General features: G+C 54.5%; 61 protein-coding genes (2 of these 61 only partly in view). 37 read left to right on the top strand and 24 right to left on the bottom strand.

The window, feature by feature from the left end; all coding sequences use genetic code 11:
* The 3 genes from DOP62_RS11360 to DOP62_RS11350 form a co-directional block, all read right to left on the bottom strand.
* Positions 1-598, bottom strand: partial view of an NAD(P)H-dependent oxidoreductase gene (locus DOP62_RS11360; protein ID WP_208674897.1) — the 5' portion only. The gene continues 50 nt to the left of window position 1, outside the view; the window shows 598 of its 648 coding nt (coding positions 1-598); its start codon is at positions 596-598; its stop codon lies beyond the left edge, outside the window.
* 109 nt (positions 599-707) lie between these two features.
* Positions 708-1,472: a carbohydrate ABC transporter permease gene (locus DOP62_RS11355; RefSeq protein ID WP_370538907.1), complete on the bottom strand. Its 765-nt coding sequence runs from the start codon at positions 1,470-1,472 to the stop codon at positions 708-710.
* 206 nt (positions 1,473-1,678) lie between these two features.
* Positions 1,679-2,212, bottom strand: coding sequence for a hypothetical protein (locus DOP62_RS11350; RefSeq protein ID WP_208674893.1), 534 nt, complete (start codon positions 2,210-2,212; stop codon positions 1,679-1,681).
* Between the two features lie 548 nt (positions 2,213-2,760).
* Between DOP62_RS11350 and gpmI the strand changes: the two genes are divergently transcribed.
* The 3 genes from gpmI to DOP62_RS11335 are packed head-to-tail and all read left to right on the top strand — an operon-like array spanning position 2,761 to position 5,420.
* Positions 2,761-4,359, top strand: a complete 1,599-nt coding sequence (gene gpmI / locus DOP62_RS11345; RefSeq protein WP_208674891.1) for a 2,3-bisphosphoglycerate-independent phosphoglycerate mutase — start codon at positions 2,761-2,763, stop codon at positions 4,357-4,359.
* Positions 4,360-4,378: 19 nt separating this feature from the next.
* Positions 4,379-4,618, top strand: coding sequence for a preprotein translocase subunit SecG (gene secG / locus DOP62_RS11340; RefSeq protein ID WP_208674889.1), 240 nt, complete (start codon positions 4,379-4,381; stop codon positions 4,616-4,618).
* Positions 4,619-4,622: 4 nt separating this feature from the next.
* Positions 4,623-5,420, top strand: coding sequence for a matrixin family metalloprotease (locus tag DOP62_RS11335; protein ID WP_261789924.1), 798 nt, complete (start codon positions 4,623-4,625; stop codon positions 5,418-5,420).
* Here the strand turns inward: DOP62_RS11335 and DOP62_RS11330 are convergent.
* Positions 5,337-7,586, bottom strand: coding sequence for a glycosyltransferase family 2 protein (locus DOP62_RS11330; RefSeq protein WP_208674884.1), 2,250 nt, complete (start codon positions 7,584-7,586; stop codon positions 5,337-5,339). The genes DOP62_RS11335 and DOP62_RS11330 overlap by 84 nt on opposite strands.
* Before the next feature lie 89 nt (positions 7,587-7,675).
* Between DOP62_RS11330 and DOP62_RS11325 the strand changes: the two genes are divergently transcribed.
* The 6 genes from DOP62_RS11325 to fghA all read left to right on the top strand — a co-directional run bounded on the left by DOP62_RS11325 (position 7,676) and on the right by fghA (position 12,231).
* Positions 7,676-8,401, top strand: a complete 726-nt coding sequence (locus DOP62_RS11325; protein ID WP_208674881.1) for a DUF4079 domain-containing protein — start codon at positions 7,676-7,678, stop codon at positions 8,399-8,401.
* 116 nt (positions 8,402-8,517) lie between these two features.
* Complete coding sequence (locus DOP62_RS11320) at positions 8,518-8,859, top strand: YbaB/EbfC family nucleoid-associated protein (RefSeq protein WP_208674879.1); 342 nt, start codon at positions 8,518-8,520, stop codon at positions 8,857-8,859.
* 90 nt (positions 8,860-8,949) lie between these two features.
* Positions 8,950-9,441: a low molecular weight protein-tyrosine-phosphatase gene (locus tag DOP62_RS11315; RefSeq protein WP_208674877.1), complete on the top strand. Its 492-nt coding sequence runs from the start codon at positions 8,950-8,952 to the stop codon at positions 9,439-9,441.
* Entirely contained in the window at positions 9,441-10,028 is a 588-nt protein-coding gene (locus DOP62_RS11310; RefSeq protein WP_208674875.1) for a DUF924 family protein, read from the top strand. Before DOP62_RS11315 ends, DOP62_RS11310 begins: the two co-directional genes overlap by 1 nt.
* A 257-nt stretch (positions 10,029-10,285) precedes the next feature.
* Positions 10,286-11,395, top strand: coding sequence for an S-(hydroxymethyl)glutathione dehydrogenase/class III alcohol dehydrogenase (locus tag DOP62_RS11305; protein WP_208674873.1), 1,110 nt, complete (start codon positions 10,286-10,288; stop codon positions 11,393-11,395).
* A 5-nt stretch (positions 11,396-11,400) separates the two neighbouring features.
* Positions 11,401-12,231 carry an S-formylglutathione hydrolase gene (gene fghA / locus DOP62_RS11300; protein ID WP_208674871.1) on the top strand — a complete coding sequence of 277 codons (831 nt, stop codon included), beginning with the start codon at positions 11,401-11,403 and terminating at the stop codon, positions 12,229-12,231.
* A 27-nt stretch (positions 12,232-12,258) separates the two neighbouring features.
* Here the strand turns inward: fghA and DOP62_RS11295 are convergent, their stop codons facing one another.
* Genes DOP62_RS11295 through DOP62_RS11285 form a run of 3 tightly spaced genes read right to left on the bottom strand, consistent with a single transcriptional unit; the run spans position 12,259 to position 14,575 of the window.
* Complete coding sequence (locus DOP62_RS11295; RefSeq protein WP_261789923.1) at positions 12,259-12,873, bottom strand: succinate dehydrogenase cytochrome b subunit; 615 nt, start codon at positions 12,871-12,873, stop codon at positions 12,259-12,261.
* Between the two features lie 58 nt (positions 12,874-12,931).
* On the bottom strand, positions 12,932-14,227 hold the full coding sequence (gene purB, locus DOP62_RS11290; protein ID WP_208674867.1) for an adenylosuccinate lyase: 1,296 nt from the start codon (positions 14,225-14,227) through the stop codon (positions 12,932-12,934).
* Positions 14,228-14,284: 57 nt separating this feature from the next.
* Positions 14,285-14,575 carry a hypothetical protein gene (locus DOP62_RS11285; protein ID WP_261789922.1) on the bottom strand — a complete coding sequence of 97 codons (291 nt, stop codon included), beginning with the start codon at positions 14,573-14,575 and terminating at the stop codon, positions 14,285-14,287.
* Positions 14,576-14,761: 186 nt separating this feature from the next.
* Between DOP62_RS11285 and DOP62_RS11280 the strand changes: the two genes are divergently transcribed.
* From DOP62_RS11280 to galE, 4 genes are all read left to right on the top strand, one after another.
* Positions 14,762-15,217 (top strand): hypothetical protein, encoded by a 456-nt coding sequence (locus tag DOP62_RS11280; protein ID WP_208674865.1) that lies wholly within the window; start codon positions 14,762-14,764, stop codon positions 15,215-15,217.
* A 162-nt stretch (positions 15,218-15,379) separates the two neighbouring features.
* Complete coding sequence (locus tag DOP62_RS11275; RefSeq protein WP_338441442.1) at positions 15,380-15,835, top strand: hypothetical protein; 456 nt, start codon at positions 15,380-15,382, stop codon at positions 15,833-15,835.
* Positions 15,836-15,898: 63 nt separating this feature from the next.
* On the top strand, positions 15,899-16,717 hold the full coding sequence (locus DOP62_RS11270; RefSeq protein ID WP_208674863.1) for a TlyA family RNA methyltransferase: 819 nt from the start codon (positions 15,899-15,901) through the stop codon (positions 16,715-16,717).
* 30 nt (positions 16,718-16,747) lie between these two features.
* Positions 16,748-17,749, top strand: a complete 1,002-nt coding sequence (galE, locus tag DOP62_RS11265) for a UDP-glucose 4-epimerase GalE (protein ID WP_208674861.1) — start codon at positions 16,748-16,750, stop codon at positions 17,747-17,749.
* Positions 17,750-17,890: 141 nt separating this feature from the next.
* On the opposite strand, the gene DOP62_RS11260 is transcribed toward galE, so the two are convergent.
* From DOP62_RS11260 to DOP62_RS11225, 8 genes are all read right to left on the bottom strand, one after another.
* On the bottom strand, positions 17,891-18,229 hold the full coding sequence (locus DOP62_RS11260; protein ID WP_208674859.1) for a P-II family nitrogen regulator: 339 nt from the start codon (positions 18,227-18,229) through the stop codon (positions 17,891-17,893).
* A gap of 194 nt (positions 18,230-18,423) precedes the next feature.
* Positions 18,424-19,794 (bottom strand): cytochrome c biogenesis protein, encoded by a 1,371-nt coding sequence (locus DOP62_RS11255; RefSeq protein WP_208674857.1) that lies wholly within the window; start codon positions 19,792-19,794, stop codon positions 18,424-18,426.
* Positions 19,791-20,549: a cytochrome c biogenesis protein CcdA gene (locus DOP62_RS11250; protein ID WP_208674856.1), complete on the bottom strand. Its 759-nt coding sequence runs from the start codon at positions 20,547-20,549 to the stop codon at positions 19,791-19,793. The genes DOP62_RS11255 and DOP62_RS11250 overlap by 4 nt, the downstream gene beginning before the upstream one ends.
* A 19-nt stretch (positions 20,550-20,568) precedes the next feature.
* Positions 20,569-21,753 carry an FtsW/RodA/SpoVE family cell cycle protein gene (locus tag DOP62_RS11245; protein ID WP_208676804.1) on the bottom strand — a complete coding sequence of 395 codons (1,185 nt, stop codon included), beginning with the start codon at positions 21,751-21,753 and terminating at the stop codon, positions 20,569-20,571.
* An 85-nt stretch (positions 21,754-21,838) separates the two neighbouring features.
* Complete coding sequence (locus DOP62_RS11240) at positions 21,839-22,042, bottom strand: phycobilisome linker polypeptide (protein WP_011243500.1); 204 nt, start codon at positions 22,040-22,042, stop codon at positions 21,839-21,841.
* A gap of 91 nt (positions 22,043-22,133) precedes the next feature.
* Positions 22,134-22,619, bottom strand: coding sequence for an allophycocyanin subunit beta (gene apcB / locus DOP62_RS11235; protein WP_011243499.1), 486 nt, complete (start codon positions 22,617-22,619; stop codon positions 22,134-22,136).
* A 56-nt stretch (positions 22,620-22,675) separates the two neighbouring features.
* A complete protein-coding gene (gene apcA / locus DOP62_RS11230) occupies positions 22,676-23,161 on the bottom strand; it encodes an allophycocyanin (protein ID WP_208674855.1) in 486 nt (161 codons plus the stop codon).
* 365 nt (positions 23,162-23,526) lie between these two features.
* Positions 23,527-25,644, bottom strand: a complete 2,118-nt coding sequence (locus DOP62_RS11225; RefSeq protein WP_208674854.1) for a phycobilisome rod-core linker polypeptide — start codon at positions 25,642-25,644, stop codon at positions 23,527-23,529.
* A gap of 263 nt (positions 25,645-25,907) precedes the next feature.
* On the opposite strand from DOP62_RS11225, the gene DOP62_RS11220 reads away from it, so the two are divergent.
* The 16 genes from DOP62_RS11220 (at position 25,908) to psb27 (ending at position 36,725) form a co-directional block, all read left to right on the top strand.
* Positions 25,908-27,104, top strand: a complete 1,197-nt coding sequence (locus DOP62_RS11220) for a class I SAM-dependent methyltransferase (protein ID WP_370538796.1) — start codon at positions 25,908-25,910, stop codon at positions 27,102-27,104.
* 85 nt (positions 27,105-27,189) lie between these two features.
* The gene (locus DOP62_RS11215; RefSeq protein WP_261789920.1) at positions 27,190-27,651 is read left to right on the top strand and encodes an ATP synthase subunit I; all 462 of its coding nucleotides are present in this window, start codon (positions 27,190-27,192) and stop codon (positions 27,649-27,651) included.
* Between the two features lie 61 nt (positions 27,652-27,712).
* Positions 27,713-28,462, top strand: coding sequence for a F0F1 ATP synthase subunit A (gene atpB, locus DOP62_RS11210; protein WP_196794062.1), 750 nt, complete (start codon positions 27,713-27,715; stop codon positions 28,460-28,462).
* 142 nt (positions 28,463-28,604) lie between these two features.
* Positions 28,605-28,850 carry an ATP synthase F0 subunit C gene (gene atpE / locus DOP62_RS11205; RefSeq protein ID WP_011243493.1) on the top strand — a complete coding sequence of 82 codons (246 nt, stop codon included), beginning with the start codon at positions 28,605-28,607 and terminating at the stop codon, positions 28,848-28,850.
* 143 nt (positions 28,851-28,993) lie between these two features.
* Positions 28,994-29,470 (top strand): F0F1 ATP synthase subunit B', encoded by a 477-nt coding sequence (locus DOP62_RS11200; protein WP_208674853.1) that lies wholly within the window; start codon positions 28,994-28,996, stop codon positions 29,468-29,470.
* Positions 29,471-29,513: 43 nt separating this feature from the next.
* Positions 29,514-30,029, top strand: a complete 516-nt coding sequence (locus DOP62_RS11195; protein WP_208674852.1) for a F0F1 ATP synthase subunit B — start codon at positions 29,514-29,516, stop codon at positions 30,027-30,029.
* A 9-nt stretch (positions 30,030-30,038) separates the two neighbouring features.
* Complete coding sequence (gene atpH / locus DOP62_RS11190; RefSeq protein WP_208674851.1) at positions 30,039-30,581, top strand: ATP synthase F1 subunit delta; 543 nt, start codon at positions 30,039-30,041, stop codon at positions 30,579-30,581.
* Positions 30,582-30,627: 46 nt separating this feature from the next.
* Entirely contained in the window at positions 30,628-32,145 is a 1,518-nt protein-coding gene (atpA, locus tag DOP62_RS11185; RefSeq protein WP_208674849.1) for a F0F1 ATP synthase subunit alpha, read from the top strand.
* A gap of 62 nt (positions 32,146-32,207) precedes the next feature.
* Positions 32,208-33,158 (top strand): F0F1 ATP synthase subunit gamma, encoded by a 951-nt coding sequence (locus DOP62_RS11180; protein WP_208674847.1) that lies wholly within the window; start codon positions 32,208-32,210, stop codon positions 33,156-33,158.
* A 108-nt stretch (positions 33,159-33,266) separates the two neighbouring features.
* Positions 33,267-33,584 carry a 2Fe-2S iron-sulfur cluster-binding protein gene (locus tag DOP62_RS11175; RefSeq protein WP_208674845.1) on the top strand — a complete coding sequence of 106 codons (318 nt, stop codon included), beginning with the start codon at positions 33,267-33,269 and terminating at the stop codon, positions 33,582-33,584.
* Complete coding sequence (locus DOP62_RS11170; protein WP_208674843.1) at positions 33,584-33,763, top strand: hypothetical protein; 180 nt, start codon at positions 33,584-33,586, stop codon at positions 33,761-33,763. The genes DOP62_RS11175 and DOP62_RS11170 overlap by 1 nt, the downstream gene beginning before the upstream one ends.
* The gene (locus DOP62_RS11165; protein ID WP_208674841.1) at positions 33,745-34,824 is read left to right on the top strand and encodes a DUF3326 domain-containing protein; all 1,080 of its coding nucleotides are present in this window, start codon (positions 33,745-33,747) and stop codon (positions 34,822-34,824) included. The genes DOP62_RS11170 and DOP62_RS11165 overlap by 19 nt, the downstream gene beginning before the upstream one ends.
* Complete coding sequence (locus DOP62_RS11160) at positions 34,821-35,402, top strand: CPBP family intramembrane glutamic endopeptidase (RefSeq protein WP_208674839.1); 582 nt, start codon at positions 34,821-34,823, stop codon at positions 35,400-35,402. The genes DOP62_RS11165 and DOP62_RS11160 overlap by 4 nt, the downstream gene beginning before the upstream one ends.
* On the top strand, positions 35,383-35,919 hold the full coding sequence (locus tag DOP62_RS11155) for a hypothetical protein (protein ID WP_208674837.1): 537 nt from the start codon (positions 35,383-35,385) through the stop codon (positions 35,917-35,919). The genes DOP62_RS11160 and DOP62_RS11155 overlap by 20 nt, the downstream gene beginning before the upstream one ends.
* 113 nt (positions 35,920-36,032) lie before the next feature.
* The gene (locus DOP62_RS11150; protein WP_208674836.1) at positions 36,033-36,260 is read left to right on the top strand and encodes a DUF7219 family protein; all 228 of its coding nucleotides are present in this window, start codon (positions 36,033-36,035) and stop codon (positions 36,258-36,260) included.
* A gap of 63 nt (positions 36,261-36,323) precedes the next feature.
* The gene (psb27, locus tag DOP62_RS11145; RefSeq protein ID WP_208674834.1) at positions 36,324-36,725 is read left to right on the top strand and encodes a photosystem II protein Psb27; all 402 of its coding nucleotides are present in this window, start codon (positions 36,324-36,326) and stop codon (positions 36,723-36,725) included.
* Positions 36,726-36,814: 89 nt separating this feature from the next.
* Here psb27 and DOP62_RS11140 read toward each other — a convergent pair whose 3' ends face one another.
* Positions 36,815-37,858: a M23 family metallopeptidase gene (locus tag DOP62_RS11140; protein WP_208674832.1), complete on the bottom strand. Its 1,044-nt coding sequence runs from the start codon at positions 37,856-37,858 to the stop codon at positions 36,815-36,817.
* An 85-nt stretch (positions 37,859-37,943) separates the two neighbouring features.
* Positions 37,944-38,711 carry a biotin--[acetyl-CoA-carboxylase] ligase gene (locus tag DOP62_RS11135; RefSeq protein ID WP_208674829.1) on the bottom strand — a complete coding sequence of 256 codons (768 nt, stop codon included), beginning with the start codon at positions 38,709-38,711 and terminating at the stop codon, positions 37,944-37,946.
* A 45-nt stretch (positions 38,712-38,756) separates the two neighbouring features.
* Between DOP62_RS11135 and pgeF the strand changes: the two genes are divergently transcribed.
* Both pgeF and DOP62_RS11125 read left to right on the top strand, forming a co-directional pair.
* Positions 38,757-39,524, top strand: coding sequence for a peptidoglycan editing factor PgeF (gene pgeF, locus DOP62_RS11130; protein WP_208674827.1), 768 nt, complete (start codon positions 38,757-38,759; stop codon positions 39,522-39,524).
* A 148-nt stretch (positions 39,525-39,672) separates the two neighbouring features.
* Complete coding sequence (locus tag DOP62_RS11125) at positions 39,673-39,837, top strand: hypothetical protein (RefSeq protein WP_208674825.1); 165 nt, start codon at positions 39,673-39,675, stop codon at positions 39,835-39,837.
* A 179-nt stretch (positions 39,838-40,016) separates the two neighbouring features.
* Here the strand turns inward: DOP62_RS11125 and recA are convergent, their stop codons facing one another.
* Positions 40,017-41,084, bottom strand: a complete 1,068-nt coding sequence (recA, locus tag DOP62_RS11120; RefSeq protein WP_208674823.1) for a recombinase RecA — start codon at positions 41,082-41,084, stop codon at positions 40,017-40,019.
* A 124-nt stretch (positions 41,085-41,208) separates the two neighbouring features.
* Positions 41,209-41,769 (bottom strand): DUF3611 family protein, encoded by a 561-nt coding sequence (locus DOP62_RS11115; protein WP_208674821.1) that lies wholly within the window; start codon positions 41,767-41,769, stop codon positions 41,209-41,211.
* A 255-nt stretch (positions 41,770-42,024) separates the two neighbouring features.
* Here DOP62_RS11115 and DOP62_RS11110 point away from each other — a divergent pair, with 255 nt between their 5' ends.
* Both DOP62_RS11110 and DOP62_RS11105 read left to right on the top strand, forming a co-directional pair.
* The gene (locus DOP62_RS11110) at positions 42,025-42,819 is read left to right on the top strand and encodes an ABC transporter ATP-binding protein (protein WP_208674819.1); all 795 of its coding nucleotides are present in this window, start codon (positions 42,025-42,027) and stop codon (positions 42,817-42,819) included.
* 27 nt (positions 42,820-42,846) lie between these two features.
* Entirely contained in the window at positions 42,847-43,980 is a 1,134-nt protein-coding gene (locus DOP62_RS11105) for an MlaD family protein (protein ID WP_208674817.1), read from the top strand.
* Here the strand turns inward: DOP62_RS11105 and msrB are convergent.
* Complete coding sequence (gene msrB / locus DOP62_RS11100; protein ID WP_208674815.1) at positions 43,971-44,492, bottom strand: peptide-methionine (R)-S-oxide reductase MsrB; 522 nt, start codon at positions 44,490-44,492, stop codon at positions 43,971-43,973. The genes DOP62_RS11105 and msrB overlap by 10 nt on opposite strands.
* 127 nt (positions 44,493-44,619) lie before the next feature.
* On the opposite strand from msrB, the gene DOP62_RS11095 reads away from it, so the two are divergent.
* Positions 44,620-45,582 carry a bile acid:sodium symporter family protein gene (locus DOP62_RS11095; protein WP_208674813.1) on the top strand — a complete coding sequence of 321 codons (963 nt, stop codon included), beginning with the start codon at positions 44,620-44,622 and terminating at the stop codon, positions 45,580-45,582.
* A gap of 601 nt (positions 45,583-46,183) precedes the next feature.
* Positions 46,184-48,244: a hypothetical protein gene (locus tag DOP62_RS11090; protein ID WP_208674812.1), complete on the top strand. Its 2,061-nt coding sequence runs from the start codon at positions 46,184-46,186 to the stop codon at positions 48,242-48,244.
* A 118-nt stretch (positions 48,245-48,362) separates the two neighbouring features.
* On the opposite strand, the gene DOP62_RS11085 is transcribed toward DOP62_RS11090, so the two are convergent.
* From DOP62_RS11085 to DOP62_RS11070, 4 genes are all read right to left on the bottom strand, one after another.
* The gene (locus tag DOP62_RS11085; protein ID WP_208674811.1) at positions 48,363-49,991 is read right to left on the bottom strand and encodes a glycoside hydrolase family 3 N-terminal domain-containing protein; all 1,629 of its coding nucleotides are present in this window, start codon (positions 49,989-49,991) and stop codon (positions 48,363-48,365) included.
* The gene (gene rbfA / locus DOP62_RS11080) at positions 49,988-50,401 is read right to left on the bottom strand and encodes a 30S ribosome-binding factor RbfA (RefSeq protein ID WP_208674810.1); all 414 of its coding nucleotides are present in this window, start codon (positions 50,399-50,401) and stop codon (positions 49,988-49,990) included. Before rbfA ends, DOP62_RS11085 begins: the two co-directional genes overlap by 4 nt.
* Positions 50,402-50,452: 51 nt before the next feature.
* The gene (locus DOP62_RS11075) at positions 50,453-50,677 is read right to left on the bottom strand and encodes a DUF751 family protein (RefSeq protein WP_208674809.1); all 225 of its coding nucleotides are present in this window, start codon (positions 50,675-50,677) and stop codon (positions 50,453-50,455) included.
* Between the two features lie 255 nt (positions 50,678-50,932).
* Positions 50,933-51,880, bottom strand: coding sequence for a bifunctional riboflavin kinase/FAD synthetase (locus DOP62_RS11070; RefSeq protein WP_208674808.1), 948 nt, complete (start codon positions 51,878-51,880; stop codon positions 50,933-50,935).
* 140 nt (positions 51,881-52,020) lie between these two features.
* On the opposite strand from DOP62_RS11070, the gene pap reads away from it, so the two are divergent.
* Together pap and DOP62_RS11060 are read left to right on the top strand one after the other, a co-directional pair.
* Positions 52,021-53,505, top strand: a complete 1,485-nt coding sequence (gene pap, locus DOP62_RS11065) for a polyphosphate:AMP phosphotransferase (protein ID WP_370538795.1) — start codon at positions 52,021-52,023, stop codon at positions 53,503-53,505.
* Positions 53,506-53,827: 322 nt separating this feature from the next.
* A protein-coding gene (locus DOP62_RS11060) for a hypothetical protein (RefSeq protein WP_370538794.1) crosses the window boundary here: on the top strand, positions 53,828-54,181 show its 5' portion. 45 nt of this gene lie beyond the right edge of the window; the window shows 354 of its 399 coding nt (coding positions 1-354); it begins with the start codon at positions 53,828-53,830; its stop codon lies off the right edge, out of view.

Genomic DNA, 54,181 nt, shown 5'->3' with positions numbered 1-54,181 from the left:
CTGCATAGGGATCCGCTGCCGAGCGGTAGCCAGCCACAGCGGCCACGACCGTCTGATACCCTGTGCCCTTGAGGTTGAGCAGCTCATCGTAAGCAGACGGAATGATGCCTTCCAAAGCGCAGGTATCGATACCCAGCAAAGCTGCCGCTGTCAGGAAATTGCCCAGCGCAATGTAGGCCTGATTAGCTGCCCAGTAATTGATGATGGCGCTGCGGGGGCCTTGGACAAGATCGCCAACCATCATGTTGCGATAGCCCGCCAGCTTGTCAGCTGGGACATTGCGCGTACTAGAAGTCAGCTCAATCAAGCGATCGACATCGCTTTCGCTCAGTGCTGTGCGGGCTGCAAAAACAATCAGGTGGGACGCATCCACCACTTGTTTTTGGTTGTAGGAGTTCGGCAGCAGTTGCGATCGCAGTTCGGGGGACTCCACTTGAATCACTTTCCAAGGCTGCAGGCCGTAGGAAGAGGGAGTCAGCACGAGGGATTGTTGAAGTGCCTCCCAAGTGTCTGCCGGGATTTTGCGATCGGGGTCGAAGGCTTTGGTGGCATACCGCCAATTCAAGGCTTCGAGCAAGGTGTCAGCAACGATGGACATGAACGCGCACAGCTAACAGAACAGCCCTTACCCTAGCGAACGACTTCACTACAATCTGGCAACCTGCGATACGGCTCAGTTGCTACTATCCTCTGGTGTAAATCGGAATCTACCCCTTCACACCACTAGCGGCAGCCGAAGGCACGATGTAGCGTTGCAGCGCCAAGAAGACTCCAAAGACCGGCAGAATCGACAACACTGAACCCGCTGCTACTAAGCGCCAGTCCAGCGAGAAGCCACTGGCGAGGGTCGCGATTCCTAAGGGCAAGGTGTAGCGATCAGGCTCATCCAAAATAATCAGCGGCCAGAGGAAGTCACTCCAAGAGCCGATGAAGACAAAGATCGCCAAGGTGATCAGCGCGGGCCGCGCCGAAGGAATCATCACATTCCACCAAACGCCCAAATCGTTGCAACCATCAATGCGGGCAGCTTCCTCCAAGTCTTTGGGAATTGATTGGAAGGCTTGGCGCAAGAGAAAGATGCCAAAGGCTGACGCTAGGTAGGGGAACACCAGTCCGAGGTAAGTATTGCGCAGTCCCAGATTGATGATCAGGACGTAGAGCGGAATCATCACCACCTGAAACGGAATCAGGATGGTGGCCACAATCAGCAGAAAGATCGTCTGCCGCCCTTTGAACTCCAAGCGCGCTAGAGGGTAAGCAGCCAAGGAACAGAACAGTAAATTGAGCCCCACCGTCAACAAGGCCACCAATGTGCTGTTAAAGAAGTACTGGGCCAGTGGGTTCTCAGCCCAGACCCGGCGGAAGTTATCCAGCGTCGGTTGCGACGGGAGAAACTGCGGCGGAAACTGAAAAATGTCCTCACCTGCTGACTTAAAGGCCGTACTGACCAGCCAGAGCAGCGGGATCAACATCACGATCGCGATCGCCCCCAGCAGGAGGTAGAGCAAGAGCGATCGCAAGTGACTGGAGAGCGGCACGGCACCATTTCCTGACGCGAATCGCTCTCAGCCTAGGCGAAGATGCTGGCAGCGGGAAGTCTTCTAGCGTTATCTTGAGGAGCAGCCAGCGTTGTTTGGTGACAACGACTCTCTTAGACACGCTGCTCGAAAGCCTCAATCTACAGACCCGAAAAGTCCTTCAAAACTCGCTGCCGACTCCGCGTTAACCAAGACTGCAGAGATTCAGCCGTCTCCGGTTGCTCCAAGCTGGGAGGTGTCCACCCCAAGGGCACCGTCTGTTTCACCAAGCGATAGCAGCCACCATACTGCTCAATTGACGGCACTTCACAAGTCGCTGTTTCCCACAGATGAGCGGGGCGTTGTCGCTGTAGCCGCACATGGTGGCGCTGGCCATCGATCGCCGTCGGGGGTAGTAACATCGCGCCCTGCTGTTGCCGCCAACGCCGATAGACCGGATTAAGTTGAGTCGCTTGGCTAGCAAAAGCTTGCAGAGAGTGGGTGAGCGCCGCTGCTTGCGCTGCAATCTCTTTCGCAAGTCCATCAAGCTGGGCTAACTCCTGCTGCATCTGCGCAGTCAAGTCGGCGGGTAGGGCTTGAACTTCTGCTTCTAACTGAGCGATCGCGGCATCCAACTCGGCCAATGCCTTGGGGGTTGCGGGGTGGGGTGCCGGTTCGCGCGATTCAGTCTGCATGGGCCAGCTCTCACATTGCCGACAGCGTAGCGCGCGCTTTTCAACTCTGGGGATTGATTTCAACCCGTCTGATAGATCAACTAACCCAGCCCCACTCTGCTCAGAAAGCTCATGATTCTTTACAGTTTTTTCAGGAACCGTGCCAAGCTTCACTCAGGTTTGGTAAGCGCCAATACAATTTGCTGGGATCAGGCGATCGCTCCTCCGAGCAGGGTTTAGGGCGATCGCTGTTTCAAGCTCCCACGATCTTGTCCAGCTGTTTAGGTTAGTGAATCTTGAGAATTGCGGTGAATTGGCAGCGCTAAATCCCTTTAATTTCTCAGATTATTATCCTTCAGACTGTTCTTAAATCCGTCGAATCCTATCAGTTAGAAGAGCAGCATCGACGGGCTGGGGCAGGACTTGCAGTCTGATCATCCGTCTTACTGGGCTTCTTTAGGTTTTATTTAGAAGTGCAAAGTCCTGCTGCTATGATTGGCTTACGCTGGTGGCCTTGAGATCCTTCCAAGATCCACTCAGTTACTGCTAACGGAGTTTAACGGTTAGCTATGTTGGATGCTTCCATTTCGCCTGTTGTCCTCGTCATCCTTGACGGCTGGGGATATCGCAACGCTACGGAAGGCAACGCGATTCGTACGGCAGAGACGCCGATTATGGATGCGCTCTGGGAGGCTTACCCCAGTACTCTGATTCGCACTTCTGGCAAGGACGTCGGACTGCCCGATGGTCAGATGGGGAATTCCGAGGTGGGACATCTCAACCTTGGTGCTGGGCGCATTGTGCCGCAGGAATTGGTTCGCATCACCGATGCCGTTGAAGATGGCAGTATTCTTGAAAACCCTGCCCTAGTTCATGCTTGCAAGGCTGTCCGGCAGCATGGGAGCAAGCTACACTTGCTGGGCCTTTGTTCAGATGGTGGGGTGCATGCCCACCTCGATCACTTGGGGGGCCTGCTGAAGTTAGCAGCGGCTCAGGGCATTCAAGAGGTCTGTATCCATGCCATCACCGATGGTCGTGATACCAACCCCACGGAAGGGGTGAACTGTATCGCCAAAATTGAGCGACTGATTGAAGCCACAGGCGTGGGTCAGTTGACTACTCTTTGCGGTCGCTACTTTGCCATGGATCGCGATCGCCGCTGGGATCGGGTGCGCAAGGCCTACGAATTGCTCACGATTGATGGTGAAGGTTGCGGCCAAACAGCCACTGAAGTGTTGAAAGAAACCTACGCCAAAGGGGTTTCCGATGAATTTGTCGAACCGACGCGGCTTGCTCCGGGGGCGATCGCACCCGGAGATGGAGTGATCTTTTTCAACTTCCGTCCCGATCGCGCCCGCCAGCTAACCTACGCCTTTGTGGAGCCAGAGTTTGAGGGCTTTGAGCGGGATCTGATTCAGCCGCTGGCCTTTGTCACCTTCACCCAATACGACGCCAACCTGAATGTGCCGGTGGCTTTTGAGCCACAAAACCTGACCAACATTCTGGGTGAGGTGATTGCCAACCACGGCCTGCGGCAATTCCGCACCGCAGAAACTGAAAAATATCCACACGTCACCTACTTCTTCAACGGCGGTATTGAGGAGCCCTTCCCAGGTGAAGATCGGGAGCTGATCCCTAGCCCGATGGTCGCCACCTACGATCGCGCACCCAAAATGTCGGCGGCTGCAGTGACGGATGCGGCGATCGCAGCGATCAACAAGGGCATTTATTCCCTGATTGTGATCAACTACGCGAACCCCGACATGGTGGGTCACACCGGCAAAATGGGGGCCACCGTGGAGGCGATTGAAGCAGTCGATCGATGTTTAGGCCGATTGGTCAGTGCCATCAACATGGCTGGCGGAACCGCTTTGATCACCGCTGACCATGGCAACGCGGAATACATGTGGGACGAAAACGGTGAGCCTTGGACGGCCCACACCACCAATCAGGTGCCTTTCATTTTGGTCGAGGGTGAGCAGCGCAAGTTACCGGGCTACGGCACAGATGTTCCCCTGCGGAAAGATGGTCGTCTGTCGGATATCGCGCCGACGATCCTGCAACTGCTCGGATTGCCGCAACCGCCAGAAATGACAGGGCGTTCGATGATTGAAGCGGCTGCTTATGAGGTCAAGCAGGGGCGGACGCCAGTTAAAGTAGGAGTCTAGTGACTTCTGTTTTGAACCCATGCTGCAAAATATCCTGCAATACGTCTGGATGGGCTCGGCGGCTGGCCTCGTAGTGCTGGTGCTGCTCCATAGCCCCAAGGGCGATGGCTTGGGCGGCATTGGTGGCCAAGGACAACTGTTTACCAGTGCCAAAAGCGCTGAGAGTACGCTCAATCGCGTGACTTGGACGCTGTTCACCCTCTTCCTGTCACTGACGATTGTGCTCAGTGCAGGCTGGCTCAATCGCGCCGCTGGCTAGTCCTGTGCGTAGGCGGCGATCGCAGATTTGGCGACTCGGCTGGATTGCATCAGTGTTGCTGGCGATCGCTGCAACTATCCTGCCACTCGCGAGTCACTCGGCTCCGCCAAGCAATCGCTGTCAAATTGATCGCAGTCGACAACTCTTGTCGAGCAGTACGGAAGTACCGATCGCCCAGCAGGTGCACCCCCTACCTGCAAGCTGGGCTGATTTACCGCAGACTGGCAATCATTACCTAGAGGCGATCGCGCCGAGTCGCTACGGCTATTTAGTGTGGGCCGTGTCGCCACTCTGCGTCTATGTTGAACCCGCTAGTTTGGGCAGTACGGCTGAGGAACAACGGCAACAACAATGGCAGCAAGCAGTCAATCAAGCCTTGGCAGACTGGCAACCCTACTTTGACCTGCAACTGGTCAGCGATCCAGCCAAAGCTGATATCAGTATTTGGCGACGGAGCCCACCTCTACGCCGGAATGCAGAAGGGCAACTCGATCGCGCCCGCACAGCAGAAACGACGCTGCTGTTCTATCGCGAAGGCGATCGTGCCTTGCCGCGCTACCGAATTGACCTTGGCCTCACACAGGGCTTTGCAGGACTCGTTTCCACCGCTCGCCACGAATTGGGCCATGCTTTTGGCCTCTGGGGGCACAGTGATCAGCCTGAAGATGTAATGTATGTGGCTCAATCGAGCCGCAATATCCAGCTGACAGAGCGTGATCTAGAAACGCTGCGGCGCCTCTACCAACAACCGACCCAGTTGGGCTGGCCGCTGCCGCGATCGGAGAATCGGCGGCCAGAGTAAGGTTTTCAAAATCAAGAACAGCGATCGCCGTTCACCCGGACTTTCCCAGCGACGATACTCAGTTGCATGACAGTAGATGGCTTCAATCAGCCGGTTTTGATCAGCAGTCTGAGGGGTGAGCCACAGCCAAGTCCCTTGGGCATCGCGATCGCAGCGCTGAATCGGAACGGAGAACATCTGATTCCCCAAGCGAGTCAAGGTTAGAGATCCTTCGGGTAGAACCAGCTTGCTCTCAAGGCGAATGACTGCCTCACTTTGTGCTTGACTGCGCACCGTCAGCACCTCCCCTGAATCGGTTTGCAGATCCAAAGTTAGAGGGTGAGTAATCATCGCTTCGCGACCATCGCGTGGAGCATCCCAAAGGGCTAGCAGAGCAACGGCCAGCAAAACCAAGTTGTAGCCCGCCCACCAGAGACCGAGCCCCAAGCCCCGCATCTGGGCGCCATCAGCCTGCTGACTCAGCAGCCAAAATTGCCGCAAATTCAGCCCTACACTGACCCAAGTAGCCGCGAACAGAATTAGCAAGGGCCAAGCTAAAGCCCAATTAAAGAAGAAACGATCCTGACGCAATCCCTTAGGTGTCACAGAAAACTGACACCGAAAAGGCTGGATGAGCGCCTGCAAGCTAGTGACTGCCAGTGGTACCGCTAAGACGAGGGAATAAATTTCAGAGAGTAGAGCCGATCGCGATCGCCGGTTCAACCAGTTGAAGACCGTCAGATGTCCGAGATAGATGGGGAGTAAAAAGTAGAGCAGTTCCGGCCCCGTGGCCTTCACCGGCATGATCCCAATGCCATACCCCAGCGGCATTACCAGAAACAGGATGCGCGGCAGGCTGGAGAACCAATGCAGAAGTCCTTCTAAATGCCCGAGCCGCTGGAGCGGGTTCAAACCAGCAATGGTCAGCGGGTTGGCTTGGATGAAAAATGCCTGCAGAGTGCCGCGCGCCCAACGCAGGCGCTGTTTGGCGTAGGCCGCTAAGCTTTCGGGAGCCAGACCCTGACTGAGCTTTTCATTGAGATAAATCAGCTGGTAGCCCGATGCTGCGATACGGATACCGGTGAAATAGTCTTCCGAGAGGGACTCAGTGACAAAGCCACCGATTGCTTCGAGGGCTTGTCTCCGCACCACAAAAGATGTCCCAACGCAGACGACACTGCCGACACCATCCCGCATTGGCTGAACATGCCGATAAAAGATTTCATCTTCAGGCGGAATCTCTGCTGCCAAATCGAGGTTGTAGGCGATCGGGTCAGGGTTATAAAAACTTTGAGGTGTTTGCACCAACCCAACGCGTGGGTCTTGAAAGAATCCGACAGTTCTCACCAGAAAAGTCTTTTGGGGAATGAAGTCCGAATCAAACACTGCGATCAGTTCGCCTTGGCAATTCGGTAAGGCAGCGTTGAGATTGCCGGCTTTCGCACCCTCGCGATCGCAGCGCGTCTGATAGCGACAGCCTAATTGCCGCGCAAGAGCCGCTACTTCGGGCCGATCGCCATCGTCTAGTACATAGACTGTCTTGGCTGGGTAATTCAGCGCCAAACAACCCACGAGGGTCCGCCGCAGCAAGCTAACCGGCTCGTTGTAGGTGGGCACCAAGATATCGACATGGGGTTGATAGTGCCCTTGCTGAACCACTACTGCATACTGATCGGCTTGCGCTTGGCGATCGCGGGCAGCCACACTAAGCAGCAGCTGGATGAGACCAGTAACCAGCAACAGCAGTTCCATGCCGTAGAGCATTAAGCTCAAACTGCCATTCAAGGGCGTCGAGACGTTGAGCGTCGACAGCGATCGCCACAGCAGGTAGCGCACCGTCAGTAGCGCCAGAATACCGACCACAACGAGCCGGGGCCAAAAACTCGGCCGCTTCCAAAGGCGGGTAATGACCCAGAGGAGAACTAAGAGTAAACAGGGCCAACTCCAAGCCCAGAGCCCTTCCATTGGCGTTTGCAACCAAGCAGGAGGACGCTGCTGCCAGCGATCGAGAGTTTGAAAAAACTGATTGATCCGTGGTTCACCCAGTACCCAAGCGACTTGTAGGGTGAGCAGCGACAGCAGTACCCCAAGCGCAAAGAAGGTAGGGATCTGTCGGTTTTGGAGAAGCCAGTGCCAAAGAGCGGCCAGCGGGGGCAGGGACGGTTGCCTGCTGATTGGCCTTGTCATTTTCTCTTAATCTTTCGGCGTTAATGTGCCCACATTAACGTGATGGGACGGTTATTATCCGCTCCATGGGATGCTCTGGGCATTAACTCATGAAATTTTTAGATTGGTGGGCGATACTCCACCCTGCGATCGCTGTCGTTGTGATTTATCCGATTCTGGGGGTGGTGTTGCGGCAGGCCTGGCTGACACGTCAGCGCCGACTCAGCCCATCGGATGCGAAATCGAAAATTCCTGTCAGCGTTGGGCAAGAGCATAGTCAAGCAGGTCGCTGGCTGACAACAGGCGTCGTTATTGTCTCGCTCCTTGGCATTGGCTATCCAATTTTTTCGAAGTTTGTAGAAGTCGGTGCTGCCGAATTTACAGGTGGCACAGCGCGACTGGTGGCACTGATTCTCGCTTGGGTCGGCTCTTTGGTGGCGATCGCGACCCTCTTTTTGATCCGCCCCAAAACACCGCGCGATCTTCGTCTCCCCCGCGCTTTATTTGCCATCCTCACCGGTTTTGGGGTCGTCGCTTTAGGGCAACAACCTGAAGTCTTCAAACGGGACTATGAAGCGTTGGTTTCGCACTACTACTACGGCATCATTCTGGTGCTGTTGATGATCTTTGCTCTCGCAACCTTGCCTGAAATTCAACGCTTTCCTCGCTGGCGGATTTTGCATATCGTGCTGAATATTGCCGCTGCTGCCCTGTTTTTGGGTCAAGGAGTCACTGGCGCACGGGATCTGCTGGAAATTCCTCTGAGCTGGCAGAAACCCACGATCTATCAATGTGACTTCCAAAACCTCGTCTGCCCGGGTCAACCGCCAACTTGAGTATGGCATTGGGGCATGTCACCGCAGGGTCAGACTGAGCAGCGTGGCGGGGATCAAGGGCGGTGGTAAAGTTGGGTCTTGGCAGCCCAACACAATTTCGGAGATCAACACGCACTATGGCGGGAAAAGGGTTCGGCTTCAGCCTCGGAAAAATGAAAGAGCTTGCTGATGCCTTCAAAAAAGCGCAGCAAGTGCAAGAAGGGGCCAAACAAGTTCAAGAAGACCTCAACAACATGGAAATCGAAGGCCAAGCCCAAGGTGGATTGGTCAAGGTTTGGGTCAGCGGCAACCAAGAACCGCTGCGGGCTGAAATTGCTCCTGAGGCTCTGAATGAAGGCGCGGAAGTGCTTTCTGAGCTGGTGGCAACGGCGATGAAAGACGCCTACCAAAAATCCACTGCCGCCATGAAAGAAAAGATGGAAGAGTTGACGGCTGGTTTGGGCATCCCCGGCCTCTAGTCCCTGACTGGAGTGAAGGATGGCGGGGCGATCGCAAGGTCTCCCCGCTTTTGCTGTTTAGGTTGGTCGCGATCGCAGAGAGAGTTTGCAATGACTGTCAAAGTGCTGTTCGTTTGCTTGGGCAACATCTGCCGATCGCCGTCGGCAGAAAACATCATGAATCACTTGCTGACCGAAGCAGGACTCGATCGCGTCGTGCGCTGCGACTCTGCTGGCACTGCCAGTTATCACGTCGGCAATCCGCCCGATCGCCGTATGACGGCTGCTGCTCGGGAGCAAGGCATCGCGATGCAGGGCAAAGCCCGCCAGTTTCATCGCACGGATTTTGAGCAGTTTGACCTGATTTTGGCGATGGATGACGAGAACTACGAAGATATTTTGGCCCTCGATCGCGCGGGTGAGTATCGCCACAAAGTGCGGCGCATGTGCGAGTTCTGCCGCGAATTTAGCGATCGTGAGGTTCCTGATCCCTACTACGGTGGACCTGAAGGATTTCGTTATGTAATTAATCTGCTGCTCGATGCCTGCAGCGGACTGCTCGACCACTTACAACAGGAGGGACTGATTCAAGCCCGCCGCTGATGATCACTGCTGACGCTGCACAAGCACTCCTCGATTTTTGGTTCGGCCAGCCCACCGATTCAGACTATGGGCAACCACGATCGCCGTGGTTCCAGAAGTCCGAGGCCTTTGATGCCGAGATGCGCGATCGCTTCTTGGGGCTATACGAGCAAGTCCTCGCAGAGGGAATTGATTTAGAGGCGATCGCCACACCGCAACAGGCACTGGCATTGCTGCTCTTATTTGATCAAGTGCCACGCAACTGTTTCCGCGATCGCCCTGAAGCCTTTGCCACTGATGAATTAGCACTAGCGATCGCCAACCACTGTCTAGCCAAAGGCTGGGATCAGCAACTGATACCAGTACAGCGTTGGTTTGTCTACTTGCCGCTAGAACACAGCGAAAATCTCGCTGATCAAGATCGGGCAGTTGCTTTGTTTGAAGCACTGGGCGATGACCCAATCCATACAGGTGCGATCGACTATGCCCATCAACACCGCGAGATTATTGTGCGGTTCGGCCGTTTTCCGCATCGCAACGCAATCCTAGACCGCCCTTCTACTCCAGAAGAGCTGGCTTTTCTGCAACAGCCGGGTTCACGCTTTTAATTGCGATCGCGTGAGGATAGACCACTCACCCTCCCGTCATCCCAAATAGCCGATCCGGACTCTGCGACTCTGCCTAGAACTACTTCTGAATCCTGACCCTTGTGGCGATCGGACAGCAGTAACTCAACGACGGCCACGCATCTCGACAACAGTGCGCAGACGCGATCGCTTTGCTACAGGAGTACGGCGACCTGCTGTGATGTTCCCGCCAGCACTTCGGGCGATAGTAGTAGTGGTCTCTGCTGAGAACTGAACGGATGAAATCACGCGCTGCGATTGCTTGGGCTGCGGGTCAACCGCTGACGATTGAAGAGGTTGATGTCCAGGCACCGCAAGCTGGCGAAGTCATGGTCAAGTTAGTGGCAACAGGCGTTTGCCACACCGATGCCTTTACGCTGAGCGGCGCGGATCCTGAAGGAATTTTTCCCTGCATCCTCGGTCATGAAGGCGCAGGAGTGGTCGTTGAAGTCGGTGAGGGCGTCACTTCCGTCGCCGTGGGTGATCACGTCATTCCGCTCTACACGCCGGAATGTGGCGAGTGCAAATTCTGCAAATCGGGCAAAACCAATCTTTGCCAAGCAATTCGTGCAACCCAAGGCAAAGGCTTAATGCCAGACGGCAGCAGCCGGTTTAGCCTCAATGGCCAGCCGATTTATCACTTCATGGGCACGTCGACTTTCTCGGAGTACACGGTGCTGCCCGAGATCGCGATCGCAAAAATCAATCCGGCAGCCCCCCTCGACAAAGTCTGCTTACTGGGCTGCGGCATCACCACTGGCCTCGGCGCGGTTCTGAACACCGCTAAAGTCGAGCCAGGATCGACCGTCGCTGTCTTTGGGCTGGGTGGTGTCGGCCTCAGCGTCATCCAGGGGGCAGTGCTGGCCAAAGCAAGTCGGATTCTGGCGATCGATATCAACCCTGACAAAGCGGAGTTTGCCAAGCAGTTGGGTGCGACTGACTTCATTAATCCCAAAGACTACGATCGACCGATTCAAGAGGTGATTGTTGAGCTGACGGATGGCGGCGTCGACTACAGCTTCGAGGCGATCGGCAACGTCAACACGATGCGCGCTGCGTTGGAAAGCTGCCACAAAGGCTGGGGCGAATCAACGATCATCGGGGTGGCCGGTGCAGGTCAAGAAATTTCGACGCGTCCCTTCCAACTGGTGACTGGACGGGTGTGGCGCGGCAGTGCCTTCGGCGGCGTCAAAGGTCGCAGCCAACTACCGGGTTATGTCGATCAGTACCTCAACGGTCAAATCAAGGTCGATGAGTTCGTCACCGAAACGCGCCCCCTCGAGGAAATCAACGAAGCCTTCGAGGATATGCACGCTGGCAAAGTGATCCGCACCGTCATCACCTTTTAGACGCCATGGAACTGCTTTCTTCGCACCGTAGCTTTGGCGGCTGGCAGCAGCGCTACCGTGTTCAATCAACGGCGCTCAACAGTGAGACGACATTCTCGGTCTACCTGCCACCGCAGGCTGAGCAGGGTTCAGTGCCGGTACTCTACTGGCTTTCGGGCTTGACCTGCACGGATGAAAACTTCGTTACCAAAGCAGGATCACAGCGCGGTGCGGCGGAACTAGGATTAGCGATCGTGGCACCGGATACCAGTCCACGGGGATCGGATGTGGCTGATGATGCAGGCTGGGATCTTGGTCAAGGCGCGGGCTTTTATGTCGATGCGACCCAAGATCCTTGGCGATCGCACTACCAAATGGCGACCTACGTTCGTGATGAGTTGCCCGCTTTGATCGCTGCTGAGTTTCCCGCGATTAATGGCGATCGCGCAGGTATTTTTGGTCATTCAATGGGCGGTCACGGTGCGTTAACTCTGGCGCTGAACAATCCCGATCGCTATCGATCGGTGTCAGCGTTTGCGCCGATCGCTGTACCCAGCCAATGTCCTTGGGGTGAAAAAGCCCTGACGACCTATTTGGGGAGCGATCGCAGAACATGGCTGACCTACGATGCCTGCGAATGCCTGAAAACCAGTGCTTGGGATCGACCCATCCTCGTCGACCAGGGCGAAGCTGATGAGTTTCTGGCAGGTCAACTATTGCCGCAGAACCTAGAGCAAGCTGCTCAAGCAGCAGGTAAAGCACTCACCCTGCGCTACCAACCGGGCTATAACCACAGCTACTTTTTCATCGCCAGCTTCATCGACGATCACCTCCACTTCCACGCAGAGCAGTTGTAGGGCTAGCGCGATTGGATGGAAGGCCGCTCACGGTAGTCCAATCGCCAAAACACTGAGACTGCTAAAGCCGAGTCCCAGCCCGATCGCGATCGCAATGGCCAAGCGTTGCCCCACCCCTGCCCACTTCGGGTAGAACAACCCCAAGCTCCGGACTAAGCTGCGGAGACCATGACTGAGGTGCAGTGCCAAAAAAGTTGCGCCCAAACCGTAAGCAATCGCGAGCATCGGCTTGTGCAACGTCTGGATGACAAGTGCAGCAGTATCGCCTGGATCATGGGGTGTCCAGCGAAAGTGGCGGAGATGAAGCATCAGAAAGAGCGCCAACCCTGACCCACTAAAAACCGTAGAGGTGGCAGCCCACTGCAGCCAGCTAGTTTGCTTACTCTGCCATTGCGCATAGGCTTGAGTGCCGCGCGCTTGCCGATTGCGCCAAGCCAGCATCAGCACGGTCAAAAAATGAACGGCGATCGCCCCCAGCACAATGACTTCAGCTACAGGGAGCCAGAGCTGGTTGTGGAGTGCGATCGCCGCGCGATCGAGGGCATCGGCTCCCCGCCACAGCAAGAGGTTGGTGGCTAAGTGAAAGCCCACAAACAAAATCAGCACAAGACCACTCAGTGCTGCTGCCAACTTTAAAACCATGTTGGAGAACATCTGGAGGTGGCCCTGTGCCTTGCTGAAGTTGGAGTGTTAATCAGCGCTAAATATTGAGGCGCTGATAGACATCATCCAAGTGGCGGAGATGATGTTGAGCTGCGAAGCAGTCTTCAATCTCGGCAGCGCTGAGGTGAGCCTGAACGGTCGGATCTGCTTCAATCAGGGCGCGGAAATCGCCACCTTCCCGATTCCAAGCGCTGTGGGCGTTGCTTTGGACAATCCGATAGGCTTCTTCGCGGCTCAGCCCTTTATCTACCAAAGCCAACAACACGCGCTGGCTGAAGACCACCCCGCCATAGCGATTGAGGTTGCGGGTCATGTTTTCGGGATAGACCTGCAGGGTTTTCACCAGCTCGGTCATTTCCACCAGCATGAAATGGAGGGTAGCCGAGCAGTCAGGCAGCATCATCCGCTCCACAGAACTGTGGGAGATATCCCGCTCGTGCCAGAGTGCCACGTTTTCCAGCGCGGCCACGGCATAGCCGCGAACCACCCGCGCCAAACCGCTGACCCGCTCTGAACGAATCGGGTTGCGCTTGTGGGGCATTGCCGAGGAGCCTTTCTGACCCTTGGCGAAAAATTCTTCAACCTCCAGTACGTCCGATCGCTGTAGGTTGCGGATCTCGACGGAGAAGCGCTCAAGAGACGCTGCAACTAGGGCAAGGACTTGGACATATTCCGCATGGCGATCGCGGCTGATCACCTGAGTCGAGGCTGTATCCGGTTCCAGACCCAGCTTTTGGCAGGTCAGGGCTTCGACGCGCGGCTCGATGTTGGCATAGGTGCCGACAGCACCCGAAATTTTGCCCACTGCCACGGACTGGCGGGCTTGCACCAAGCGATCGCGGTTACGCAGCATTTCTGCCAGCCAACCCGCCAGCTTGAAGCCGAAGGTGATCGGCTCAGCGTGAATGCCGTGGGAGCGGCCAATCATCACGGTTTCGCGATGCTGCTGGGCTTGCCAGCGAATTGCTTGAATTAAATTCTCGGTTTCTGCCAAGAGCAGATCGACACTGGCCACCATTTGCAGGGCTAGGCCTGTATCCAGCACATCCGAGCTGGTCATGCCGAGGTGGATGTAGCGACCTGCATCACCAACGTATTCATTAACGTTGGTCAGGAAAGCAATAACGTCGTGACGGACTTCCTTCTCGATCTCGAGCACTCGGGCCGGATCGAAGTTGGCCTTCGCCTTGATCGTTTCAACTGCATCGGCTGGAATGTAGCCAAGCTCTGCTTGGGCTTCACAGACGGCAATCTCAACCTGCAGCCAGGTTTTGAGCTTGTAGGTGTCAGTCCAAAGGCTGCCCATGGCAGGCAGCGTATAACGCTCGATCAAGGCTGGTGTCGACGGATACAGCTTTCCTATCTTACGGCTTTGCCCGATCGCCTTGCGCTAATCCAAACCGATGATCTGCGATCGCTGAATCCCGAGATTAATGGTTCTGCCCCAGGCTTGCTGTCGCACCCAGCAGCGATCGCCATGGCAGTATTCCAAGACAAAGTCGGGCATGTCTTCAGGCTGATCTTTGAGGCGAACCAGTTGGCGCCCAAAGATTTCGTAGCAGTTACCGAACGCTTGCTCCATGGGATCCTCCTCACTGAAGCTAGGACCGGGACAGCGCCAGAGCTGGTTTTTATTCTCTGGCCACAAGAAACTTGCTTCGTATTTTGCCAGCGAGAGCATGGATGGCTACTCTCCCGCAGAATTTCCTAAGCTTGTCCCTTGCATTTCGTAATCCTCTCACTGTTGAACGTTGCTGGGCGAGAGCGATCGCGGTAGAGATTTCCGGACCCAAATGCTCCCTGCTCCCAATCGGTCCATTAGCGACTTTAAATTAAGTGCACAGCAACCCCTTTGAGAAGTGGCCTGATGTCAACTGCCTTGGTTTTGGCTCTCTTACTCCCCACCTTGTCTAGTTCGCCCGCCATGCTGCTTACCCGAGCTAATTGCACACCACTCCCAGTCGTGGGCGGCAGCGGTACATCAGTCACTAAAACAGTCACACCTGGCGGAGTAGGTCCTTTCTTTCGGGACAACTGGGATACAGACTTTGCCGTGCCCACGGATGCCAACTTCCGCCGCTACGTTGCAACGATTCGATCCCTCAGTGGCAATACGACCTATCAAGCCAGCCTCAATCTCAAGTACAGCAACGGCACGTTTGATCAGACCTTCAATGGCAGCTTCTATCTCCCGAGAAATGGTTCTAAGGAATTAGTTGGGCTGCCCAGACGCGATAGCCAGCCGTTTCAAATCAACGTCAATCTCGGAGGGCTGAGGGCCGTCGGCTCCACCTATAGCTTGACCGTCGCAGGCTGTTTCTGAGTTCCCGGCACTGAGGGAAAGCAGCGCTACCAACTTCGTTAGACACTTTCCCTCAGCCTGGCGATCGCGGTAGCGGTTTTCAGACTGATCCACGGCCTTACCCACTAGGTGGACTAGCCTTCTAAATTAGGGGTCAAGGCTCCCTGTGTGAGGAATAGCTCCATGTCGACCGCCCTGCTTCTGGCTTTGTTATTCCCCAGTACGCTCCCTAGTTCGCCTGCACTATTAGCTCAAGCCAACTGCACACCCCTCCAGGTCGTGGGTGGCAGCGGCACATCGGTGACGAAAACAGTAACGCCGGGAGGCGCAGGTCCTTTCTTTCGGGATAACTGGAATACAGACTTTGCCGTTCCAGCCGATGCAACTTTTCGACGTTACGTTGCAAGAGTGCAGTCCACCAGCGGCAACACCACCTATCAGGCAGGCCTCAATCTCAAGTACAGCAACGGTACCGTTGACCAAAGTTTTAGCGGCAGCCTGTATTTACCCAGCAATCTTTCCAAGGAGCTGACCGGTCTTCCCCGACGCGACAGCCAGCCCTTTCAAGTCAACGTCAATTTGGGTGGCATCGATGCCGTGGGCTCCAGCTACATCCTCACAGTATTGGGCTGTTACTAAATCAGTTCTTTGGTTGGAGGGAGACAGCTCCGATAATTGGGGCATGTACTCCCTCCGAAATTTGTGGCCAAGCACCGTTTAGATGCCCTACTCGTCGATCGCGGCCTCTGTCCTTCACGCCAGCAGGCCCAGCGGCTGATTCGGGCTGGCGAAGTGCGCGTTGCCCAAACTGTTGTCGATAAGCCCGGTAGCTTGGTTGCTGAAGATGCCGTGATTGAAGTTGCGGCAAAGCCACCTTTCGTCTCTCGGGGGGGAGAGAAGCTAGCAAAGGCTCTAGCCACGTTCCCGATCGCTCTCAGCGATCGCATCTGCCTGGACGCAGGTATTTCCACCGGTGGCTTCACTGATTGCCTGCTGCAAGCTGGTGCCAGCAAGGTCTACGGCGTCGATGTTGGTTATGGGCAAGTGGATTGGAAAATTCGCACCGATCCGCGAGTTGTGCTGAGGGAACGCACCAATATTCGCAATCTCCAGCCAACAGACTTATACGCTGCTGAAGATACCTGGCCGGATCTTGCGGTAGCTGACCTCTCATTCATTTCTTTGACCAAGGTTCTGCCCACAATCGCGCAGCTATTGCGATCGCCCCGCGAACTAATCCTGCTGGTGAAGCCTCAGTTTGAAGTCGGGCGCGAGAAAGTCGGCAAGGGTGGTGTGGTGCGCGATCGCAAAGACCATGTGACGGCGATCGCTCAAGTCTTGGAGTCGGCTCAGGAGTTGGGCTGGCAAGGTCAGGGACTGACGTGGTCACCGCTATTGGGACCAGCGGGCAATATCGAATATTTGCTCTGGCTGAGTGAAACTGAAACCAGCTGGGTGGGCGATCATTCCGCGATTGATACCCTCACGACTGAGGCGATCGCCGCACTGCGTGCCGGATAATCCTCGACAGTAGGCAATTTAGGGCAAGCTGTGGCAGCAACTGGGGCAACCATTCTGGTAACGGGCGGTGCAGGCTACATCGGCTCCCACACAGTGCGGGCACTACAAGCTCAGGGCTACCAGCCGATCGTGCTCGACAACCTCAGCAATGGGCATCGGGCGATCGCTGCAGATGTGCTGCAAGTGCCCCTGATCGTGGGGGATACGCGCGATTGCGCTTTACTTGATCGCCTCTTTGCTGAGCATCCGATTGAGGCAGTCATCCACTTTGCCGCCTCGATCGAAGTGGGGGAATCAGTACGCGATCCCGGTAATTTCTATGCCAACAATGTCAGCGGCAGCCTGACCCTGCTGCAAGCGATGGTGGCGGCAGGCTGTCAGCAGCTTGTCTTTTCCTCAACCTGCGCCACCTACGGACTCCCGCAAGTGATTCCGATTCCCGAAGATCATCCCCAAGCGCCAATCAACCCCTACGGTCGCAGCAAGTGGATGGTGGAGCAGTTTCTGCAGGATTTTCAGGCTGCCTATGGGCTGCGATCAGTGATCTTTCGCTACTTCAATGCCGCCGGTGCTGACCCACAGGGGGACTTAGGTGAGGCTCATGATCCTGAGACCCATTTGATTCCTTTAGTTCTTCAAGCGGCCGCAGGCCAACGCCCCAGTATTCAGGTCTACGGCACGGATTACCCAACGCCGGACGGCACCTGCATTCGTGACTACATCCACGTCTGCGACTTGGCGGATGCCCATGTGCGTGGCCTGACTTACTTGGCAGACGGTGGCGCAACGACTGCTTTCAACTTGGGCAATGGCAATGGCTTCTCAGTCAAGGAAGTGATTGCCACCGCTGAGCGGGTTACCCAGCGATTGATTCCGGTGCAATTTGGCGATCGCCGCCCCGGTGATGCGATCGCTCTTGTCGGTAGCGGAGAGAAAGCTCGCCAGATCCTTAGCTGGGAGCCACAATTCCCGAGTCTAGAAACGATGATTCAACATGCTTGGCAGTGGCAACAGCGTAGCGATCGCCCCTAACAAGAAGCCCGGAATAACAAAAGAGCCCAGTTGTCGCGTGTCAGCTTGGCTGACCTCAAAGCAACTGAACTCTTTTGTCTAGGTCTTGCGATCGCGGGTCGAGGGTGACTCTCGCGACAAACCTGTTGTCGTAAACGCTGATTAGATTGCGTCGGCGTTTTTCTCGCCAGTCCGAATCCGGATGGTTTGGTCGACAGGCGAGACAAAAATCTTGCCGTCACCAATCTCACCCGTGCGGGCCGATGCAACGATTTTGTCGATTACGGTATCGACTTGGGCATCTTCCACCACGATCTCTAGCTTCAGCTTCTGCAAAAACTCAACCGTGTATTCCGAACCCCGATAGCGCTCCGTTTGGCCTTTTTGGCGACCAAAACCGCGCACTTCTGAAACCGTCATCCCGACAATGCCAGCATTGACGAGCGCAATCTTGACTTCGTCCAGTTTGAACGGACGAATAATCGCCTCAATCTTCTTCAAGGGAACTCTCCTTAAGCCAGGGCAATTGAGAGGGGCAAACGGCCCCGGTCAGCGACTCTTTGGTAACACCGCTGACTAGACCACAGTTGTAGTTACTGCTACAGCGGCCGAAAATTCGCTGTCTACATTTTAATTCAGCCGCGATCGCAGAATTGGGTCAAAGCCAGTCCAGACCAGCAACCTGTTACGAAACGTCAGGCGATCGCGGATTCTGTCGAGTGCTGACTTTGAGCATCCAGCTGAGCAAGTACTTCCAGCATCTCTTGTTCAAAGGCAACCAGAGCGCGATTGCTGCGACCACCGATATATAGTTGACCGTCCTGTTGTAAGGCCCAGACTTGGGCGTGGGAGATGTAGCTACAAACCACGCCCACCATCACGAACAGGAAGCCAGCGTAGACCCAAGGGATACCCGGATCGGACTTGATTTGCAGACCCGTACTACCAACCAGATCCACCAAGCTGAGCCGGACACCATCTACCTCCACTGCCATGCCTTTCCGCAGGGTTGCCAGGGGTTCGCCGTCATTGCCGTAGACTACAGCCGTTCCTTGGAGATCCTTGGCAATGAGTGAAACGCCACTGCTAAGGTCTGGCTTGGTCGGAACAAAGGTGCCCCAAATCCGCCCTGTTGCCGGAAGACGAGCCATGGGGAGTTGGAGGACGGGACTGTTATTGAGTCGTACTTGGGCAGCGGCGATCGCCCAGTCAGCCTGATAGAAGGTCAGTCCCCCGTAGCGCAGCGGTTGGTTAACGTGGATTGTCTGTCGGTCTTGCTCTTGCCCGTCCCGATCAACCACCGAGAGATCGGAGTAAAACTGATCGATACGGCCGTCAGGCGCATAGTCAATCCAAAAGCGGTTGACCTTCACAGACCAGTCTTGAGGAATGCGACTACTGCTCCACGGCCCCGCATCAATCACATTCCGTACTTGAAACGTCTCACCGCTGGGAACCATCTCTTGGGCAAAGAAGCCCCCAAGTGAGCCCCAAATTGCACCACCCAAGACCACGAGCATTCCTGCATGCACCAAAATCGGTCCAACTCGACCGGCTAACCCCCGCCGTGCGTAGAGGGCGTCGTCGGCTCGGAAGAGACGATAGCGGCGCTGACGCAACAGTGGTTCCAAGGTTTCAAGTTTGCCCTGAGGCAGACTGGCACTGAGGGCTAATTTGCTGAATTGCCGAGGTTCTTGATAAAACTGCCAGCGCTGAGCCGCCTGCAGGGCAGGCCATTGCCGGCGAAAGGTGCAGGCAGTCAGGCTGGCACCAAACAAAATCAGCAGACCCAAGAACCAACCCGCCCGGTAGACATGGTCTAAGCCAAGCGTCAGGATCCAGCGCCACGAGAGGAAGCCAAACAAGGCCGGATCAGTAGGGTAGTTTTCCTGATAAAAAGCAAGACTCTGTCCTTGCTCGATCACGGTACCACTGGCACTAGCGATCGCAATTCCCAACAACAGCACGATCGCCAGTCGCAGGTCAGCCAGCCAAGTCCAAAAAATTTGCTGCCCCCTCCGCAGGCGATCGGAAAGTGACGGCGAGACAAGAGAATCAGAGGTCATGCGTGGATGGGCAGACGAAGGAGCAGAGTGATCAGACCAAAACCAACCAAAACAATGCCGCTGGTCGGCGTCAGCCAAGCTGACCACTGACGCAGCGCCAAGAGTTGGCGAAGCGAGGCCGCGAGTAGTCCCGCGAGGAGAAGGGGCAACACAGATCCAAGGGCATAGATTCCTAGCAGGGCAGCCCCAAGCCGTACTTGTCCACTGGCCGCAACCCAAGCCAGCAGCGTCGCTAAGACAGGCGTACTACAGGGCGAAGCCACCAGGCCAAAAGTCAGACCCAAGAGATAGGCGCGCAGGTCAACCGGCCATTCTTCTTGGAGCCAGCTGGTGGTGTTGAGTCCGGGCAGTCGCAGTGGCAGGAGTCCTAACAGGTTGAGTCCCATGACGATCGCAATCAGGCCCGAAGCCAAGGTCAGCCCCCAGCCAATCTGACCATAGATGCGACCCAGCACCGCAGCGCTCAAACCCAATGCCATCAACGTGGTCGCTAAGCCCAGACAAAAGAGTCCTGATTGACGCAAGCTTTGAGCGCGATCGCCTTCGCTATAGCCACCGAGATAGGCGAAGGTGACGGGCAGCATCGAAAGCGTGCAGGGGGTCAAGCTGGTGGCTAGCCCTGCAACCCAGACAATTACAAAGGTCAGGACTCCCGGATGCTGGAGCTGACCATTGACAAGGGTGTCAGCCCAGAGGCTGAGCTGGAACAGCAGTGTCTCCAGCGCTTCGAACCATCTGGCAAAAGTGTCGAACATGCCTCGATTTTATCGAGGTCTAGGCCGGCGATCGCCGCCGCACCGTTTTGAGGGAGGCGATGGGCACAGGATTCTCAGGAGCCTCATCGTCCATTTCCAGCGCCACACGAATTAAAAGGCCGGCAATAAACAGACTGGACAGCAGCGCATTACCGCCGTAGCTAACAAACGGCAGCGGTAGTCCCGTCGTCGGCAGCGCACCGGAGGCCACCCCAATATTGAGCAGCGATTGCAGCACCAGCAAAGTTGTGCAACCCGTCGCCACCAGCTGGTTCAAGGTTCGCCGCGATCGCAGCGCAACCCAAAAACCCACGCTGCCAAAGCAGCAGAGAAAGAGCAGAAAGAGCAGACTGCCCACCAGTCCAAACTCTTCGGCATAGACCGAAAAGATGAAGTCGGTGTTCTGAATGGGGAGATAGGAGAGCTTTTGCACCGAGAGACCATAGCCTGTTCCCCAGGTACCTCCTGAGCCGATCGCCAGCAAACTCTGAACCAACTGATAGCTCTTATCGAGGGGATCGTGCCACGGATCAAGGAAAGCTAGAATCCGCTCCTGCTGATAAGGATTACGCAAAATACTGAGCCCCGCGACCAGTCCTCCTGCCATCACCGTTAGTAGGAGCTGAGACAGCGGTAAGCCCGCCGCGAGGGCAATGATCCACAGCAAACTGCCGCACAGGGTTGCCGTACTCAAGTTGGGCTGCTTGAGGATAATTCCAAGAATCAGCAGAAAGATCACCAGCCAGAATCCCCGCTGTGACCAACGCAGACGCGACCAGCTACCAAACACGACAGCACTCTGCAAAATCAAGAACGGCTTCATCAGCTCTGAAGGCTGAATTTGTAGCGGTCCCACAATCAACCAGCGGCTAGCCCCATTGATGGTGGTCCCTGCGACGAGTGTCAGCATCAGACCAAGCAGGCAAAGTCCTAAGCCAATGGGAGCCCACTGACCAAAGCGCTGAATCGGGGTCGCGATCGCCCATCGAAACCCCACAAGTCCCAAAATTAGCCAGACCCCCTGGCGAATCAGATAGGCAAAACCATTGCCCGATTCATTGAGGGCAAGATCATAGGAGGCCGAAAGCAAAATCAACAGGCCACAGACCAGCCAAAAAAACACCAGCCAGTGCAAAAGCCGTGCCGTGCGATTCCAAGTCGCCGTCGGGGCTAGGTTTAGCCACTGAGGTATCGCAAAGCTCATCGGGCGATCGCCATAAAAAAACTCTCGGCACACTCACTATACGAGTCAGACCGAGAGTCGGTTCGATTGCAATAATCTTTGAGACCTAGAGCAGTCCAGTATTGGTATTTGGACGGCCAGTCGCCAATTCAACTTTGATGATCTTGCCACCCAGCTTTTGGATGCGCTGCTGCTCTCTAAACCAAGCATCGTAAGGAACGAGCTTCGTGAAGAAGGTGTTTTGCAGCTCGCGCTGAGTCCGGATTTTGCTGGGGCTGGGCAAGCAAGCGGTGATTCGGAACATCCGCATTGTTGTTTCTCCCGGGTTCCCTTAATCGTTCTAGAGAAGGCTGCAGCTTTTAGGAGGCAAACAACCTTCTCTAGACTTAGCAGCTGGATGCTTAGCTCAAGCCAGAGCTGATGTAGTCGAGGTAGACACCCATTTCACGACCAGCGTCGGGGCCCACCAAGCTAGCGGTGACTTCTTTGATCGCTTGGATGGCTTGCACGGTTGCACCGATGGGCACGCCCAGGCTGTTGTAGGTCTCTTTCAGACCATTCAGCACGCGCTCATCCAAGATCGAGGTGTCACCAGCCAACATGGCGTAGGTGGCGTAGCGGAGGTAGTACTCCAAGTCGCGGATGCAAGCAGCATAGCGACGGGTGGTGTACATGTTGCCACCGGGACGGGTGATGTCCGAGTAGAGCAGCGATTTAGCAACCGCTTCTTTGACGATCAGAGCCGAGTTAGCGCTGATGGTGGCAGCTGCGCGGACGCGCAGTTCGCCACTTTGGAAGTAGCTCTTGAGGCGATCGAGAGCGGAGCTATCCAGGTATTTACCTTGGACGTCCGAGGCGTTGATGACAGCGGTAATTGCGTCTTGCATCTTCCTAAAATCCTTGAAAAAGTCGCGTTCGAGTCAAAGGAACTTAAAAGACCGAATTAGCTCAGAGCGCCAATCACGTAGTCAAAGTAAGCGCCTGCTTCGTCTGCGTCTTCACCAGTCAAGAGGGCGGTTGCAGCCGACTTCAGCTCACGGACGCCTTCAGCGACGGCATCCAGGGGAGTGCCGAGCGACTTGTACATTTCGCGAACACCGACGATACCGATTTCTTCGATCGGGGTGATGTCACCGGAGACCACACCGTAGGTCACAAGACGCAGGTAGTAGTCGAGGTCGCGCAGACAGGTGGCCGTCATATCTTCGCCGTAGGCATTGCCACCGGGCGAAACGACGTCAGGACGCTTTTGGAAGAGCTGGTTGCCAGCTTGCTTGACGATCCGCTCGCGGGACTCGGCAATGGTCTGCGCAATCCGCAGACGACGATCGCCACCGACAACGAAGGTTTTGATGCGTTCCAGTTCGCCAGGGCTTAGGTAACGCGCCTCGGCGTCAGCGTTGACGATGGACTTCGAGACGATACTCATTAATGGATTCCTCCAAGCATTTTGAAACCAGACTGGCCTCCACCGACCCTGGCCCTCAATGAGGAAACCGTGAAGTCAGGCAAACCGTTCACGTTCGGACCGTCAAGGCGATCGTGAACCCGAGGCGGTCAGAATTCCTGAAGCCTGACCGGGAGGAGAGACACCTCTCGGGGGCGAGCGTAGGTAGCCGGCAACAGCGTCCGAATTACCTTTCGGAATCATTTTGCGCCATTGCTGAAACCCTACAGAAATCGACGTAACAGTTTGTAATAAAGGAATTCAGTTTTCTTTAAATGCCCAAAAAGCTGTGAGCGTCTAGGTTTTGCCTAAACGCTCACAGCTGAAATCTGAGGAGAGGCGATCGCCTAACGACGGTTTACTTCAGGACGGCGTTCAAGCGTCCCAAAAGCCGGTCGGAGGGAGGCTTTGACCTTCTCAGAAGCCTCTAGACCGCGCACAGACCGCAGTGCCAAGCCTTTGGGGGTGATATAGCGCTCGTAGGGCACGGTATCTTCCCCGAAGGCCGCAATGTACTCAGGACTATCAAGAATGGCATCTACCAGTGCGTAGAAGCCTTTCTTGGCTGAGATATCGAAGTAGGCATTGATTTCGGCACGGCCCGTCGTCGGTCGACCGAGCAAGCGGCGGTGGATATACTCCACGGCTTTGACGACGTAGAGGTTATTCCAGTAGAGCTTGCGGAATGTCTCCGATTTGGCGATTTGACGCACAAACTCGCGCACGGTAATTTCACCGTTTTCGAGCTTGATCTCCGGCACGCTCAGACGCTGACCTTCGTAGAGATCGCGCCCAAACACCTGCCGGTAAGCCGCCCGAATCACGGCTTGGGTGGTGCTTTCGGTTTGGCGCACACTGGGATTGCCGACGGACTTGCCTCGCACCGAGCTGCTGCCAGTAGCAACTTGGGTGAGCTTGAAGATCTTGGTCGGGGTAGTGCCGCTCTGCTGGAAGGCAGCGCTGCCCACCTGGTTGTTGACGCCGCCTTTGGAAACCAGCAAGCGACGGGTATCTTTGCCGAAGGGGGCTGGATTGGTGCGGTTGTTGACCGTGCGAGAGGGGAAGATGGCCCCGAACTGGATTTCCAGTGGATCGTTGCCCGCACCGTAGGGGTGTTGATCCAAGAGCGGCTGTTTGTACTCCCCAAACAGAGTGACAAACTGCGGCACTTTGACAAAGGGAGCGCTGTATTTGAAAAGCTCTTGCTGGACTCCCCAGTTGCGGCATTCCTGGGCTTCTTGCCCCAGACCACGCAGGTAGGGCACGGTCTCTTCGCCAAAGTAGTCAGCGTACTCTTGCGAATCAACCAACGTGTCGATCAGCGCGGCAAAGCCTTTGGCACTGAGCAGATCGAAGTAGCGAGTGAACTCTTCAGCAGAGCTGATGCCGCGACCCAAGAAGTGGCGGAAAGCCAGCTCGATCACGCGGCTGTTGACGAAGCGATCGTGGAATTGCTTACGGTAGAGCGGCGATTTACCTAAGCGACGAATAAATTCCTTGGTGGAGATTTCGCCGTTTTTGACCTTGGATTCCAGATCGGAAACGCTCAGACTATAGGCACGGCTAATGTCGCGTTCAAAGACTTGGCGATAGGCCGCTTTAATCGCTTCGTTTTTCTCAACGGTCGACAGGGTCGACTTGATCACGAATTTGGTGCGCCGTTCAGCCGCATTGGCATAGCTTTGGGGCAGAGCCAGACCCTGTTGGTCATCGGCAAAGCGTTGGCGCTGCTTCAGCGACGGGGTCGGTGCTTCAAACTCCCGAATCAGCACGTCGAAGTAGTCTTTGACCAGTTGCTGCGCTTCTGGGTCATTGCGGAAGTAGCCCGCACTGGTGGCACGCATGTCCTGAAGGGCAACCAGTGTCGCAGGCGTGGAGCAGGCTTTCTCAATGATTTCGCGCAGGCCACGAACGTTGACGACCAAGATGTTGGGATCGCCAGCCACGATCGCATAGGTGATGTAGCGCAGAAACCAGCTCATGTCGCGCAGAGATTTCTGCATATTACGCGGGCCATAGCGCGCCACGTTGATGGGGCGGAAGCCCGGCGGAATCCGCACGGCACCAGCACCGCCCAGTGCTGCCGTCAAGCCACTGAAGAAGCCGCCGCCACCACTGCTTTCAACAAAAGTGACGGTTCCCAGTTTTGCTTCTCTGACGCGCTGTTCCTCAGCACTCCGTAGGTCGCGGGGATCAACCTTAGGGCGTTCGATGTAAGCGAGAGGTGAACCCCCAACAAAAATACGGTTGGCAGCGCGCGAGACAATCGTGTCGGCATTGCGGGTGATTGTTTCTGCGATCGCCAGCCGCTTGAGGCCGGACTGGAAGTAGCTCGAAAGCTCGCGCAGCTCACCCTGTTGCGGGAAGCGGTCTTGTTGTTCTGCCTGAACAATCGTCGAGCCAGGAACCGTTTGGTAGAGTTGCGGGCGTGCAAGTGAGCTGCCGCCACTGGCCGTAACTGTCATTTGCCTTAAAGCTCCCTAGGTTCTTATGAAGGATGAACCCGTCGAGCGATGCGAATGGCGATGGATTGCTCCAAAAACGCCCCGACCCGACGAGATTAAACCGGGATTGAGAAGGGTTTGTTTTAGATTAGAGCGTGCCGTGGCGGCACCCCTTTTTTGTTAACAAATGTGTCGTCAGCCTTGTCGAGACGCGAGCTGACAGGCGATGAAGCTGATGGATTCGACCCGACTGGGGCGATCGCTTTTCTCAGTTTTTTGCCACCATGCCCGACTCCGTCACCCAAGCCGTTTCAGCGCTCTACGACGCCTATCCGTTTCCGCCTGAACCGATGCAGGACGGACCACCACCGGGCTACAACTGGCGCTGGCACTACCCTTCAGCCTACGCCTTTTGCACGAGACAAGCACCCAAGCTGGGACGACCCCGCATCCTAGATGCGGGCTGTGGCACCGGTGTCAGCACCGACTATCTGGCGCACCTCAATCCCAGCGCAGAAATTACAGCGATCGACATCAGTGCTGGAACTTTGGCCGTGGCGCAGGAGCGCTGCCGCCGATCGGGCGTGGCTGATCGCATTCACTTCCAGCAGCTCAGTATTTACGACGTTGATCAATTGCCGGGCGAATTTGATCACATCAACTGCGTGGGGGTTTTACATCACCTTGAAGACCCCGATCGCGGGTTGGCCGCTTTGGCGAGCAAACTCGCGCCGGGTGGAATCCTCCATATCTTTGTCTATGCCGAGATTGGACGTGCTGAGATTCGGCAGATGCAGGAGGCGATCGCACTTGTGCAGGGCGATCGTCGGGGGGACTACCGCGATGGCGTGGCGATCGGGCGGGAAATCTTCAGTCAACTGCCGGCGAACAATCGGTTGCGACGACGGGAAGAAGAGCGCTGGGCACTGGAAAACCAGCGTGACGAATGCTTCGCGGATATGTATGTCCATCCCCAGGAGATTGACTACAACACGCTGACGCTGCGTCGCTGGATTGAAGGCAGTGGCCTTACCTTTCTCGGCTTTTCCGATCGCGATCGCTGGAGTCCCGATCGGCTGTTCGGCACCTCAGAAACGCTGCGCGATCGCTTCCAGTCACTCTCGGAATGGCAGCGCTACCGGCTGATTGAATTGCTCGACCCCGAAATCACCCACTTCGAATTTTTCCTCGGGCGATCGCCCCTACCACGCTGGGATTGGTCGAACGACGACCAGCTCCTACAGGCGAAACCGGTTCGTAACGAATGTCTCTACGGCTGGCCCAGTCGCGACATCTTCGATCCGGACTATCGACCGCGCACGCTTAGCGAAGCGGAATATGTCTTCCTAGAACAGTGTGATCAGCCACTGGAATCAGCTCCGACTGTCGCGACCCTCTTACAAACCAGCAGCCTCAGCCTGGCAGATGTACGGCTCTTGGTTGAGCAACAACTAGTCTTGCTGGTGCCCGCACAAACGTAAGTAAGACAGTGCAACGCTGCGTGATAGGATTACCCCTGGCTTGCGCCATATTTTGCCAACAGAACCGCTCGGTTCTGTCCGACCTGTGAGTTCCTCTGAAAGTTCTGTCCAGGACCCTGCGATCGAGGCGATTGCTTCTGCCGCAGCCGAACCCAAAACAGAAACGGCCACTGAACCTCAGTCGGATTCGATGGCAGAGTACTACGCGCTGCAGCGTCAACTGTTGCAGATCACGTTAATTTGCACAGTCGTTATTTTCGGGGCGGTCTGGTGGGCTTATAGCCTTAACACTGCTGCTAGCTACTTGCTGGGAGCGATGGGTGGGCTTCTTTACCTCCGGATGCTTGGGAAAGCGGTTGAGCGGATTGGTGAGCGCCGTCGCCAGTTTGGGAAGTCACGTCTAGCGCTATTTGTGGTGCTCATTGTTGTAGCAGCACGATGGCATTATCTGGAACTGATGCCTGTCTTTTTAGGTTTTTTGACTTATAAAGCGGCCCTGATCTGGTACACCCTGCGCACTGTATTCCCAGCTGCTGAAAACAGTTGAAGTGCAGTCGCGATCGCGGATGTAAATGGGCTCCGCATCCCTTCCTTCCGACCTCATGTCCATGCCGACTCTACTCGAACTCTCGTCAGTTTTGCCTCTCGCCGAGCTCGAGGTCGGCCAGCACTTTTACTGGCAGATCGGCAACTATCGGCTTCACGGCCAGGTCTTTTTGACCTCTTGGTTCGTGATCGCGGCCTTGGTGGTGTTGTCCCTTCTGGCGAATCGCAATCTTCAGCGCATTCCCAGCGGCCTCCAGAACTTCATGGAGTACGTTCTGGACTTCATCCGTAACCTAGCCCGCACCCAGATCGGCGAAAAGGAATATCGTCCTTGGGTTCCGTTTATTGGTACCCTGTTCCTGTTTATCTTCCTGTCCAACTGGTCCGGCGCCCTGATCCCCTGGAAGCTGATCAAGCTCCCTTCGGGTGAATTGGCTGCCCCAACCAGTGACATCAACACCACCGTAGCGCTCGCGCTATTAACCTCACTGGCGTATTTCTACGCCGGTTTCAGCCGCAAAGGGCTGGGATACTTTGGCAACTATGTCCATCCCACGCCGGTGATGCTGCCCTTCAAAATCTTGGAGGACTTCACCAAGCCCTTGTCCCTCAGCTTCCGTCTGTTTGGAAACATCTTGGCAGACGAGTTGGTTGTGGCGGTTCTCGTGCTGTTGGTGCCTCTCTTCGTGCCGCTGCCAGCAATGATTCTGGGCTTGTTTACCAGTGCGATTCAAGCGTTGATCTTTGCAACTTTGGCTGCGTCATACATCGGCGAAGCCGTCGAAGAGCATGGTGAGGAACACGCAGAGTAGTGCAGTGCGATCGCTGCCTATTTCGCGGTTAATCCCTGAGTCTGCTTGACTCTTTGCTCCCGGTCGTTGTTCAGTCTTTGAGGGACTGATCGCCCGGATCTTCCTGTCCCCCAACGTCTTAACGGTCAAGGATTTTCACGTCATGGATTCTCTTACCTCTGCTGCTTCCGTTTTGGCTGCTGCTCTGGCAGTGGGTCTCGCGGCGATTGGCCCTGGTATCGGTCAAGGTAGCGCAGCAGGTCAAGCTGTCGAAGGGATTGCTCGTCAGCCGGAAGCTGAAGGCAAAATCCGCGGCACCCTCCTGCTTTCCCTCGCTTTCATGGAAGCACTGACCATCTACGGCTTGGTCGTGGCGCTGGTTCTGCTGTTTGCTAACCCCTTCGCATAAGCTCAGCAATTTTCGGGGCGGTCTCACGGGTTGAGCCGCCCTCTCTTCTGCGCCCAATTGCCTTGCGGATCCTTCCTGTGGAACTGATGGTTGTTGGGCAGTTTTAACCGCTGTTCTCCGACCTTCCGGCGGAGCCCGTACTCATGAACGCTTGGATGATTCTTGCGGCTGAGGCCGTTCAAGAAGCTGAAGGGGGCCTATTTGACCTCGATGCCACGCTGCCTTTGATGGCAGTGCAAATCTTGGTCCTGGTCTTCTTACTCAATGCTGTTTTCTACAAACCTTTTGGCAAAGTCTTAGACGATCGCGATCAGTTTGTTCGCGGCGGTCGTCAAGACGCCAAGGCTCGTTTGGCAGAAGTCAAAGCCTTGACGGCACAGTATGAGCAGGAGCTTGCTGCCACTCGGAAGCAGTCTCAGGCTTTGATTGCTGAGGCCCAAGCTGAGGCGAGCCGGATTGCTGCACAGCAATTGGCTGAAGCTCAGCGTGAAGCTCAAGCCCAGCGTGAGCAGGCACAACAGGAAATTGACCAGCAGAAAGCGGTTGCCCTGCAAGCGCTCGATCAGCAGGTTGACGCCCTGAGCCACCAAATTCTCGATAAGCTCTTGGCCCGAGCCTAGGACTTTCTGTCCGAGTTCGGCATTGTTTTGGGTAGTGGATAGTATGTCCTCTTGGATTTTGCTCGCGCATGCTGAGACCTCTGGGTTCGGTCTCAATCTCGATCTCTTTGAAACGAACCTGATTAACCTTGCGATCATCATTGGTCTCTTGGTCTATGCAGGTCGGGGTTTCCTCGGCAATTTGCTCAGCAACCGTCGCGCTGCGATCGAAGCAGAAATCCGTGAGGTTGAAGAAAAGCTGGCGTCTTCTGCCCAAGCGCTGAGTGAAGCTCAGAAACAGCTGAAAGAAGCTGAATCCGAAGCTGCTCGTCTGCTTGCTGAGGCTAAAACCCGAGCTGCAGCGGTGCGCCAAGAGATTTTGGACAAAGCGGCTGTCGATGTTGAGCGTTTGAAAGCGACCGCTGCTCAAGACGTCAGCACCGAGCAACAGCGCGTCTTGGATGAACTGCGTCGCTATGCGGTTGCCCAAGCCTTGAGCCGAGTTGAGACACAACTGTCTCAGCAGTTGGACGAGGCTGCTCAACAGCGCCTGATCGATCGCAGCTTGGCTACGCTCTAGGACTTTGTGATGACGAGCACTTCTCAACTGTTTGATCCCTACGCAGAAGCCTTGATGGCGATCGCTCGCGAACAAGGCCTAGAGGATCGCTTTGGCGAGGATGCAGCCCTGTTCCGAACCACTTTGGCTGCTTCTGCTGATCTGCGCCAGATATTGGAAAACCCAACCTTGTTTTCCAGTCAGAAAAAAGCGGTTCTGAACCAAATTTTTGGAAGTTCAGTGCACCCTGTGGTCTTGAATTTCCTCAATCTGTTAGTCGATCGCAATCGCATCGCTTTCTTGGATGGCATTGCCGATCGCTATCAGTCTCTACTACGTCAACTTCGCAACGTGGTACGAGCAGACGTGACCTCAGCGGTTCCGTTGACTGAGTCCCAAGTGCAAGTGATCACTGACAAAGTGAAGCAACTCACTGGCGCAGCGGGTGTTGAAATTGAGAGTCAAGTCGATGCTGACCTTTTGGGCGGCGTCATTATCAAAGTTGGCTCTCAAGTCCTCGACGCGAGTCTGCGGGGCCAGCTGAAACGGATTTCGATCAGTTTGGCCGCCTAGGCTTTTTCGTTCTCTCGCAGTCTTCCCCCACCGGAATTACCCAGCCATGGTTAGCATCAGACCCGACGAAATTAGCAGCATCATTCGTCAGCAGATTGAGCAGTACAGCCAAGACGTCAAAGTTGAAAACGTCGGTACCGTTCTGCAGGTGGGTGACGGCATTGCCCGCATCTATGGTCTGCAGCAGGTGATGTCTGGCGAGTTGGTGGAGTTTGAAGACGGTACCACCGGCATCGCGCTCAACCTTGAAGAAGACAACGTTGGTGCGGTGTTGATGGGCGAAGGCCGCAACATCCAAGAGGGCAGCACGGTCAAAGCAACCGGCAAAATTGCTCAGATTCCCGTCGGTGACGCACTGGTTGGCCGTGTGGTCAGCCCCTTGGGTGCACCGTTGGATGGCAAAGGTGACATCGCTGCGAGCGAAAGCCGCCTGATCGAATCCCCGGCACCTGGCATCATTGCGCGTCGGTCGGTCCATGAGCCGATGCAAACCGGTATTACCGCGATCGACGCGATGATTCCGATCGGTCGTGGCCAGCGCGAGCTGATCATCGGTGACCGTCAGACCGGTAAAACTGCGATCGCGATCGACACCATCCTGAACCAAAAAGGCGAGGACGTAATTTGCGTCTACGTCGCCATCGGTCAGAAAGCCTCCTCGGTGGCCAACATCATCGAAGTCCTGCGGGAACGGGGTGCACTGGATTACACCGTGGTCGTGGCGGCAAACGCCTCTGAACCGGCAACCCTGCAGTATCTGGCTCCCTACGCCGGTGCCGCGATCGCCGAGTACTTCATGTACAAAGGCAAAGCCACCTTGGTCATCTACGATGACTTGACCAAGCAAGCGCAGGCGTACCGTCAGATGTCGCTGTTGCTGCGTCGTCCGCCCGGTCGCGAAGCTTACCCTGGCGACGTCTTCTACCTCCACAGCCGTTTGCTGGAGCGTGCTGCCAAACTGTCGGATGCTCTCGGTGGCGGCAGCATGACCGCACTGCCGGTGATCGAAACCCAAGCGGGTGACGTCTCGGCCTACATCCCGACCAACGTGATTTCGATTACAGACGGTCAAATCTTCCTGTCTTCTGACTTGTTCAACTCGGGTCTGCGTCCGGCAATTAACGTCGGTATCTCGGTCAGCCGGGTGGGCTCAGCAGCTCAGACCAAAGCAATCAAGAAGATTGCTGGCACGCTGAAGCTGGAGCTGGCTCAGTTCGATGAACTGGCGGCCTTCGCTCAGTTTGCTTCCGACTTGGACAAAGCCACACAAAACCAACTGGCTCGCGGCCAGCGTCTGCGCGAACTGCTGAAACAGCCTCAGTTCTCGCCGCTGATCTTGGCAGAACAAGTGGCAGTGGTCTACGCCGGTGTGAAAGGTCTGATCGACGAGATTCCGGTCAACCAAGTCACGACTTTTGTGGCTGAACTGCGCTCCTACCTGAAGACCAGCAAGCCTGAGTTCATCGAGAAAGTTCAAAGCTCGAAGCAACTCGATGACGCTTCCGAAGCATTGCTGAAAGAAGCGATCGCGGAAGTGAAGAAAAACATCTTGGCTGCTGTCTAGTCGTTCACACACTGGTTGGCGCTGCCTGATTTGCTGGGCAGCGCCGCTTTTTGGAGAAGCTCATGGCAAACCTCAAGGCGATTCGCGATCGCATCAAGTCGGTTCGCAACACCCGAAAAATTACCGAAGCCATGCGTCTGGTGGCAGCCGCCAAGGTGCGCCGGGCTCAAGAACAGGTTCTCAGTACCCGTCCTTTTGCCGATCGCCTCGCTCAAGTGCTGGCCGGTCTGCAACAGCGACTGCAATTTGAAAATGCTGACCTGCCTCTGCTACAGCGTCGTGAAGTCAAAACTGTCGCGCTGCTAGTTGTGTCGGGCGATCGCGGTCTCTGCGGTGGCTACAACGCCAGCGTCATTCGTCGGGCAGAGCAACGGTCGCGTGAACTGGCTGCCCAAGGTCTGGACTACCGCTTTGTGATCGTCGGTCGTAAAGCATCTCAGTACTTCCAACGCCGCGACCAACCGATCGAAGCCACCTACAGCGGTTTGGAACAAATCCCGACCGCCAAGGAAGCCAACGACATTGCCGATGAACTGCTGTCGCTGTTCCTGTCGGGCACGGTCGATCGGGTGGAATTGGTCTACACCAAGTTCCTTTCCTTGGTCGCTTCCAATCCTGTCGTTCAAACGCTCTTGCCCTTAGATCCCCAAGGTTTGGCCAGCAGCGACGATGAAATCTTCCGCCTCACCACCCGTGGTGGTAGCTTCACCGTCGAGCGGGAAAAACTGACCTCGGAAGTAGCACCGCTACCCCGCGACATGATCTTCGAGCAAGATCCTGTTCAAATCCTCAGTGCATTGCTGCCGCTCTACCTGAGCAATCAGCTGTTGCGGGCCCTGCAGGAAGCGGCTGCCAGCGAGTTGGCGGCACGGATGACGGCCATGAACAGCGCCAGCGACAACGCCAACGCCTTGGTGGGTCAGCTGACACTCGTCTACAACAAAGCCCGTCAGGCTGCTATTACCCAGGAACTGCTGGAAGTTGTGGCTGGAGCCGAAGCTCTAAACGGCTAGGGTTTTGCCGAGATTGAGGCCGCGCTTGAGTGAATTCGGGCGCGGTTTCTTGTTGCTGAACCGGCAGACTAGATCTTGTTGCGATCGCATCCTTTTTTCTGAAGCGCCATGGCTACTTACCAAGTTGAAGTCATTTATCAGGGTCAGTCCCAAACCTTTAGTGCCGACTCTGAACAGACGATTCTGGAATCGGCTCAGGCGGCAGGAATTGAGCTGCCTTCCTCCTGCCTGTCCGGCGTTTGTACTACCTGCGCTGGTCGAGTGCTCAGTGGTGAAATCGAGCAGCCAGATGCCATGGGTGTTGGGCCGGAACCGGCTAAGCAAGGGTTCACGCTGCTCTGTGTGGCATATCCCCGCTCTGATCTGAAAATTGAAACCCACCAAGAAGACGCGCTTTACGACCTGCAATTCGGCCAGCCGCGCTGATGACCACGCAGTTTTTGAGTGTGCTCTTGCCTTGGCAGTCAGATTTGCAGCAGTTGATTGCAGCAATTGAGACAACCCTGAGTCAGCATGGCCAGCCATTGCGCTGGGCGATCGCGGCTCGGGAAGGAGCGATGGTGCGTGTAGAAGCGGTGGTGACCTCATGCTTGGGCGATCGCTAACTACTGTCCTGATTGTTCCGACCGGCATTGGCTGTGCGGTAGGCGGCTATGCCGGTGATGCCCTGCCCTTGGCGCGGGCGATCGCCTCGGTCAGCGATCGCTTGATCACCCATCCCAATGTGATGAATGGGGCGAGTCTCTACTGGCCGCTGTCCAACGTCGCCTACGTGGAAGGCTATGCCCTCGATCGCTTTGCAGCGGGCGATTGGCAACTGCAACCTGTCCATCGCAACCGCATTGGTCTACTCCTCGATGCGGCAATCGAGCCAGAGTTACGGATTCGCCACCAGCAGGTCGCAGAAGCAGCCCAAGCCACGCTGGGGTTGGCGGTGACAGCAGCAGTGATCACGGATGCTCCTTTGGGCGTGACCCTGCGCCAGGCGGACTCTGGATCAACCTGGGGCACAATCGATCGCCCCGATAGTCTGCTGCGGGCGGCAGAGCAGCTCTTGAAAGCAGGGTGTGAGGCGATCGCTGTCATCGCCCGTTTTCCCGATGATCCGGGGGCGATCGCCCTGCAGGAATATCGTCAAGGCCAAGGCGTCGATCCACTGGCGGGGGCCGAAGCCGTGATCAGTCATCTGATCGTGCGAGAGTTTCAAGTGCCCTGCGCCCATGCACCAGCGCTGCAGCCCTTACCGCTAGACACCAGCATTTCACCGCGCTCGGCAGCAGAAGAATTGGGGCATACCTTCCTGCCTTGTGTTTTGGCGGGGCTGAGTCGGGCGCCCCGCTATTGTTCGGCAAGCGAGACAATCACCGATGCTCTGCGACCGGAGTCTGTGGATGTCGTCGTTGCCCCTGAGAGTGCGATCGGTGGTCCCGGCATTCTCCACTGGGCAGCACGGGGAATTCCGATTCTGGCCGTAGCGGAGAATCAATCTACGTTGGACCTACGACCGGCAGATCTGGGAGTTTCTGTTCAGCGGGTCCAGACTCATTTGGAAGCAGTAGGCTGGCTAGCAGCTTATCGAGCAGGTCTTGATCCTGGGGCTCTCTCGCCGGGCGATCGCCGCTTGTCATACTTGAACCATGCTGTCCAGCAGGCCATGAGCGGATGACGAGCCCCGCCCCCGAAGACGTGTTGAGCCGTCAGCAGATTTTGCTGGCTGTTGCCTGTACGGCGATCGCATTACTGATTGGTGCCAAGCTCTGGCAGCGAGTTGGTGCGATTCCCCAGCTACCCTGGCGCTGGCAACCGGAACTGGCGATCGCAGGGTTGGGTGTGGCGATCGGGGTGCTGCTCTTGAGTCGGCTCTGCTATCAACTCTGGCCCGGCTATCGTCAAAGCAGTGACTTCTACCTCGCGATCGTTCTCAAACCCCTCACTTGGGCAGACCTACTCTGGATTGGCTTGCTGCCGGGGCTGAGTGAAGAACTCCTGTTTCGGGGCGTGGCGCTGCCGGCGATCGGTCTCAACTGGCAAGGAGTCCTGATCAGCAGCTTGCTGTTTGGCAGCCTCCATCTCGGGGGGCGCAGCCAATGGCCCTATGCCCTGATGGCCACGGGCGTGGGCTTTGTCTTGGGCTGGACTGCTGTGGAAACAGGGAATCTACTGCTGCCGATTACGGCTCACATCTGTATCAACTGGGGCTCGGCCCTGTGGTGGAAACTTGACCATGACCGCGATCGCCCCTGACTGGGAAGCCCTTCTCCAATCCGATGCAGCCGTCTTGGCTGAGCAACTGTTAACTGCAGAGCGATCGGCACGATCGCAGCGACCACAAGTCTCCGCTGAAGCACTAGAAGGGGTGTGGCAACTGCAAGCAGTGCTCAACAAAACAGGGCGTCTGCAGCGGTGGCCCTCATTCCTGCCTGCGACTTTGGAATATCGCTGGACCGAAGCTGAAAGTGGTCAAATTACCAATCAAGTTTGCCTAGCTGCGCTGCGTTTCTGTTTTCAAGGGCCTTGCCAGTTCGAAACAGGACGGAATCTGCTCTGGTTTGACTTCGAACAATGGCAACTCGCTTGGGGCGATCGCCTTCTGATCCAAGGAAGATTGAGACGGTCAGCTCCTGCTGCGCTGCGCGATCGCCTACAGCAGCGTCCCCGTCCGAAGCTGCCATTTTTTCATTATTTCTCCGTCACACCAGCTGCGATCGCTGCACGGGGTCGCGGGGGTGGTGTGGCCTTGTGGTTGCGGTCCTCTCGCTAGACGACTGGGCTGTCGAGACTGGACAAAAGTGGTTTACGTCACAATTGACACGAACAGTCTCTTGCTAAGACTGAGGCAAATCTCTTCTGTCTGCCAGCGAACTGGCCAAGGTTATGCTCTATCCACGTCAACGCTACCGCGGTGAGCCTTGGACTCCTCAAGCAGCAGCTTTCCACAACAACTTAGAAGAATTCGCAGAGCAAGTAGGACTGATTGTTGGGCTGCAATCCAATGGCAAACTCAGCCAAGATCAAGCCTATGCCCGCATTAAAAGCCTGTGGGACAAGCTGCAAACCAGTCATGAACACTTGCTCAAGTCTCCCGATTCGCCAGCATCTTGATGCCAGTCGCTTCACCGCTGCGGGATAGGATAGGAAAAATTCCTGACTCTTTCTGGAGCGCCTATGACTCGCCCTCTTGCACGCCTGTTTGCGATCGTGCTCGTTGCCGTCATTGGCTTAACGGCTTGTACCGGTGGTGGTGACTCGGCAATCAGTGGCAACTATCGTCAGGACACCCTGGCCGTTGTGACGAGTCTGCGCAATGCAATCACGCTGCCAGATGATGCTCCTGAGAAAAGTACGGCTCAAGCTGAAGCCCGCAAACTGATCAATGATTTTGCCTCACGCTACCGCCGCGACAGTCGTGTTTCAGGGCTGTCCTCCTTCACGACCATGCAAACCGCTTTGAATAGCTTGGCTGGTCACTACAGCTCCTATCCCAATAGACCGGTGCCCGAGAAGCTGAAGAAGCGTCTCGAGAAAGAGTTCCGCATGGTAGAGCTGGCGCTGAACCGCGAAGCCTAAGCTACATCTGACAACCACAACCTAAAAGGCGGACGGCTCAAGATTTCGGGTCGTCCGCTTTTGCTTGGGCGATCGCACGTTACGGGTTGCTAGCCTTGCGGTTTTTCTAAGACTTGGAGAAGCTTGCTGAGCAGCAGAGCGAGCTGATTGTCGTTCTGGGTCTCTGAGCCTTGCAGCGTGGCAAAAATACCGCCCAGCGCCTGCTGGAGCTGGTTATCGCTGTTGACAGCAACCCAACTGCCACCGCGAGGTTCGCGTAGCTCAAAGTGCAGGTGTGGTCCTGTGGCTGTGCCCGTCATGCCAACTCGGCCAATGACCTCGCCCTGTTTGACGCGATCGCCGGGACGGACAAAGATTTCTGAGAGGTGAGCGTAGAGGGTTTCCCGCAGCGGGTCTTGATGGTTCAAGACAACCGTCAGGCCGTAGCCACCCAGAAAGTCTGCGATCGCCACGGTCCCAGAGAAAGCAGCGACGACTGGCGTTCCCATCGGAGCAGCGATGTCGGTGCCCGTGTGCATGCGATAGTCGCCAAACACCGGATGCACGCGCCAGCCAAAGGTGGAGCTAATGGCAGCGCGGACACTCAGGGGAAAAAGAAGCTGGCGATCGCCATTGTTCTGAATGCCATCGGGTCGCGCCGTGCGGTTCAAGTATTGCGCCACATTCAACGTGTTGCCGAGCTGGCGACCGAGGTAGGAAACCGCTACAGACAGCGGATTCGTCGAAGGCGGCTGGAGGCGACCCAAGTTCGGTACTGCCTCGCCCGTAATCGGGTCGATTTGCAGCTCCCCGCCAGTGGTGATTGCCGTATTACTGTTCTGCTCCGCTTGCTGACATTCTCGCGGTGAGAGCGCGCCGGCAAACTCTGGGTTACCACAGGCTGATCGCAGCCGCGCTCGCAAATCTACCTGCGGGAAGGCTTCAGGATTGTCGCGCCGTAACCGCACTTCTCCGAGATCATTCCCCGGCTGAGGTGAGGGGCGTAGCCGCAAATCATCGGGTAGACTCGGGAGCGCTTCGGGGGTCGTTGGAGTGGGGACTGACTGTGCCTGACCCGAGGGGGCTGAAACTCCGATCAGCACGGTTGTAGCACTGAGCAGGGCAGCCAATGTAGAGGAGAACGGGCGATTCACAGGGGCCTCGACAAAATGCAGCACTTGCCTCTGAGAATTGAGTCCCAAAATTAGCAAGCTTTCCCAGTGTAAAAACTCGATCCCGTTATTGGCGTATTGATGGCTCAGTTTCAGCATGACGGAGCAGATGCCAGAGACTAAGCTCACCGGGCTGAACACAATAGTCACGATCGCACCCGCGCAGTCGCAGCCCGCCACTGGGATCAATACCAATCAAGGTCATGGTCTGCTGTTCCCACTCAAAGCGATCGCCGCGCCGATAGAGCCATTGATCGTATTGGGGTAGTAATGTTTCCCACTCAGCGACTAACCACCGATCCAAACCTGCTTGTAGTCCTTGAAGCACTGCGATCGCTAGATTTGGCAAGTCTGCCCAAGCAGTCGTCACGCGACTGAGGGCAATACCCGTCTCAGGAACTGGATTATTCCAATTCAAGCCCAGACCAATCACTGCCTCTCGCAAGCGATCGCCCTGCAGACGAGTTTCAACCAGGATTCCTCCAAGTTTGCGATCGCACAGCACCAGATCGTTCGGCCATTTCAACTGAACCGGAACCTGCGATCGCAGCGCTTGCGCAACGCCCCAAGCAGATCCAAACATCAAGCGCGCCGATTCTGTTGCGGGTAAATCGACACTGAGTCCCAAGGAGAGATAGAGGCCACCCAAGGGCGACAACCAACTCCGTCCCTGCTGTCCTCGTCCGGCTCGCTGTTGCGCAGCAATCAGCACCTGATCATGGCGATCAACCTGCTGCCACAGCTGCGCATTGGTGGAATCTGTGACGGCGATTGTCCGGATGTTATAGCGCAGTCCGGCTTGCTGAGCTTGCTGTTGGAGATTCAAACAAACCATTCGCTAGGCTGGACAACAGGACTCTGACGGCTCAAGTTCATTGCCATGATTGCAGACGTTGACCATTGGTTTTGGCAAGACACCTCAGCAGGAACTTATCTTCGCTGCCAATTGTTGGCTGACTTTGAGCATGGCTTTTTTACCCGTACCTTTGCACCAGCCGAACCCCATCAGCTTCAACCGTTCCTGAATCCACAAGCCTCTGTCCATCGCGTCAAACAAGTTCACGGCAACACGGTCTTACCAGCCACGATCGCACCACATACCGCGTCACCGCTCTCCGAAGCCGATGGCCTTTACAGCGAAGCAGCTGGCCAATCGCTTTGGGTCTGCTCTGCCGATTGCACCCCTGCTTTAGTCGCTGATGTTCAGCAGGGTCAAGTTGCCGCCGTTCATGCCGGCTGGCGGGGAACTGCTGCTGGTGTTTTGCGTATTGCAGTGCAACAGCTTCTTGCGCAAGGTAGTCAACCGGAGGATCTGCGCGTTGCCCTCGGCCCTGCGATCGCCGGTGAAGTCTATCAAGTCGAGCAGCAGGTGGCCCTGCAAACGCTGCAATCGCTAGAACCGACGCTCACGGATCCCCAACCGTTCTTGGCGGGATCCTCGCCTGCCGTCTTGCCGGATCCCGATCGCGATCGCCTGCGACTGGATGTTCGTCAGGTCAACCGCCAGCAGCTATTGCAGTTGGGATTGAAGGACGATCAAATCGCGATCGCGCCGCACTGCACCTTCCAAGATGAAACCCGCTTCTTCTCCTATCGCCGCAGTAATCAGCGGCAAGTACAGTGGTCAGGCATCGTTAGTCGCTCTTAAGTTTCTACGGAATCAACACATGGACAAGGATGATAAGATAGTCATTCTGCGTTCGTGTGGGCATGGCTGGGCGATCGCCACGATCTAAGCCCCTTGCCCCTGTCGGTTTTGTTAGACAGTCCGCACCGTTCTTTCGCGAGAGGTCACCATGGCGAAGCGCCGCAACCTGAAAAAAGAAAAAGCTCTCCGTAACGAAGCCTATGCTCGTAAGTTCCGGAAACGGAACCTGCGCAGCCGGGGTCGTCGCCCATCTCCGTTTGCCAATAGCCAAAGTAACGAAGAAAAAGGCACGGAAACCACGGAAGCAGCCTAGATTCAGCTGCGATCACTCGCTTGAATCACTGCTACTCATTAGTGCCTTAAGTGTTAAAGTCCCCAGTCAGCGATTGGGGACTTTTGCTTTAGGTGATGAGTGCAGGCTCAACCAATGGGCAAAACGGGCATCGTTCCCATCGGTCGATGAAGTCGGCAATGATGGGGCTAACGCCTGCTTTAGTCTTCGTCGGCTGTCACCGCAGCAGGAGCAGCCCCAACCGTATTGGCTGAGACTTGGGCACCGAGAGCTAATTTTTCACGCACTTGCTGCTCGACCGTTGCTCGGAAGTCGGGATGTTCGTCGAGGTAAGTAATCGTGTTGTCGCGACCTTGGCCGATATTGTCGCCGTTGTAGCTGTACCAAGCGCCCTTACGCAGGATCACGCCAGTTTCTTCGGCCAAATCGACCAAACAACCGAGGGTAGAAATGCCTTTGCCGAAGAGAATGTCAAATTCGGCAATGCGGAAGGGTGGTGCCACCTTGTTTTTGACAACCTTGACCTTGGCGCGGGTACCGTATTCTTCCGTTCCTTTTTTTAGGGTTTGAATCCGACGAATATCCAGACGGACAGACGCGTAGAACTTCAGGGCTTGGCCACCGGTCGTCGTCTCAGGGCTACCGTAGGTGACGCCGATCTTTTGGCGCAACTGGTTCAGGAAGATGACCGTACAGCCTGATTTGCCAATGTTGCCAGTGATTTTCCGCATCGCTTGGCTCATCAAGCGAGCCTGCAGACCCACTTGGGTATCACCCATTTCCCCTTCAATTTCAGCGCGGGGAACGAGGGCTGCAACTGAGTCGATCACCACAATGTCGACTGCTGCCGAGCGCACCAGTTGATCAACAATTTCCAGTGCCATCTCGCCAGTGTCGGGCTGAGAGATCAGCAAGTTATCGATGTCGACCCCTAAGGCTGTGGCATAGACCGGATCAAGGGCGTGTTCAGCATCCACAAAAGCAGCAATGCCTCCCTGCTTTTGAACTTCGGCGATCGCATGCAAGGTGAGTGTGGTTTTACCCGAGCTTTCGGGGCCATAAACTTCGATAATCCGACCCTTGGGCAAACCACCTCCCAGCGCCAGATCAAGGGTCAGCGCCCCCGTGGGAATCGTTTCGACCCGCAGCCGCGCCGCGTCGCCAAGGCGCATGATGGCACCCTTACCAAAGTTGCGCTCAATCTGGCTGAGCACAAGATTTAGGGCTTTTTCCTTCTCTGGAGCGATCGCGTCCGATTTGCTAGCCATAGGGGTCTCGGGGAGTGGCCTCTATGTTATTACACGCCTCTCCGATCGCCGTGTGCGATCCCACGCCAGTTCGTGGGTCATAGAGATGACGTAGCCAAGGTCTCCCAGAGGGGTCAGATGTTGCCTAGCGGTTGGCGCCTTGGGACAGAATGCGCAGAAGCCAGAGACTGACAAATAGTGAGAGCACGTGCCCTGTCAGCACTTGGGTATTAGAGAGCATGGAAAACATTTCCAGCGACGTAATCGCGTTGTTCCCCATCTGGTTATTGAGACCGGTAAAGCCAGGCTGCTGCATCGAGGCTTGGAAGGTCAGGCTACCGGCAAGGGCTTGATAGCCCAAGACTGCAATCAGCAAACCTGCCGCATTCACCCAAATGCCACGCACTACAAAATTTCGGGTTTCAGCGCGGCTCGGTCGCCGGAGCGGATCGCCATTCAAGCGCTGACCCAATTGGACGTAGCGAAAGGCGTGGTAGGTGGTGTAAGCCAAGGCCACCAAGGCCAGTGAGGTCATCGAGAGACCAGGCCCTAAGCCAACAATGCGATCGCGGGTCAGGGCACGGCCTAGGTTGTTGAACATCAACACCCCAAAAGCGACGACGGCAAGGGTGATTTGCGTCCAAAAAATCCCCCAGCCCAAAAGTCGGAACTGGGTCGCAATTCGCTGGAGAGTGACTTTATCCACAGAAGATGCCTAGCTTTTGCGTGCATTGACCAAACTCTCCGTCGAGTTGGGAGAGGCGGAGGTGTAGACAGGCTGCCCACGACCACGATCGTACGTGCAGCTCTGCGACCTGTCGAAGGTAACGGGTTACTTTTTCAATCCCTTAGCCTGCGGGCTGAGCTTGGGTTCCACTTGAGATCGACCATTGCTCTTCACTGAACGCAGGTATCTGTCGCGACCCCACCTAAAATATGGGCAATCTTTGCAGCCAAGTTAATGTCGAGCTGTCATGATGCTGAGCCGCTAATCGAGCTTCGCAATGTCCGCAAAGCCTTTGGCAACCAAGTTGTCCTAGATGGGGTCGATCTCAGTATTTATCCCGGAGAGGCGATCGGCATTCTCGGTCCCTCGGGAACGGGTAAGTCCACCATCCTCAGGATTATTAGCGGCTTGATTTTGCCGGACTCCGGCGAGGTCTGGGTGGCAGGGCAACAGCGAACCGCTCCGATTACTGAACAACCCAATCCCTTCCCCATCAACTTGGTCTTTCAGCAGGCAGCCCTGTTCGACTCGCTGACAGTGGGCGAGAACGTTGGCTTCTACCTCTATCAGCACACAAACCTGACCCCAGCAGAAATTGAGCGCTATGTTGCCCATAGTCTCGACAGTGTGGGACTTCCGAATATCGCCCACCTAATGCCCTCGGAGCTGTCGGGTGGGATGCGCAAGCGGGTGAGTTTTGCCCGAGCCATTATCAGCACCTTCTTGGAAGAGACCGGCGGGCGATCGCTGATTTTGTATGATGAGCCGACTGCTGGGCTAGACCCAATTGCCTCAACGGTGGTCGAAGACCTGATGCGGAGCTTGAAAGAACAACAGCCCCAAGCGGCCTACGTGGTTGTCACACACCAAGAAAGCACAACCCGCCGCACAGCCGATCGCCTAATCTTGCTCTACCGAGGACGAGTCTGTTGGCAGGGGTCTGCCGCAGCGCTAGACGAGACTGATAACATCTACGTGCGTCAATTCCTGAGTGGTCGTATCGACGGTCCCATTCAAGTCGCGACCTAGCGTCGATCAACCGGAGGAACAACAGCGATGCGATCGCGAATTGTCCGAGAAGGCAGCGTTGGCCTCATGCTCATTGCCGGGGTCGGCGCCCTAGCCGGCTTAATTTTTTGGCTGCGCGGCGTCAGTCTCAATCAAAATCGCTACTCAGTGACCGTGAAGTTTAAGGACACTGCTGGGCTAACAGTAGGCACCCCCGTGATCTATCGCGGGGTTCAAGTGGGACAGGTCACTGATATTCAAGCAGAGAGCAATAGCGTTAAAGTCCGCATTCAAATTGAGCCTGCCACTCTGGTCATCCCCCGCGATTCCGTCATCTCAGCCCAAATCTCGTCACTCTTGGGCAATCCCAACCTGACCATTGAACCGAAGCGTAGCATTTCCCCTGAGGTGCTCGCCAAAACCAGTCCGCGATCGCCGACCTGCGATCCCAACTTGATCCTGTGTAATGGCAGTGAAGTGGAAGGGGTGCAGTCGGCAAATCTCGCCAGCATTGTCACTTCGATCGCCACGCTCATGGCGCAGATTGAGCAGGCCAACTTAGTCGAGACACTCAATCAGACAGGACAGGACGCAGGGGAAGCCGCCCGCAGTATTCGTCAGCTCAGCACCTCTCTTCAGCAAGAAATTTCACCGCTACGCGAGACACTGGCCGCTGCTCAAGGTGCTGCTAGCGAAGTGGAAGCCGCGATCGCAGAAAATCGGCAATCCGTGCGCAACACGCTGACGAGCCTTGAAAGCTCCAGCCAAGACCTGCAGCAGATTCTGACGAATCTTGAGCCAGCCATTGATAAGGTCAACAGCGGCAAGCTGGTCGACAACCTCAATGAACTATCGGCCAATTTAGCGGTAGCTTCGCGCAATCTCCGCGATGTTTCGACGGCGCTGAACTCACCAGAGAATCTGCTGACTTTGCAGCAGACGCTCGATTCTGCCCGCATCACCTTCCAGAACGCCCAGAAAATCACTACAGATCTCAATCGCCTCACCGGCGATCCAGCCGTGATCGAGAACATTCGGCGGCTGATCAACAGCTTGGGACAGCTGCTGTCCTCCACGGGAGAACTGCAAGAGCAAGTCGCAGAACTCAAATCACTTCCTCCGCTGCCTGTAAGTGATGCTGCCCCAGCCGCCACCGTAGTCCGGCGTCCTGATCAGCCCTGATCAGTTGCAGGTATAAAAGTCAGCGCGACACCGTTGTTGCAAAAGCGTTTACCGGTCGGAGCTGGTCCATCGTTAAAGACATGTCCCTGATGCCCACCGCAACGACTGCAGTGGTATTCCGTCCGTGGCACGACTAGTTTGTAATCGGTCTGGAAGCCCAGACTGCCCGCGATCGCCTCTGTAAAACTCGGCCAGCCCGTACCGCTGTCATATTTGGCACTGGACTCAAACAACGGTTGTTCGCAGCCTGCACAGCAGTATTGTCCGATCCGTTTTTCACCAAGCAGTGCACTGCTAAAGGGACGTTCAGTTGCAGCTTGCCGCAGCACCGCATAGGCTGCAGGCGCAAGTCGCTGCTGCCATTCCGCCTCACTGAGCTGCAAAGGATTGTCCACCTCATCAATGGGCGATCGCGATTGGCGCCAGAGCAAGAACAACCCCGCGCTGCCCGCAGCCCCGAACAGGCCGAGCAACAGGCGACGACGGGAGCGATTCGGAGCAGCAGCAGTCATGACAGGCCCTGAACAATAGCGATCGCTCTCTATTGTCGCGATTCTTACCCTGACCCTCCGCCTAATCGCTTGACGATCGACTGAGATTCGCTCAGGCTCAAACCAGCATCAGCATCTGCGGAGCGTCATGGCGGATCAACTCACCAATCTTTTCCCGTTTTGGCTGCTTTTGATTGGCGCGATCGCGCTGCGCTGGCCACAAATTTTTATTGGGTTGAATCAAGGCAATCTGCCGGTCTTGATCTTGACCCTGATCATGCTGGGCATGGGTCTGACCCTGAGTCTCGATGATTTTCGGCGGGTCGGACGCTTGCCAAGGGCGGTGTTGACTGGCTTTTGCGCCCAGTACCTAATCATGCCGTTCTTGGGTTGGGCGATCGCCGCAGCATTGCGCTTACCTCCCGCACTAGCTGTTGGTTTGATCTTGGTCGGCACCTGTCCAGGGGGTACTGCTTCTAACCTGATCACCTACATTGCGCGGGCAGATGTGGCGCTGTCGGTGGTGATGACGCTGACTTCGACCTTGGCGGCGGTGATTCTGACGCCGTTGCTGACGCAGTTTTTGGCGGGTTCCTATGTGCCGGTCAATGGCTGGATCTTGTTTGCCCAAACCTTGCAAGTGGTGATTCTACCGATCGCGATCGGGGTTGCCTTAAATCGTTGGGCACCGCGCTTAGTCCGTCAGGTTTTGCCGATCGCGCCTTTACTATCAGTGGTAGGCGTTTGCCTGATTTGTGCCGCGACGTTTTCAGCGAATGCGGAAGCAATTTTGCAGCAGGGTGGGCAGATGTTGCTGGGTGTTTTTCTGCTGCATAGTTTGGGTTTTGCGCTGGGGTTAGGGTTTGCCAAACTTTGCGGCTATTCAGAAGCGATCGCCCGCACGATCGCGATCGAAGTGGGAATGCAGAATTCCGGTTTAGCGATTATTTTGGCGCGACAAACTTTTCCGGCTTTACCCCTCGCTTCAGCCGTCGGCGCTATTTCAGGCATTATGCATTCGCTAATCGGCAGCGTTCTTGCTGTGACCTGGCGATCGCAAGCCCAACGCCAACTAAAACCGGCACCACCTCATAACAGCCTAACGATGTAACTAGGTGGTGAAAGCTTCGACCTTCACTGGTGCAAAGCTAATAAAGACCTTAGACTTTTGAGTTTGATTAATGAAAACCTTGTGTAAAAATCAACTAAACTAGGAACGTCGCTAGAAAAGCCGAGTGATGGTCACCGGAAAAATTTTGTGGTTCGGGGGAAAAAACAATAAAACTGGCAGAATTAATGACTTTGGCTATATTACTGTTGATAGTCAAGAAAAAGATGTAAAGTTCTTTAGAAAAGACATCCCTCTCGAATTATAAAATTTCCTTGAAACGGATAAAAAAAATGGGAAGGGATACTTAGTTGAGTTTGATATTCATGATCTTCAAGAGGGAAAAACTCCAAAAAGAAAAGCATCTAATATTAGACTAACTACAAAGCTGGGTTTTGTTACAGCCCTAAGAAAGCTCATTTCAAATGACAATATCACTTTTGAAATTAATACAATCGATCCGTCTCTCAAAGGAAAGATCGTTGAATTTTATATCAAAAATAATCATGCTGCAGATTTAAAATTAGTTGATGTTGGTCAAGTTCCAAAAGGTACTGTTAGGTTTTTCTGTGATATTTGCGACTATCAAGTTTCAATAAATTTGATGTGTCATTACCTATCGATAGTTGATGACAGTGAGGCAGTTCAGTATATCCTTGCTAAGATTAAACATCTAGATACCCAAGACGCCATTGATTTACTTTCATTAATTTATGAAGGCTGTCAATACTTATTTCTCATATCTGATGAGCTTCGTGCTCGATTCAAAGAGATAAGTTTTAGACAATATATTCAATTTATTGAAAGTAATCTATTGGCTGTTGATGAAGATACAAAAGGCAAGTTGTGGTCAGAGATAAGTGATACGATTTGCTCTTCTCATGACTTTGACGTCATCTCTCAGCTTCTCAAACTCTACTTAATTTATGTAAATACACAAGATGCTATTAAGTTTATCTTAGATAAGATCAAGATTCTAGAAGCAGGTCAAGCTAAAACTTTGCTCGATAGAGCACTTGAATATCATCCAAGTGCTTTTCTAGAGAGCTGTAAGTTACATAGCTGCTTGAGAGATTATAACTTTAATCAATACATGAATGTAGTCCAAAAGATTCTAGATAATTCGGAAAACTTAAAGCTATCTAAAACCTTGATTAATGACTTAACTACCTTTCTAGATCACTGCTCGGATGAAGAGAGATCTAATATTTGGTATAAGGTTGCTTATCTAAAAAATAACTTACAGTATCGTGGATCCTTTTGGGATGTTTCACCTCTAGAGTACAAACAGCAATTGATCACAAAAAGATACTCTGACTTTTTTGAACTAGTAGAAAGATTTAAAAGCTCTAGCTATCCTTATAGTCAATATATTAGTAACAATTATAGAAATCTCTACGATTTTGATTCTAATGACAAAGAACTAGCAGACCTATGGGGGAATAGAACAAGGATTGATTTTGAGAAGGCAAAAATGCTCTCAGCAAGAGGAGCAGAAAAACTTGTTCAATATTTTTATCGAAATTTAGGATCCAATGTAGAAGACTTAGCTATTCATCAGATAAATAATAAGAGCATAGAATGGAAAAAAGCTGATATTTGTATTAGCCAAAATAATCTATCAAAATTAATTGATATCAAAAACTCTCGTCAGACAATAAATTCAGATATCTATTCAGAATTTTGTATCCCTGAATTCAAAAAAAATCGAGGTAAGGATGTAGTTATTGCTGCAGTTCTGTCTCCTTATCTTAAATTAGAATTTATGAATAGTGATGGTGCTCCATTTAAGATACAAGATCCTCAATATTTGGGAGAATTAAGTAACTCTCAATTGCAAAGCCTCAATCAAGATTTCAGAAATGATATTATTAGGCTAGATATGACAAGAACTGACCCGAAAACTTATCTACCCCCTTGGTTATTCGACTACTGTTCCACATTTTATCAAGAGCAAATCAATATTGCCACTCAATTTCTTGATCTGCATGAAGATGAGATTCCATCCTATGATGATTTATTAATTTTGAATAAAAACCAGATTGATTACTACATCCCTATCTTTATTTATGCAAACCGTTCCATTCCTGCATCTTGGCAGGATAATGTTCCATCCTGGAAGCAGACTTTTATTCAGCTACTATATCGATCAAATAAAGAAAGTTTAAAATTACCCCATATCTTTATAGCTATACTTAGGCATTTCTTGATTATGTTATCAACCAATAATAACAGTTATCATCCAAATCAATTGCTGTATTTTCTAAACTTAAATAAAGCTGTCTCTGGTAATGATATTAATCCTTTAAAAATTTATTACCCATTAAATATTGTTAGTGAATTTTGTCAAACCTTAAGTACCGTTTGGAATAATAAGAACAGATTAAAATTGACTGGATTTAAAATCTTTAAATTTGATGGAAAAGGTCTTTTGACTGGAAAATTTTCAGAAAAAGATTATCATCCAACTACAATTCTTGCTTTTTGTGGTGGAACGATTCAAGGTAAAGGTAAGTGTGGTTACTCGCCCCTAATAATTGGCAAAGATGTTAATTGTCATTATTGTGGTAAATTAATTTGTCCCAAGAATGATTGTGGCTATTGTAGCTACAACTGTATTGGACATAAAGAGCGTAATCAAAGAAAGCCAGAAAACTCAAGATAAATAAAATCATAGGACAATAATTTTCTACTGTTACCTGTTAATTTCAAGCCATTAATATGTGAACCAGATACCAAGGTTAGATAGTCAGCATACCTTGACAACAGTCAAGCGATGTAATTTAAGTTGTGAACTCTTCACTTTTTAATGCATCAGTTGATTGAAAAATTACGTTCAATGCGATCGCTTGGGCTTGCGTTGTCTGTCCAAAGGAAAAGATGGCAGGTAACTCGGTTGAAAGCCGCGATCGCCACTGCCGCCAAATGTAAGGGCTGCCGTAGATAACGAGCCCTAGCAACTGGTCCTGGTCGAGAAGCTGTTGCAAGAGCGTTTCTACCACTTGTTTAGCACCCGCACTGCCCCGAAATGGATTGCCGCGAATGAACCACTGCACCAGCGTTGGCTGAGTCAGGATTGGAGTGGTGCCCGTCTCGGTATCCCAAATCTGTACTTGGAGGCTGTGGTCACTGGGCAGCTGTCGCGCTGGAGCTGCTCCACTCAAATAAGGGGCTTGCCAAAGGCGATCGCCCACAATCAAATTGATACCCGATTGCAGAGCGAGGGGCTGACCTTGGTGCTCCTGCGATGCTGTTAGGATTTCTGCTGCTATCGCCCAATATTTTAGTTGGGAAACTGCTTCGAGGTCGATCGCGATCGCAGGTTCCTGTTCCCAAGCATGAGGTAAGAATGAAGCAGGCCGCGCACCGCAGACTTTCTGCTTCGCTCGCCAAATCCGTGCTAGCGACTCCTCAAGGCGATCGTAGCGAATCTGACCTTCGCAAATAGCTTCCGCGATCTCTTGAATCGCTGCTTCTGGATCAGCCGGCATTAGCAAAATATCCGCACCAGCTTCAAAAGCAAGGCGAGCGGCTTCTCCTGGTCCGTAATGCGCTGCGATCGCCTGCATCACCAATGCATCAGTGACAATCAAGCCTTCAAAACCTAGATCGCGCCGTAGCAATCCTTGTAAAACAGCGGGCGACAGTGTGGCTGGATAGTCTGGATCGAGCGCTGGAATCGACAAATGCGCCGTCATCACCGCATCCACGCCAGCCGCGATCGCCTGCCGGAATGGCTGCAATTCCACCGCATCTAGCCGCGACCGATCGTGGGGAATGATTGGTAATTCCAGATGTGAATCCGTCGCCGTATCGCCATGTCCGGGGAAATGCTTCGCTGTCGTTAATACGGGAAACTGCTGCGCCCCAGCAATAAATGCAGTCGTCAGTTGACTAACCGTTTCCGGATCTTCACCAAAGGCACGGACATTGATAACGGGATTGGCGGGATTGTTGTTGATGTCAACAATCGGCGCAAGAATCCAGTTCAAGCCGATCGCAATCGCTTCCGCTGCTGTAATTTCACCAAACGATCGAGCCAACTGTTGAGCGCGATCGGGATCTTGAGATGCGATCGCAGACAGAGCCAGGGGAGGCGGAAACTGCACCGCACCCGCAAAGCGCTGACCGACTCCTTCCTCAATATCTGCCGCTATCAGCAGTGGTATGGTTGCCCACTCTTGCAGTTGCTGACAGCGCAGCGCCACTTCAGCGGCATTTCCACCCAGCAGGATGACACCACCAACAACCAGCTCGCTAATCCAATGCTGGAGCCGATCGCGGGGGGCTTCGTACTGCGGATAGGCAATCTGGCTATCGAAATAAGCGCCTGATGTGCGCACTACCAACAACTGCGCAATTTGCTGCTCTAGGCTGAGCCGCTGCCAATCCGGTAGGAAGCGATCGCTCAAGCGTCTTCAGCCGAGTCCACAACAGCAGCGGCGGCTTGAGCTGCTTCGCGGGCTTCGCGCTCGCGACTGAGTTGCTCCAAGAGCGAAATCACTTGGGTACCGCGCTCCAGACCTTTGTCTTCCACAAAGATCACTTCCGGCGTGCGGCGCAACCGAACCCGCTGCCCCAACTCACTACGAACATAGGTAGCAGCCGATCGCAGCCCTTCCATCGTTTCGGCTTTCGCTTCGGGCGTGCCGTAAATGCTGACGAAAATTTTGGTGTGTTGCAGGTCGCCCGACACCACCACATCGGTGACGCTGACCATGCCCGCCCCAACGCGATCGTCCTTGATGCCACTCATCAACATTTGGCTGACTTCGCGCTTAATCAGTGACGCGACTCGTTCTACCCGACGATTGGTTGCCATCGTCTTTCGCCCTCTTTGCCTGCTTTGCGGTGATTGCTTCTCTGTCCCAGCCTAACCGCCCAAACTGCTGGGGGTCGCGATCGCCTGACCCAACATCGCTTTTAGGGTCAAGCTAACGAAGGCCAAGGTCGAAACGCCGAAGCCTAGCAATGCCAATGCCGCTACACGATTCCGCACCATGGGACGCACCCACTGGTAGATCGAGTAGAAAATGCCCAGCAAAAAGGTGATGAAATAGCGCGGGTAGCGGAGGACATTGACGAAAAAGTCTTTCATTTGGCAAGCTCCGAGAAACCCAGCACCTCAGCTGTTGCAGCACCCTGACGAACAGGCGTCTGTCTCTGTCTAGTCTGCCTTAGGTCGTTCAGAACCGCAAAATTGCAGCGGTTCAGCACCATTGCTAATCCGTCTTACATTTACTGATTCACAGCCATGACCTGCTAGGCTGGCTGTTCCATTGAGCCACGAGCTGAGTCCCGAGCTGCCACTCGACTTGGATTGCCTGAACCCAGTCCCAGCCGCCGCTTGAGGTCATGCAAAGCTGGAGGGCTGTGCTGTGAGCTGTGATCGCGCAGTTCGGCAGTCCTGCTGAATCTGTTGTGTCAGAGCAGTCAACGTGTCAAATTTCTGCTCGTGTCGTAAGAAGGATTGCAGATCAATTTGCAGAAGCTGACCATAGCAATCGCCCTGCCAGTCCAGCAGATGCACCTCAACGCTAATCGTGCGATCGCCATTCAGGGTAGGTCTCTGACCAATATTCAGCACGGCTGGTAAATCTCTGAACCCTTGCTCGGGCAGATGGGCACGACCAGCATAGACTCCCCAACGTGGCAGCAATTTATCTGCAGGAATCTGGAGGTTAGCCGTTGGCGTCCCGATCTGCCGACCGAGTTGCTGCCCAGGAACTACACACCCCGCCAAGCGATAGGGACGCCCCAACCAAGCTGCTGCTAAGTCTGGCTGGCCTTGGTCAAGTGCTTTGCGAATCGCAGAACTACTGATCCGGAGGTCGCGGTGCTTCAACAGCGGCACGATCGTCGTGGGAATGCCCTGACGCTGGGCGATCGCCTGCAAATCTTGGGCAGAACCGCTACGGCCGCGGCCAAACCGAAAATCCTGACCCACACTGATCTGTCGTGCCTGCAGCTGCTCAACGAGCACATCAGCAACAAATTGCTCGGGCGTCAGGTTGGCAAGCTCCCGAGTAAACGGCAACAGGATCAGCTGCTCAATGCCCAGACCAGCCAACAATTCTGCTTTCTCAGCAGTCGGCGTCAGAGAGGGCAGGTAATTGCCAGAGAAAAACGCTTGGGGATGGGGGTTAAACGTCACCACCGACGGAGTCCAGTCGGGATGCGGATGACGGACTGCTTGCACAGGGGCAATCACCTGCTGATGCCCAAGGTGGATGCCATCAAAGTTGCCCAGCGCGATCGCAGTGGGACCTGAAGCTGAGTCTAGGCTGTCAAGAATTCTCACGCTTCACATTTTGACACAGACACTTCTAGACCTCACCTAGTCGCTGAGCGATCGCGTTCTCTCCTAAAGCTGGGTTGAAGCTCGGCGAGCCCTCAGCTGTACTGTGGCAGCTTGGGAAGAACGGTTGGAGCAGGTTGCTGATGCTCGAAAGCTTAGATCTCAGCCATCGCCTCTCGAAGGAGGCCTATCAGCAGCAAGTCGAAGGACTAATGCTGGATTTGGCTAATCTACAGCGGCAGTGCTGGCAGGCGAGCATCCCCGTCATTGTTGTCCTCGAAGGCTGGGCCGCATCGGGGAAGGGCGACTACGTTCGCAGTCTGGTTGAATACATGGACCCACGGGGCTTCATCGTCCATCCGGTCTGGCCACCGACAGAACAAGAACAGCAATTTCCTTTTCTGCGAAGGTTTTGGCTACGGCTTCCCCCTCACGGTAAAGTCGGCATCTTCTACCACAGTTGGTACACGAGAGTGCTGGAAGATCGGCTGTTCACTCGGATTGATCCAGCCCAAGTCCCCCAGACCATCCAGCAGATCAATGCCTTTGAACGGCAGTTGCACGACGATGGGGCTGTGATCATCAAGCTATGGATGCACGTCAGTAAAAAGAAGCTGAATAAGCGACTTAAAAAAGCAGCCCAAGATGAACTGCGCGCTTGGCGGATTCGTCCGGAGGACTGGCAACAGGCTAAGCACTACGACGAGTATCGTCAGTTGGCGGAAGAGATGCTGATCTACAGCAGTACGGGGGCAGCACCTTGGACTTTGATCGAAGCAGATTGCCGACGCTGGGCCAGCATTAAGTCCCTCACCACCCTTACGGCAGCACTGCGATCGCGGCTGGAACAGGCGCAACTGCAGCAGATCACATCAGAACCCAGCCTTCCAGCGCAAACCCAGCTCGCCCCAATGGAACCAGACTGGCTCGCCAAGGTAGATCTGAGCCAGCAACTGAGCGAAGACGATTACCATCGCCGCTTGGGGGAAGCGCAAGTGGCTTTGCTGAAACTGCAACGGCAGCTCGATCGCGATCGCCGTCCGGTTTTAATTCTGTTTGAAGGCTGGGATGCAGCGGGTAAAGGCGGTGCAATCAAACGCCTGACCAGCCAACTCGATCCGCGCAGCTTTGCGGTCTATCCCTTTAGTGCTCCCAACACCGAAGAGCAACAGCAGCATTACCTCTGGCGCTTTTGGCGACGCTTACCGGCACGAGGCACGATCGGTATTTTCGATCGCAGCTGGTACGGTCGCGTACTGGTCGAACGGATTGAAGGTTTTGCGAGCGATCGCGAATGGCAACGGGCCTATGGCGAGATCAATGAGTTTGAAGCTCAGCTCGTGACTGGCGATTACATCTTGGTGAAGTTTTGGCTGCACATTAGTGCTGATGAGCAACTCAGGCGGTTTGAAGAACGCAGCAACAGTCCGTTTAAACAGTACAAACTGACGGATGAGGATTGGCGCAACCGTGAAAAGTGGCCGCTCTACGAAGTGGCCGTCAATCAAATGCTGCAGCGGACGAGTACTGCGATCGCCCCTTGGACGGTAATTGCAGGCAACGATAAGCGCTTTGCTCGCGTGCAAGTGTTAGAAACCGTCACCCAAGCGATCGCGGCTGCTCTCTGAACCCAATCAGCGATCGCCCAGTTGTCTACCCTAAACGGGTAGCTATCTCAGGATGACAACTAGCAGCAGTCATGCCAAGTAACAGAAAAAACAACTGCGCTGCTGTATCTAGAAATGGAGAGAAGAAGCCTACATCTCCCTGAGCCCAGCCCGTAGAGGATCGCCAGCCAGATTGATGAATACCCAGTTGAGCAGCGATCGCAGCCGAACAAGGGCATCATCAATCCTTTGTCATTGCCCAGTCAATGCCGTATCAAGCATGACTGTTTTTAACCGTTGACTTTCATAGTCTTCGAGTCAGTATCCAATTTGCCCGAACCCTGTGTTTCTGCCTAACCATCTGCTTAAGGACTTGATTGCAGTTTTGTGCATCTTGGGAACTACAGCTTGCACTTCCAATCAATCGAGAACTGACATTGCAGTCTTCCGACCCGTGAAAAATCTAGACAATGTTCAACCGCAAGTCATTCTTAATGCAGAAAAAGAGTATGAAATTGCTCTTCAGCAAGGAGATTTAGCCCAAATTTGTGCTCAAGCTGAGCTGGTTGCAACATCTTACTTATATTTACAAAGCTATAACTCTGAAGCCTATCGACTCTGGAAGGCTATTGAAAAACAGGACTGCGATCGCTTTCAAGCAGAAGAGTCTCTCACGATAAAAGCTCAGACTATCCAA

This window comes from Synechococcus elongatus PCC 11801, assembly GCF_003846445.2.
Lineage (GTDB): Bacteria > Cyanobacteriota > Cyanobacteriia > Synechococcales > Synechococcaceae > Synechococcus > Synechococcus elongatus_A.
Note: the sequence above shows the minus strand (reverse complement) of the source record. Positions and strands in the feature narration are given on the sequence as shown.

Bases quoted from the DNA above. Each gene is read 5' to 3' on its own strand.
- DOP62_RS11355 (WP_370538907.1), bottom strand. From the start codon at position 1,472: ATGTTGATCCCGCTGCTCTGGCTGGTCAGTACGGCCTTTAAGTCAGCA.
- DOP62_RS11350 (WP_208674893.1), bottom strand. From the start codon at position 2,212: ATGCAGACTGAATCGCGCGAACCGGCACCCCACCCCGCAACCCCCAAG.
- gpmI (WP_208674891.1), top strand. From the start codon at position 2,761: ATGTTGGATGCTTCCATTTCGCCTGTTGTCCTCGTCATCCTTGACGGC.
- secG (WP_208674889.1), top strand. From the start codon at position 4,379: ATGCTGCAAAATATCCTGCAATACGTCTGGATGGGCTCGGCGGCTGGC.
- DOP62_RS11330 (WP_208674884.1), bottom strand. From the start codon at position 7,586: ATGACAAGGCCAATCAGCAGGCAACCGTCCCTGCCCCCGCTGGCCGCT.
- DOP62_RS11325 (WP_208674881.1), top strand. From the start codon at position 7,676: ATGAAATTTTTAGATTGGTGGGCGATACTCCACCCTGCGATCGCTGTC.
- DOP62_RS11320 (WP_208674879.1), top strand. From the start codon at position 8,518: ATGGCGGGAAAAGGGTTCGGCTTCAGCCTCGGAAAAATGAAAGAGCTT.
- DOP62_RS11315 (WP_208674877.1), top strand. From the start codon at position 8,950: ATGACTGTCAAAGTGCTGTTCGTTTGCTTGGGCAACATCTGCCGATCG.
- DOP62_RS11310 (WP_208674875.1), top strand. From the start codon at position 9,441: ATGATCACTGCTGACGCTGCACAAGCACTCCTCGATTTTTGGTTCGGC.
- DOP62_RS11305 (WP_208674873.1), top strand. From the start codon at position 10,286: ATGAAATCACGCGCTGCGATTGCTTGGGCTGCGGGTCAACCGCTGACG.
- fghA (WP_208674871.1), top strand. From the start codon at position 11,401: ATGGAACTGCTTTCTTCGCACCGTAGCTTTGGCGGCTGGCAGCAGCGC.
- DOP62_RS11295 (WP_261789923.1), bottom strand. From the start codon at position 12,873: ATGGTTTTAAAGTTGGCAGCAGCACTGAGTGGTCTTGTGCTGATTTTG.
- DOP62_RS11285 (WP_261789922.1), bottom strand. From the start codon at position 14,575: ATGCTCTCGCTGGCAAAATACGAAGCAAGTTTCTTGTGGCCAGAGAAT.
- DOP62_RS11280 (WP_208674865.1), top strand. From the start codon at position 14,762: ATGTCAACTGCCTTGGTTTTGGCTCTCTTACTCCCCACCTTGTCTAGT.
- DOP62_RS11275 (WP_338441442.1), top strand. From the start codon at position 15,380: ATGTCGACCGCCCTGCTTCTGGCTTTGTTATTCCCCAGTACGCTCCCT.
- DOP62_RS11255 (WP_208674857.1), bottom strand. From the start codon at position 19,794: ATGACCTCTGATTCTCTTGTCTCGCCGTCACTTTCCGATCGCCTGCGG.
- DOP62_RS11250 (WP_208674856.1), bottom strand. From the start codon at position 20,549: ATGTTCGACACTTTTGCCAGATGGTTCGAAGCGCTGGAGACACTGCTG.
- DOP62_RS11245 (WP_208676804.1), bottom strand. From the start codon at position 21,753: ATGAGCTTTGCGATACCTCAGTGGCTAAACCTAGCCCCGACGGCGACT.
- DOP62_RS11240 (WP_011243500.1), bottom strand. From the start codon at position 22,042: ATGCGGATGTTCCGAATCACCGCTTGCTTGCCCAGCCCCAGCAAAATC.
- apcB (WP_011243499.1), bottom strand. From the start codon at position 22,619: ATGCAAGACGCAATTACCGCTGTCATCAACGCCTCGGACGTCCAAGGT.
- apcA (WP_208674855.1), bottom strand. From the start codon at position 23,161: ATGAGTATCGTCTCGAAGTCCATCGTCAACGCTGACGCCGAGGCGCGT.
- DOP62_RS11225 (WP_208674854.1), bottom strand. From the start codon at position 25,644: ATGACAGTTACGGCCAGTGGCGGCAGCTCACTTGCACGCCCGCAACTC.
- DOP62_RS11220 (WP_370538796.1), top strand. From the start codon at position 25,908: ATGCCCGACTCCGTCACCCAAGCCGTTTCAGCGCTCTACGACGCCTAT.
- atpB (WP_196794062.1), top strand. From the start codon at position 27,713: ATGCCGACTCTACTCGAACTCTCGTCAGTTTTGCCTCTCGCCGAGCTC.
- atpE (WP_011243493.1), top strand. From the start codon at position 28,605: ATGGATTCTCTTACCTCTGCTGCTTCCGTTTTGGCTGCTGCTCTGGCA.
- DOP62_RS11200 (WP_208674853.1), top strand. From the start codon at position 28,994: ATGAACGCTTGGATGATTCTTGCGGCTGAGGCCGTTCAAGAAGCTGAA.
- DOP62_RS11195 (WP_208674852.1), top strand. From the start codon at position 29,514: ATGTCCTCTTGGATTTTGCTCGCGCATGCTGAGACCTCTGGGTTCGGT.
- atpH (WP_208674851.1), top strand. From the start codon at position 30,039: ATGACGAGCACTTCTCAACTGTTTGATCCCTACGCAGAAGCCTTGATG.
- atpA (WP_208674849.1), top strand. From the start codon at position 30,628: ATGGTTAGCATCAGACCCGACGAAATTAGCAGCATCATTCGTCAGCAG.
- DOP62_RS11180 (WP_208674847.1), top strand. From the start codon at position 32,208: ATGGCAAACCTCAAGGCGATTCGCGATCGCATCAAGTCGGTTCGCAAC.
- DOP62_RS11175 (WP_208674845.1), top strand. From the start codon at position 33,267: ATGGCTACTTACCAAGTTGAAGTCATTTATCAGGGTCAGTCCCAAACC.
- DOP62_RS11170 (WP_208674843.1), top strand. From the start codon at position 33,584: ATGACCACGCAGTTTTTGAGTGTGCTCTTGCCTTGGCAGTCAGATTTG.
- DOP62_RS11165 (WP_208674841.1), top strand. From the start codon at position 33,745: ATGCTTGGGCGATCGCTAACTACTGTCCTGATTGTTCCGACCGGCATT.
- DOP62_RS11160 (WP_208674839.1), top strand. From the start codon at position 34,821: ATGACGAGCCCCGCCCCCGAAGACGTGTTGAGCCGTCAGCAGATTTTG.
- DOP62_RS11155 (WP_208674837.1), top strand. From the start codon at position 35,383: ATGACCGCGATCGCCCCTGACTGGGAAGCCCTTCTCCAATCCGATGCA.
- DOP62_RS11150 (WP_208674836.1), top strand. From the start codon at position 36,033: ATGCTCTATCCACGTCAACGCTACCGCGGTGAGCCTTGGACTCCTCAA.
- psb27 (WP_208674834.1), top strand. From the start codon at position 36,324: ATGACTCGCCCTCTTGCACGCCTGTTTGCGATCGTGCTCGTTGCCGTC.
- DOP62_RS11135 (WP_208674829.1), bottom strand. From the start codon at position 38,711: ATGGTTTGTTTGAATCTCCAACAGCAAGCTCAGCAAGCCGGACTGCGC.
- pgeF (WP_208674827.1), top strand. From the start codon at position 38,757: ATGATTGCAGACGTTGACCATTGGTTTTGGCAAGACACCTCAGCAGGA.
- DOP62_RS11125 (WP_208674825.1), top strand. From the start codon at position 39,673: ATGGCGAAGCGCCGCAACCTGAAAAAAGAAAAAGCTCTCCGTAACGAA.
- recA (WP_208674823.1), bottom strand. From the start codon at position 41,084: ATGGCTAGCAAATCGGACGCGATCGCTCCAGAGAAGGAAAAAGCCCTA.
- DOP62_RS11110 (WP_208674819.1), top strand. From the start codon at position 42,025: ATGTCGAGCTGTCATGATGCTGAGCCGCTAATCGAGCTTCGCAATGTC.
- DOP62_RS11105 (WP_208674817.1), top strand. From the start codon at position 42,847: ATGCGATCGCGAATTGTCCGAGAAGGCAGCGTTGGCCTCATGCTCATT.
- msrB (WP_208674815.1), bottom strand. From the start codon at position 44,492: ATGACTGCTGCTGCTCCGAATCGCTCCCGTCGTCGCCTGTTGCTCGGC.
- DOP62_RS11095 (WP_208674813.1), top strand. From the start codon at position 44,620: ATGGCGGATCAACTCACCAATCTTTTCCCGTTTTGGCTGCTTTTGATT.
- DOP62_RS11090 (WP_208674812.1), top strand. From the start codon at position 46,184: ATGTGTCATTACCTATCGATAGTTGATGACAGTGAGGCAGTTCAGTAT.
- rbfA (WP_208674810.1), bottom strand. From the start codon at position 50,401: ATGGCAACCAATCGTCGGGTAGAACGAGTCGCGTCACTGATTAAGCGC.
- DOP62_RS11075 (WP_208674809.1), bottom strand. From the start codon at position 50,677: ATGAAAGACTTTTTCGTCAATGTCCTCCGCTACCCGCGCTATTTCATC.
- pap (WP_370538795.1), top strand. From the start codon at position 52,021: ATGCTCGAAAGCTTAGATCTCAGCCATCGCCTCTCGAAGGAGGCCTAT.